This window comes from Micromonospora sp. NPDC048935 (assembly GCF_043197875.1).
Classification (GTDB): domain Bacteria; phylum Actinomycetota; class Actinomycetes; order Mycobacteriales; family Micromonosporaceae; genus Micromonospora.
Genome location: NZ_JBICTZ010000016.1, coordinates 57672 through 115342, shown reverse-complemented (window position 1 = coordinate 115342; position 57671 = coordinate 57672). Strand labels below are relative to the sequence as shown.

The 57671-nt window shown below is 72.5% G+C and carries 51 protein-coding genes (2 of these 51 cut by a window edge); 29 read left to right on the top strand and 22 right to left on the bottom strand.

Translation table 11 applies throughout. The features are described from left to right. The 4 genes from ACGFIW_RS31345 to ACGFIW_RS31330 form a co-directional block, all read right to left on the bottom strand. On the bottom strand, positions 1-1023 hold the 5' portion of the coding sequence (locus ACGFIW_RS31345; protein ID WP_393323495.1) for a M48 family metallopeptidase. 237 nt of this gene lie to the left of the window's left edge; the window shows 1023 of its 1260 coding nt (coding positions 1-1023); the start codon lies at positions 1021-1023; the stop codon falls past the left edge of the window. Further along, positions 1020-1142 (bottom strand): hypothetical protein, encoded by a 123-nt coding sequence (locus ACGFIW_RS31340; RefSeq protein WP_393323492.1) that lies wholly within the window; start codon positions 1140-1142, stop codon positions 1020-1022. Before ACGFIW_RS31340 ends, ACGFIW_RS31345 begins: the two co-directional genes overlap by 4 nt. Before the next feature lie 73 nt (positions 1143-1215). Beyond that, positions 1216-1434 (bottom strand): hypothetical protein, encoded by a 219-nt coding sequence (locus ACGFIW_RS31335; protein ID WP_393323489.1) that lies wholly within the window; start codon positions 1432-1434, stop codon positions 1216-1218. 223 nt (positions 1435-1657) lie between these two features. Beyond that, positions 1658-3112: an NYN domain-containing protein gene (locus ACGFIW_RS31330; protein WP_393323486.1), complete on the bottom strand. Its 1455-nt coding sequence runs from the start codon at positions 3110-3112 to the stop codon at positions 1658-1660. Positions 3113-3239: 127 nt separating this feature from the next. Between ACGFIW_RS31330 and ACGFIW_RS31325 the strand changes: the two genes are divergently transcribed. From ACGFIW_RS31325 to ACGFIW_RS31305, 5 genes are all read left to right on the top strand, one after another. Next, on the top strand, positions 3240-4994 hold the full coding sequence (locus tag ACGFIW_RS31325; RefSeq protein ID WP_393323483.1) for a DEDD exonuclease domain-containing protein: 1755 nt from the start codon (positions 3240-3242) through the stop codon (positions 4992-4994). A gap of 128 nt (positions 4995-5122) precedes the next feature. Next, positions 5123-6913, top strand: coding sequence for a RelA/SpoT family protein (locus ACGFIW_RS31320; RefSeq protein ID WP_393323569.1), 1791 nt, complete (start codon positions 5123-5125; stop codon positions 6911-6913). A 52-nt stretch (positions 6914-6965) separates the two neighbouring features. Next, complete coding sequence (locus ACGFIW_RS31315) at positions 6966-7508, top strand: NUDIX hydrolase (RefSeq protein WP_393323480.1); 543 nt, start codon at positions 6966-6968, stop codon at positions 7506-7508. Continuing rightward, positions 7505-8374 (top strand): NDP-sugar synthase, encoded by an 870-nt coding sequence (locus ACGFIW_RS31310; protein ID WP_393323477.1) that lies wholly within the window; start codon positions 7505-7507, stop codon positions 8372-8374. Before ACGFIW_RS31315 ends, ACGFIW_RS31310 begins: the two co-directional genes overlap by 4 nt. A gap of 139 nt (positions 8375-8513) precedes the next feature. Beyond that, the gene (locus ACGFIW_RS31305) at positions 8514-8801 is read left to right on the top strand and encodes an Lrp/AsnC family transcriptional regulator (protein WP_393323474.1); all 288 of its coding nucleotides are present in this window, start codon (positions 8514-8516) and stop codon (positions 8799-8801) included. Positions 8802-8862: 61 nt separating this feature from the next. On the opposite strand, the gene ACGFIW_RS31300 is transcribed toward ACGFIW_RS31305, so the two are convergent. The 5 genes from ACGFIW_RS31300 to ACGFIW_RS31280 all read right to left on the bottom strand — a co-directional run bounded on the left by ACGFIW_RS31300 (position 8863) and on the right by ACGFIW_RS31280 (position 14039). After that, complete coding sequence (locus ACGFIW_RS31300) at positions 8863-9552, bottom strand: DUF4142 domain-containing protein (protein WP_393323472.1); 690 nt, start codon at positions 9550-9552, stop codon at positions 8863-8865. Positions 9553-9745: 193 nt separating this feature from the next. Next, a complete protein-coding gene (locus tag ACGFIW_RS31295; protein ID WP_393323469.1) occupies positions 9746-11377 on the bottom strand; it encodes a cytochrome b N-terminal domain-containing protein in 1632 nt (543 codons plus the stop codon). Beyond that, a complete protein-coding gene (locus tag ACGFIW_RS31290; protein WP_393323466.1) occupies positions 11374-12468 on the bottom strand; it encodes a ubiquinol-cytochrome c reductase iron-sulfur subunit in 1095 nt (364 codons plus the stop codon). Before ACGFIW_RS31290 ends, ACGFIW_RS31295 begins: the two co-directional genes overlap by 4 nt. 64 nt (positions 12469-12532) lie before the next feature. Further along, positions 12533-13369, bottom strand: a complete 837-nt coding sequence (locus ACGFIW_RS31285; protein ID WP_393323463.1) for a cytochrome c — start codon at positions 13367-13369, stop codon at positions 12533-12535. A 70-nt stretch (positions 13370-13439) separates the two neighbouring features. Next, positions 13440-14039 carry a heme-copper oxidase subunit III gene (locus tag ACGFIW_RS31280; protein WP_124820713.1) on the bottom strand — a complete coding sequence of 200 codons (600 nt, stop codon included), beginning with the start codon at positions 14037-14039 and terminating at the stop codon, positions 13440-13442. A gap of 108 nt (positions 14040-14147) precedes the next feature. Between ACGFIW_RS31280 and ACGFIW_RS31275 the strand changes: the two genes are divergently transcribed. The 4 genes from ACGFIW_RS31275 (at position 14148) to ACGFIW_RS31260 (ending at position 18064) form a co-directional block, all read left to right on the top strand. Next, positions 14148-15068 carry a cytochrome c oxidase assembly protein gene (locus ACGFIW_RS31275; protein WP_393323461.1) on the top strand — a complete coding sequence of 307 codons (921 nt, stop codon included), beginning with the start codon at positions 14148-14150 and terminating at the stop codon, positions 15066-15068. A 263-nt stretch (positions 15069-15331) separates the two neighbouring features. Next, positions 15332-15727: a hypothetical protein gene (locus ACGFIW_RS31270; RefSeq protein ID WP_393323458.1), complete on the top strand. Its 396-nt coding sequence runs from the start codon at positions 15332-15334 to the stop codon at positions 15725-15727. A 91-nt stretch (positions 15728-15818) separates the two neighbouring features. Further along, positions 15819-16880 (top strand): anthranilate phosphoribosyltransferase, encoded by a 1062-nt coding sequence (gene trpD, locus ACGFIW_RS31265; RefSeq protein WP_393323455.1) that lies wholly within the window; start codon positions 15819-15821, stop codon positions 16878-16880. 977 nt (positions 16881-17857) lie between these two features. Continuing rightward, positions 17858-18064, top strand: a complete 207-nt coding sequence (locus ACGFIW_RS31260; RefSeq protein ID WP_393323453.1) for a hypothetical protein — start codon at positions 17858-17860, stop codon at positions 18062-18064. A 364-nt stretch (positions 18065-18428) separates the two neighbouring features. Here ACGFIW_RS31260 and ACGFIW_RS31255 read toward each other — a convergent pair whose 3' ends face one another. Both ACGFIW_RS31255 and coxB read right to left on the bottom strand, forming a co-directional pair. Further along, complete coding sequence (locus tag ACGFIW_RS31255; protein WP_393323450.1) at positions 18429-18854, bottom strand: cytochrome c oxidase subunit 4; 426 nt, start codon at positions 18852-18854, stop codon at positions 18429-18431. Between the two features lie 9 nt (positions 18855-18863). Further along, on the bottom strand, positions 18864-19835 hold the full coding sequence (gene coxB, locus ACGFIW_RS31250) for a cytochrome c oxidase subunit II (protein ID WP_393323448.1): 972 nt from the start codon (positions 19833-19835) through the stop codon (positions 18864-18866). Between the two features lie 170 nt (positions 19836-20005). Between coxB and ACGFIW_RS31245 the strand changes: the two genes are divergently transcribed. Both ACGFIW_RS31245 and ACGFIW_RS31240 read left to right on the top strand, forming a co-directional pair. Next, entirely contained in the window at positions 20006-21157 is a 1152-nt protein-coding gene (locus tag ACGFIW_RS31245) for a cysteine desulfurase family protein (protein WP_393323445.1), read from the top strand. Then, positions 21154-21387, top strand: a complete 234-nt coding sequence (locus ACGFIW_RS31240) for a sulfurtransferase TusA family protein (RefSeq protein ID WP_393323442.1) — start codon at positions 21154-21156, stop codon at positions 21385-21387. Before ACGFIW_RS31245 ends, ACGFIW_RS31240 begins: the two co-directional genes overlap by 4 nt. A 98-nt stretch (positions 21388-21485) precedes the next feature. On the opposite strand, the gene ACGFIW_RS31235 is transcribed toward ACGFIW_RS31240, so the two are convergent. The 3 genes from ACGFIW_RS31235 to ACGFIW_RS31225 form a co-directional block, all read right to left on the bottom strand. Further along, a complete protein-coding gene (locus ACGFIW_RS31235) occupies positions 21486-22466 on the bottom strand; it encodes a carbohydrate kinase family protein (RefSeq protein WP_393323439.1) in 981 nt (326 codons plus the stop codon). 187 nt (positions 22467-22653) lie between these two features. After that, the gene (erpA, locus tag ACGFIW_RS31230; RefSeq protein ID WP_007463211.1) at positions 22654-23022 is read right to left on the bottom strand and encodes an iron-sulfur cluster insertion protein ErpA; all 369 of its coding nucleotides are present in this window, start codon (positions 23020-23022) and stop codon (positions 22654-22656) included. A 169-nt stretch (positions 23023-23191) separates the two neighbouring features. Beyond that, positions 23192-24331 carry a glycerate kinase gene (locus ACGFIW_RS31225; protein WP_393323436.1) on the bottom strand — a complete coding sequence of 380 codons (1140 nt, stop codon included), beginning with the start codon at positions 24329-24331 and terminating at the stop codon, positions 23192-23194. A 68-nt stretch (positions 24332-24399) separates the two neighbouring features. On the opposite strand from ACGFIW_RS31225, the gene nadA reads away from it, so the two are divergent. From nadA to ACGFIW_RS31195, 6 genes are all read left to right on the top strand, one after another. Next, on the top strand, positions 24400-25599 hold the full coding sequence (gene nadA, locus ACGFIW_RS31220) for a quinolinate synthase NadA (protein ID WP_393323433.1): 1200 nt from the start codon (positions 24400-24402) through the stop codon (positions 25597-25599). 212 nt (positions 25600-25811) lie between these two features. Then, positions 25812-27167: a UDP-N-acetylglucosamine 1-carboxyvinyltransferase gene (gene murA, locus ACGFIW_RS31215; RefSeq protein ID WP_124820727.1), complete on the top strand. Its 1356-nt coding sequence runs from the start codon at positions 25812-25814 to the stop codon at positions 27165-27167. Between the two features lie 114 nt (positions 27168-27281). Next, positions 27282-27875, top strand: coding sequence for a DUF3043 domain-containing protein (locus tag ACGFIW_RS31210; protein WP_393323430.1), 594 nt, complete (start codon positions 27282-27284; stop codon positions 27873-27875). A gap of 165 nt (positions 27876-28040) precedes the next feature. After that, the gene (locus ACGFIW_RS31205; protein ID WP_393323427.1) at positions 28041-28601 is read left to right on the top strand and encodes a helix-turn-helix domain-containing protein; all 561 of its coding nucleotides are present in this window, start codon (positions 28041-28043) and stop codon (positions 28599-28601) included. A 397-nt stretch (positions 28602-28998) separates the two neighbouring features. Continuing rightward, positions 28999-33858, top strand: a complete 4860-nt coding sequence (locus ACGFIW_RS31200) for a WG repeat-containing protein (RefSeq protein WP_393323424.1) — start codon at positions 28999-29001, stop codon at positions 33856-33858. A gap of 44 nt (positions 33859-33902) precedes the next feature. Further along, on the top strand, positions 33903-34901 hold the full coding sequence (locus ACGFIW_RS31195) for an aldo/keto reductase family protein (protein WP_393323421.1): 999 nt from the start codon (positions 33903-33905) through the stop codon (positions 34899-34901). Positions 34902-34979: 78 nt separating this feature from the next. Here the strand turns inward: ACGFIW_RS31195 and ACGFIW_RS31190 are convergent, their stop codons facing one another. Together ACGFIW_RS31190 and ACGFIW_RS31185 are read right to left on the bottom strand one after the other, a co-directional pair. After that, positions 34980-35777, bottom strand: coding sequence for a site-2 protease family protein (locus ACGFIW_RS31190; RefSeq protein ID WP_393323419.1), 798 nt, complete (start codon positions 35775-35777; stop codon positions 34980-34982). Then, entirely contained in the window at positions 35777-35977 is a 201-nt protein-coding gene (locus ACGFIW_RS31185) for a hypothetical protein (RefSeq protein ID WP_196918986.1), read from the bottom strand. The genes ACGFIW_RS31190 and ACGFIW_RS31185 overlap by 1 nt, the downstream gene beginning before the upstream one ends. 291 nt (positions 35978-36268) lie before the next feature. Between ACGFIW_RS31185 and ACGFIW_RS31180 the strand changes: the two genes are divergently transcribed. The 3 genes from ACGFIW_RS31180 (at position 36269) to ACGFIW_RS31170 (ending at position 40356) form a co-directional block, all read left to right on the top strand. Then, positions 36269-38236, top strand: a complete 1968-nt coding sequence (locus tag ACGFIW_RS31180) for a bifunctional adenosylcobinamide kinase/adenosylcobinamide-phosphate guanylyltransferase (RefSeq protein WP_393323416.1) — start codon at positions 36269-36271, stop codon at positions 38234-38236. After that, positions 38226-38999: an adenosylcobinamide-GDP ribazoletransferase gene (locus ACGFIW_RS31175; RefSeq protein ID WP_393323413.1), complete on the top strand. Its 774-nt coding sequence runs from the start codon at positions 38226-38228 to the stop codon at positions 38997-38999. The genes ACGFIW_RS31180 and ACGFIW_RS31175 overlap by 11 nt, the downstream gene beginning before the upstream one ends. A 67-nt stretch (positions 39000-39066) precedes the next feature. Then, a complete protein-coding gene (locus ACGFIW_RS31170) occupies positions 39067-40356 on the top strand; it encodes a DUF2314 domain-containing protein (RefSeq protein WP_393323410.1) in 1290 nt (429 codons plus the stop codon). Positions 40357-40555: 199 nt separating this feature from the next. On the opposite strand, the gene gcvT is transcribed toward ACGFIW_RS31170, so the two are convergent. Then, complete coding sequence (gene gcvT / locus ACGFIW_RS31165) at positions 40556-41686, bottom strand: glycine cleavage system aminomethyltransferase GcvT (RefSeq protein ID WP_393323408.1); 1131 nt, start codon at positions 41684-41686, stop codon at positions 40556-40558. A 162-nt stretch (positions 41687-41848) separates the two neighbouring features. Between gcvT and ACGFIW_RS31160 the strand changes: the two genes are divergently transcribed. Further along, positions 41849-43423: a leucyl aminopeptidase gene (locus ACGFIW_RS31160; protein ID WP_393323405.1), complete on the top strand. Its 1575-nt coding sequence runs from the start codon at positions 41849-41851 to the stop codon at positions 43421-43423. A gap of 71 nt (positions 43424-43494) precedes the next feature. Here ACGFIW_RS31160 and ACGFIW_RS31155 read toward each other — a convergent pair whose 3' ends face one another. Further along, on the bottom strand, positions 43495-43824 hold the full coding sequence (locus ACGFIW_RS31155; protein WP_393323402.1) for a hypothetical protein: 330 nt from the start codon (positions 43822-43824) through the stop codon (positions 43495-43497). A 140-nt stretch (positions 43825-43964) separates the two neighbouring features. On the opposite strand from ACGFIW_RS31155, the gene lpdA reads away from it, so the two are divergent. Together lpdA and sucB are read left to right on the top strand one after the other, a co-directional pair. Beyond that, positions 43965-45395, top strand: a complete 1431-nt coding sequence (gene lpdA, locus ACGFIW_RS31150; RefSeq protein ID WP_393323400.1) for a dihydrolipoyl dehydrogenase — start codon at positions 43965-43967, stop codon at positions 45393-45395. Positions 45396-45462: 67 nt separating this feature from the next. Continuing rightward, complete coding sequence (gene sucB / locus ACGFIW_RS31145) at positions 45463-47292, top strand: 2-oxoglutarate dehydrogenase, E2 component, dihydrolipoamide succinyltransferase (protein ID WP_393323397.1); 1830 nt, start codon at positions 45463-45465, stop codon at positions 47290-47292. A gap of 62 nt (positions 47293-47354) precedes the next feature. On the opposite strand, the gene ACGFIW_RS31140 is transcribed toward sucB, so the two are convergent. Further along, positions 47355-48290 carry an SDR family NAD(P)-dependent oxidoreductase gene (locus ACGFIW_RS31140; RefSeq protein ID WP_393323394.1) on the bottom strand — a complete coding sequence of 312 codons (936 nt, stop codon included), beginning with the start codon at positions 48288-48290 and terminating at the stop codon, positions 47355-47357. Between the two features lie 211 nt (positions 48291-48501). On the opposite strand from ACGFIW_RS31140, the gene ACGFIW_RS31135 reads away from it, so the two are divergent. Both ACGFIW_RS31135 and ACGFIW_RS31130 read left to right on the top strand, forming a co-directional pair. Beyond that, positions 48502-49839, top strand: a complete 1338-nt coding sequence (locus ACGFIW_RS31135; protein ID WP_393323391.1) for a low temperature requirement protein A — start codon at positions 48502-48504, stop codon at positions 49837-49839. A 90-nt stretch (positions 49840-49929) separates the two neighbouring features. Beyond that, the gene (locus tag ACGFIW_RS31130) at positions 49930-50433 is read left to right on the top strand and encodes a hemerythrin domain-containing protein (RefSeq protein ID WP_393323388.1); all 504 of its coding nucleotides are present in this window, start codon (positions 49930-49932) and stop codon (positions 50431-50433) included. Between the two features lie 77 nt (positions 50434-50510). Here the strand turns inward: ACGFIW_RS31130 and ACGFIW_RS31125 are convergent, their stop codons facing one another. Continuing rightward, positions 50511-50897, bottom strand: a complete 387-nt coding sequence (locus tag ACGFIW_RS31125; protein WP_393323385.1) for a MerR family transcriptional regulator — start codon at positions 50895-50897, stop codon at positions 50511-50513. A 56-nt stretch (positions 50898-50953) separates the two neighbouring features. Here ACGFIW_RS31125 and ACGFIW_RS31120 point away from each other — a divergent pair, with 56 nt between their 5' ends. Further along, entirely contained in the window at positions 50954-51952 is a 999-nt protein-coding gene (locus ACGFIW_RS31120) for an aldo/keto reductase (RefSeq protein WP_393323382.1), read from the top strand. A gap of 31 nt (positions 51953-51983) precedes the next feature. On the opposite strand, the gene ACGFIW_RS31115 is transcribed toward ACGFIW_RS31120, so the two are convergent. Beyond that, entirely contained in the window at positions 51984-52835 is an 852-nt protein-coding gene (locus ACGFIW_RS31115; protein ID WP_393323380.1) for an NmrA family NAD(P)-binding protein, read from the bottom strand. Positions 52836-53147: 312 nt separating this feature from the next. On the opposite strand from ACGFIW_RS31115, the gene ACGFIW_RS31110 reads away from it, so the two are divergent. After that, positions 53148-54047: a TIGR01777 family oxidoreductase gene (locus tag ACGFIW_RS31110; RefSeq protein ID WP_393323377.1), complete on the top strand. Its 900-nt coding sequence runs from the start codon at positions 53148-53150 to the stop codon at positions 54045-54047. 87 nt (positions 54048-54134) lie between these two features. Here ACGFIW_RS31110 and ACGFIW_RS31105 read toward each other — a convergent pair whose 3' ends face one another. Further along, positions 54135-55370, bottom strand: coding sequence for a PHB depolymerase family esterase (locus ACGFIW_RS31105; protein ID WP_393323375.1), 1236 nt, complete (start codon positions 55368-55370; stop codon positions 54135-54137). A 225-nt stretch (positions 55371-55595) separates the two neighbouring features. Here ACGFIW_RS31105 and ACGFIW_RS31100 point away from each other — a divergent pair, with 225 nt between their 5' ends. Then, positions 55596-57428, top strand: a complete 1833-nt coding sequence (locus ACGFIW_RS31100; RefSeq protein WP_393323372.1) for a DUF2079 domain-containing protein — start codon at positions 55596-55598, stop codon at positions 57426-57428. Between the two features lie 206 nt (positions 57429-57634). Beyond that, on the top strand, positions 57635-57671 hold the beginning of the coding sequence (lipB, locus tag ACGFIW_RS31095) for a lipoyl(octanoyl) transferase LipB (protein ID WP_393323369.1). Its footprint extends 605 nt past the window's final position; only the first 37 of its 642 coding nucleotides appear in the window; the start codon lies at positions 57635-57637; its stop codon lies beyond the right edge, outside the window.

The following is a 57671-nucleotide window of genomic DNA, read 5'->3' as shown; positions in this document are numbered from 1 at the left end:
CAGCCCGGCGACCGTCACGAGGGCGACCAGCAACGGGAAGGCGCGTGGTTGGGCGACCGAGTCGACGCCGGCCAGTCGCAGCAGCGGCCCCCACGAGCCGAGCAGGTAGAGCGCCACCACGGCGGCAGCGGCACCCAGCGCCCCGGTCACCGTGCCCACCGCCACGTCGGAGTCCTTCGCGTGCCCCAACTCGTGCGCCACCACGGCTGTCACCTCGCCCGGGGTCGCCTCGCGCAGCAGCGTGTCGTAGACGACCACCCGCCGGGTCGGCCCGAGACCGGACACGTACGCGTTGACCGCCCTGGTGCGGCGGGAGGCGTCGGCGACGAGCACGTCGCGCACCGGCACCCCGTCGCGGGCGGCCATGCTCATCAGCTCGGTGCGCAGCGGGCCCTGCTCCATCGGGGTGAACCTGTTGAAGACCGGCTCCACCAGCACCGGCAGCACGAACGACAGCAGCACCACCAGCAGCGCCGCGCCCGCCGCCCCGAACGCCCACCACCAGCGTGGGGCGAACCGGATCACCGCGTAGAACCCGACAAGCGCCACCGCGCCGATCACCGCACTGACGGCGTACGACTTGAGCAGGTCGACCGCCCAGCCACTCCAGCCGTTGGTGCTCAGGCCGTAGCGGGTGAGCACGCTCTGGCGCCAGGCGGCGAACGGAAGCGTCACCAGGTCGGCGACCAGCACCACGGCCAGCCCGCCGAGCACCGCCTGCGCGGCCCAGTGCCCCCCGAACGGCCGGCCCACCAACTCGACCAGGCGGCTGCCCAGCGGGGTCAACCCGAGCGCCAGGGCGACCAGCAGCCCCACGGCGAGCGCGGCGTAACCGCCCGGGCGCAGCGCGGCCCGGAACTCCCGCCCCTTGGCCACCTGCGCGGCGGGCAGGTCACGCAGCGCGGCGAGCTGGTCGGCGCGGGGGGCCGGCGGTCGGTGCCACGGAATGAACAGCGCGGCGATCACGACAAGCGCGACGGCCAACCCGGCCAGCGACAGCAGCGCCCACCCACGCGGGGTCAACGGAACACCGCCGTGCGGCGCGCCTTCTCGCCGCCGCACACCGAGCCGCCACGCGTAGCGCCGGCGAGCGAGGCGCCGCCGAACACAGCTCCGTTGTCGTCCCGTCGTGTCCCGCTCATTGCGCCGCTCCTCCCGCCGTGACCGCTCATCCTATGGCCCGCGAGAAGCTCGCTTCCGGGCGCGGTGTCACGCTCAGGCGATGCGACGGACGGCCCGCTGGCGAGCCTCGCCGGGACGCTCTGGCGCGGCCAGCACCTCCACGTCGAAACCCGCCCGCGCGAACACCTCGATCGCCTGGACCTCGGCGGCGACCAGCCCGGCCGCCGGGGACGTCTCGTCGAACAGGGCGGCGAGCAGGCAGCCGGAACAGTCGTCGGCCTGCCTCGCGCACCCGTCGCAGTCGATGAGCATCGAGCCCTCCTGATCGCTCGCGACACACGGCCGGCGCGCCTTGTCGTCGCCGCCCGAGCACCGTCGGTGACATCGACGCTAACCACCGGGTACGACAGAAATGACGTCCGACCGGCCGTTTGGGGGCGAGATCGACTCCAGTTCCCTGAAATCGGGCCATCCCACGCGGCCGGACACCCCGATCTCATGAAAGCCGTGCCGATCGCGGCATCCGGGGGGTGTGTCAGGAGCGGGCGAGCCGCCGCAGCAGCGAGTCGGCGCCCAGCGGATAGGCGCCGTGTCGGCGTACCCCGTCGGCGACCTCGCGGTCCGACGAGACCACCACCACCGGCCGCCCCGACGGCTCGGCGCGGACCAGCCGGCGGATCAGCTCGTCGGCGGTCTCGCCCTTGCGGGAGAACAGCACCCGTACGCCGCGCGGCGCGGGCGGCAGCCCGTGCATCCGCTCGGCGCCGTCGAAGACCACGGTGACCTCGTCGCCGGTCTGCGCGGCGATCCCGCCCAGCCCGGTGATCAGGCGTTTGCGCTGCTGCTCCAGGGACATCTCGCCGAAGCCGCGCTTGGTGACGTTGTAGCCGTCCACCACGAGGTGCGCCCGGGGCAGGGCGAGCAGTTGGTCGAGCCGAGCCGGGTCGTCGGTGTCGCGGGCACGGGCGGCGGGGCTGGCCGGGGCGGTGCCCGGCTGCTCGGCGAACGCGTCGGCGACGAAGTCGGCGGGGAGTTTGTCGACCGGGTCGAGCGCCAACTCGCGGCGCAACCCGACGGCGGCCTGGCCGATGGTCTCCAGCAGCAGCCAGAGCCGTGCGTCGTCGACCGAGCGGGCCTCCTTGGCGGTGGCCCGGGCCACCCCGGCGGCGGCCTCCGCCTCGGCCAGCCGGGCGCGGGCGCGGCGCAGCTCGGCGTCCACGTCGGCGCTGGCACGCGCGGCCCGGCCGCGCTCGGTGGCCAGCAACTCCGTGGCCTTGCGCTCGCGGGCCTGGGTCTCCCGCAGTGCGCGGGCGACCTGCCGGGCCTCCTCCCGGAGCTGACCCAGCTCCTCGCGGACGCGGGCCAACTCGTCGCGGAGCTTGTCCGCCTCGACCCGCGCCACCGCCCGGTCGTGCTCGGCACGGGTGGCCCGCTGCTCGGCCTCGCGGACCAACTCGGCGACGACCGCGCTGTCCGCCTCGGCGCGGACGGCGGCACCGCTGGCGTCGATCAGCTCCCGCCAACCGCGCGGCCGGGCCAGGTAGGCCAGCGCGGCGACCTCGACCGGGTCGGCCGCGGCCGGGGCGGTGCCCTCGACGACGGCGGCACCGAGGTCGCCGGCGTCGGCCAGGACCCGGGCGGTGACCCGCTGTCGGAACAGTGGGTCGGCGGTGAGCTGGGCGGCGATGGCCGGCGCACCGAGGCGGGCGCGCCGGTTGGGGGCGAACTTGGCCACCCGGCGCAGGGGCACCGGCACCTCGTCGCCGGGCAGGGTGGGCAGCACCGCGGCGGTCAGCGTCACGATCCGCTGCCGGACCGGCTCGGGCAGCGTCGGCTCCGGCTCGACGGCCGGGCCGTCGACCTGCGCGGTCGGGTCGAGTGCGCCGGATGTCGCGCTGACTACGTTGTCGTCCGGGTTGCCCACGTCACCGTCGAGCGCGACCGGATCCTCCTGCGGGAGGTGGTCGTCGTGCGGCTCGGTGAGGGGCATGTGGCAAGTCTCCCACCGCGACCGGGCCCACCGCCCGGTGAGTGAGCCGATCTCTCATCCTAGCCCCATGGTGACTGGTGGGACGGCTGCGACGGGAGTGTCGGACCGTGGCGCTAGCGTGCCGACGATGGCACAGGCGGAGTACGTCCAGGAATCACTTGCCGGTTTCGACCCGGCGGTGGGCGGGGTGGACCCGGCGCTGCCGCTCTACGCGACCACCTTCGTGGTGGTCGACCTGGAGACCACCGGCGGCGCGCCGGACGGCGGCGGCATCACCGAGATCGGCGCGGTCCGGGTGCGCGGTGGCGAGCAGTTGGGCGTGCTCGCCACCCTGGTCAACCCGGGGCAGCCCATCCCGCCGTTCATCACCGTGCTGACCGGCATCACCCAGGCGATGCTGGTGCCGGCGCCGCCGATCGAGCAGGTGCTGCCGAGCTTCCTGGAGTTCATCGCCGACGCGGTGCTGGTGGCCCACAACGCCCCGTACGACGTGGGCTTCCTCAAGGCCGCCTGCGCCAAGCACGGCTACCGCTGGCCCAACCCGCGCGTGTTGGACACTGCGGCGCTGGCCCGCCGGGTGCTGACCCGCGACGAGGTGCCCAACCGCAAGCTCGGCACCCTGGCGGCCTACTTCCGCACCGCCACCCAGCCGACCCACCGCGCCCTCGACGACGCGTTGGCGACAGTCGACGTGCTGCACGGGCTGATCGGTCGGCTCGGCGGGCACCGGGTGGACACGGTCGGCGACGCCATCGAGTTCGCCCGGGCGGTCACCCCGACGCAACGGCGCAAACGGCACCTGGCCGACGGGTTGCCCAAGGTCCCCGGGGTCTACGTCTTCCGGGCCGCCGACGACCGTCCGCTCTACGTGGGCACCTCCGTCGACATCGCCACCCGGGTGCGCAGCTACTTCACCGCCGGTGAGAAGCGCGCGCGGATCTCCGAGATGCTCGCGGCGGCCGAGCGGGTCGAGGCGGTGGAGTGCGCGCACTCGTTGGAGGCGGAGGTCCGCGAGCTGCGGTTGATCGCCGCGCACGCCCCGCCGTACAACCGACGGTCGAAATATCCGGAACGGATGGTCTGGCTCAAGCTGACCGACGGTCCCTATCCTCGGCTCTCGATCGTCCGTGACCTGTCCCCCACCGACACCGCGTACCTCGGGCCGTTCACCTCCCGGCGGGCCGCGGAGCTGGCCGCCGCCGGTTTCCACGACGCCGTGCCGCTGCGCCAGTGCACGCACCGGCTCTCGCTGCGCACCGTCACGCCGGCCTGCGCGCTGGCCGAGCTGGGTCGCTGCCCGGCACCCTGCGAGCACCGGATCACCCCCGAGGAGTACGACGACAGCGCGGCCCGTCCCTTCCGCACCGCCACGACGAGTGACCCGCAGCCGGTGGTGGACGCGCTGCTCGCCCGGATCGACGTGCTCTCGGCCGACCAGCGCTACGAGGAGGCCGCCGTGGTGCGCTTCCGGCTGGCGGCGGTGCTGCGGGCCACCGTGCGGATGCAGCGGCTGGCCGCGCTCACCGGGATCGTCGAGTTGGCCGCGGCCCGCCCGGCCGCCCGGGGTGGCTGGGAGTTGGCGCTGGTGCGGCACGGCCGGCTGGCCGGCGCGGGGGTGTCCCCGCCCGGGGCGCACCCGCGGCCCACGCTGACCGCCATCCGGGCCACTGCCGAGACGGTGGCGGGCGGGCACGGCCCGGTGCCGGCGGCCACCGCCGAGGAGTCCGAGCGGATCCTGTCCTGGTTGGAACGACCGGAGACCCGACTTGTCGAGATGTCCTCCGGTTGGTCCTCGCCGGTCAGAGGCGCGGCCCGGTTTCGTGACCTGCTGGCAAAGGCCGACAACGGCGGGTCCCACCAACTCTCGACCGAACGCTCATGACCAACTGACCGATCGGACTACGTCTACTCGCTTAGGCTGTTAAGGAAGTGCAGTCCTGCCCGATTCGTGGGCCTGCTCCCTGTCGCCGGCCGCCGGCGTCGCGGAGCCGGGGTGAGGAGGTGTCCCTCGTGGACGTCGACGCCGGACACGGCGCCGCCCTGGGGGGCGCCCTGCCGACACAGCCGGGCGAGCTGCCGCTCACCCGCCGGCTGCGGTCGCTGCTCAGCTGGCCGACCACCGACTCCGACCCGGTCACCCACCTGGTGCGCACCCACCGGGGCATCCACGCGGGCACCGACCCCGCCGTGCTGCGCCGCGCGTACACGATCGCGGAAAACATGCACCGCGGGCAGTTCCGCAAGAGCGGCGAGCCGTACATCACCCACCCTCTCGCGGTGGCGCAGATCTGCGCCGAGCTGGGCATGGACACCACCACCCTGGTCGCGGCGCTGCTGCACGACACCGTGGAGGACACCCGCTACACCCTCCAGGCGCTCTCCGAGGACTTCGGCGGCGAGGTGGCCCACCTGGTCGACGGGGTGACCAAGTTCGACAAGGCGTTCTACGGCAAGGCCGCCGAGGCCGAGACGATCCGCAAGATGATCGTGGCGGCCGCCAAGGACGTCCGGGTGCTGATCATCAAACTGGCCGATCGGCTGCACAACATGCGCACCCTCGGGGTGCGCTCCGCGTCCTCGCGGGAACGCATCGCCCGCAAGACCCAGGAGGTGCTGGTCCCGCTCTGTGACCGGCTGGGCATCCAGACCCTCAAGCGAGAGCTGGACGACGTGGTGCTGCTGCACCTGGAGCCCGACGAGCACGCCCGGCTGGCCCGGCACGTGCACGACCGGCCGGGCTGGGACACGTACCTCGACGCGGTGGTCACCCGTGCCCGGGTCGCGCTCAAGCGCAGTCGGGTCGACGCCGTGGTGAGCCCCCGCCCCCGGCACCTCTACTCGATCTGGAAGGACACCATCGCCGGCGGCCACACCGCCCCGTTCGACCTGCCCCGCATCGTGGTGGTGGTCGACGGCCCGGCCACCGACTGTTACGCCGCCCTGGGCGCGGTCCACGGCACATGGCGTCCCGTGCCCGGCCGTTTCAAGGACTTCATCGCCTCACCGAAGAACAACCTCTACCGGTCGCTGCACACAAGCGTCTGCGGCCCCCAGGACCGCACCGTCGAGGTGCTGATCCGCACCGAGGAGATGCACCGCTCCGCCGAGTACGGCATCGCCGCCGACTTCCGCTTCCCCCAGTCGGGTCGGGGCAGCGCGGCGGCCCGCGCCGAGCAGTTGGACTGGCTGCGCCGCGTGCTCGACTGGGAGCCGGACGCCGCCGACCCGGCGCAGTTCTACGAGTCGCTGCGCTGCGACCTCGCCGATGGCCAGATCCAGGTCTTCGCCGACGGGCGGCAGGTCGTGCTGCCGGGCGGCGCCACCCCTGTCGACCTCGCGTACGAGCTGGGCAACGAGCGGGGCGACCACTGTCTCGCCGCGCGGATCAACGGTCGGCTCGCCCCACTGAGCTCGGAGCTGGACGAGGGCGACGTGGTGGAGATCTTCACCGAGAACGACGGCGACAACGGTCTCGAGGCCGGTGCGTCGCGGGGCCCCCGTCGGGAGTGGCTGAGCTTCGTCAAGTCGCCGCACGCGCAGATGCAGATCAACAGGTGGTTCGCCGAGCACACCGAGCCGGGCATCACGATCAGCGACAAGGTCCGCCTCGGCCGGGCCACCATCGGGCTCGCCCTGCGTCAGCACAACCGGGGCCTCGCCAGCGACCTGCCGCTGTTGCGCCTCTCCGAGGAGTTGGGCTATCCCGACCTGGAGACCCTGCTGGTCGCGGTCTTCGACCGGGTGATCGAACCGGACACCGTCGTACGCCAGCTCATCGACCTGGTCGACCATCGACAGTGACCCTGGCGGCCCAGCGCGTCCGAGGGACATTCGCGACCACTAGCCTGGGAGCATGATCCCCCGTTCCCGTGCCACCGGTCGGGCCGTCTTCTACCAGGCTTTCTACCGGCTGCCGCTGCCGGTGCGTCGGCGCCTGGTCAAGCTGGCGATGCCCAAGTACATCGTCGGTGCGGTCACCCTGGTCCGCGATTCCGAGGCGACGGGCGCGGGCCGGCTGCTGATGCTGCGCCAGCCACCCGGCAAGGGCTGGTCGCTGCCCGCCGGCCTCCTGGACCGGGGCGAACCCCCGGTGGTGGGTGCGGCCCGCGAGCTGTTCGAGGAATCCGGTGTCCGACTCCCCCCGTCCCGGTTACGCCCGGCGGTGCCGAACGCGATCGTGCATGCCAAGGGCTGGGTGGACATGGTCTTCGAGACGGAGGTGCCGGCGTCGGGCACCAAGCTGGCGGTCGACGGCGCGGAGGTCTTCGAGGCCGCCTGGCACCCCCTGGACGACCTGCCCAAGCTGACCTGGCCGACCGCCCGGCTGCTCGCCTACTACGACATCGGGCCGCTGGCCGGGCAGTTCCCGCCCCCGATCCCCGACGACCTGCCGTGACCGGCGGGGCTGCCGTGCCGGCCGAGGTGTGCGCGGTGGTGCTCGCCGCAGGCGAGGGCACCCGGTTGCGCCCGCTCACCGAGCGGGTGCCCAAGGCCCTCTGCCCGGTGGGCAACGTGCCGCTGCTGGATCGGGCGTTGGCCCGGGTGGCGGGGCTCGGCCTGGCCGGCCCCGACCGGGTCGCGGTCAATGCCTGCTACCTCGGCGACCAGGTGGTCGCGCACGTTGGCGACCGCGCCCACGTGTCCGTCGAGCCGGGCGATCCGCTGGGCACCGCGGGCGGGGTGGCCAACCTGCGGGACTGGATCGACGGGCGGCCGGTGCTGGTCGGCAACGCCGACGCGTACCTCGCCGACCCGGCCGCCGCGCCGGGCCCGGACGTGGCCGCCCTGCTCGACGGGTGGGACGGCCACACCGTACGCCTGCTCGGCCAGTCCGCCGCGGACCCGGCGGCACCGGGCACCTTCTCCGGGCACTGTTTCACCGGCTTCTCGTTGCTGCCCTGGCGGCTCGTCCGCGATCTGCCGGTCGTCCTCTCCGACCTGGTCCGCGCCCTCTGGCGCCCGGCGGAGGCGGCGGGTGCCCTGGAGGTGGTGCCCTACCGGGGCACCTTCTACGACACCGGCACCCCCGCCGACTACCTGGCGGCCAACCTGCACGCCGCCGCCGGCGGCGTCCTCGTCGACAGGTCCGCCACGGTGACCGGTCGTTGCGTGGAGTCCGTCGTCGGCGCGGGCGCGCGGGTGGACGGCGACGTGTGCCGCACCGTGGTGTGGCCGGGTGCGGTCGTGCCGGACGGCGAGCGGTTGTGCGGCGTGATCCGGACCGCGGACGGCAGCACCGTCACGGCCACCGCACACGGCTGACCGGCCACGGCCCACAGCGCCGGGCTGGCCCACAGCTCGGTCCAATGACCGGTGGGGCGGCAACGACGACGGCCAGGACGCCGGGCCACGCCGGAACATCTAGCATGGGCGACGACGCCGACGAACGGAGAAATGTCCCGTGATCACCGCAATCGTGCTGATCGACTGTGCCACCGACGCGATCCCCGAGGTGGCGGAGACCCTGGCCAGCCTCACCGGCGTCAGCGAGGTCTACTCGGTGGCCGGGCACGTCGACCTCATCGCCATCGTCCGGGTCCGCGAGTTCGACCAGATCGCCCAGGTCATCGCCGGCAGCATCTCCAAGGTGCCGGGTGTGCTCAACACCGAGTCGCACATCGCGTTCCGGGCGTACTCCCAGCACGACCTGGAGGAGGCGTTCGCCATCGGCCTCGCCAGCGCCGACTGACCGGCGCACGCACGGCGGCCGGTCCACCCCACGGGTGGACCGGCCGTCTGCTGTCGCTACGTCAGCTCATGCTGGGAGCCGGCGTCTCGGTGGTGCCGCCACCCGGAGCCGGGGACTCCGTGGTGCCACCCGGGGCCGGCGACTCGGTACCGGTGCCACCCGGAGCCGGCGACTCGGTGCCGGTGCCGCCGGGGCTGGGCGTACCGCTGGCGCTGGTCTGCGGAACCGGGATGCCCAACTTGTTGGCGAGCTGCACCAGCTCGTCGTAGTGCGCCTGAAGCGTCGGCAGGGCGTTCTGGGCCAACTGGACCACCGACTGCTCGGAGCCCTGCGAGATCTCCGTCTGGGTGGCCTGGATGGCCTGGACGTGGCCGGCCAGCTCACTCGTCACCCAGAGCCTGTCGAACTCCGCACCGCTGGCGTTGTTCAGCTTGTCGATGACCGCCTGCTGGTCGGCGCTGGGCTCGTTCGGCAACTCCACGCCGAGTTGGGACGCGGTCTGCTGCACCGTCTGGTCCAGCTGGGTGTGGTCGGTCTTCAGCATCGCGCCCAGGTCCTTGACCCCCTGGTCCTGACCCTTCTGCTGAGCCAGGTCACCGGCGGTGATCTCGAACAGGTTGACCTGGTGTACCGCCTGCAGGTACTGGGTGTCCTGCGTCGACGGCTGTGCCGCGGCCTGCGCGGCCGCAGCCGGCGCGACCCCGACCAGTACCAGCGCGGCCAACAGGCCGAGGCGTTTGATACCCAACATGCTTCCCCCCCTTGAGACGTTGGACCGCACGGATACCCGGCTCACCGGGGTTATTCCTGCGATCGCCCGTCGCGCGGGGTCGACCGGTCCCGCCGTGGCCGTCCGACTCCTGGCCGGATGGGCGGTGGGTGCGGATACGACGTGGCGCCCGCCGGAATCCGGCGGGCGCCACGTAACGCTGCGTTTGGGCTGGTCAGCGGCGACTGTCGCCGCTGGTGATCTCCTCGCGCTCGGGTCGGGGCTCGACCGGCGGGTGCCCCGGTGAGACAGGCGCCTCGACCGGCCTCTCGATCGGGTAGAAGAAGCCCCGGATGGCCGGGCCGAGTGCCCCGAGCCGGTTCATCTTCTTCGGCACGACCCAGCCGGCGTACTCCAGCTCGCCGTGGCCGTCCGCGTGCCCGTTGGACGCGCTGAGCGGCTGGTGCACCTCGACGAACCGACCGTCCGGCAGACGCCGGATGATGCCGGTCTCCACGCCGTGCGCGAGCACCTCCCGGTCGTGCTGCTGGAGACCCAGGCAGAGCCGGTACGTCACGTAGTACGCGATCGGCGGGACCACCAGCAGACCGATCCGGCCGGCCCAGGTCATCGCGTTCAAGCTGATCTGGAACTTGTCGGCGATCACGTCGTTGCCGCCGGAGAGCGTCAGCACGATGTAGAACGCGACGGCCATGGCGCCGACCGCGGTCCGCGCCGGAACGTCGCGGGGACGCTGGAGCAGGTTGTGGCTCTTGCGGTCCTTGAGGTGCCGGGCTTCCAGGAACGGGTACATCGTCGACAGGCCCACCATGATGCCGGGCAGCACGACCGTCGGCCAGAACAGCGGCGGGATGACGTATCCGTCGCCGATCGGGATGTTGATCTCCCACGCGGGCATGAGTCGGGTCGACCCGTCGAGGAACATGACGTACCAGTCGGGCTGGCTGGCGGCCGAGACCACCCACGCCTCGTACGGGCCGAACAGCCAGATCGGGTTGATCTGGAGCAGACCGCCCAGCAGCGCGATGACGCCGAAGACGACCATGAAGAAGCCGCCCTGCTTCAGCGCGTACCGCGGGAACATCCGCTCGCCGACCACGTTGTTGTTGGTCCGGCCGGGGCCGGGCCACTGGGTGTGCTTCTGCTTGAAGACCAGGCCCAGGTGGACGCTGATCAGTGCGACGAGCAGACCCGGGATGAGCAGCACGTGGGCGATGAACATCCGGCTGATGATCATCGTGCCCGGGAACTCGCCACCGAAGATCGACGAGGTGACCCAGGACCCGATCACCGGGATGGACAGCATGATCGCCGAGGCGATCCGCAGGCCGGTGCCGGACAGGCCGTCGTCCGGCAGGCCGTAACCGGTGAAGCCGGCCAGGAAGCCGACCCAGAACAGCAGCGAACCGATGATCCAGTTGGTCTCGCGCGGCTTGCGGAAGGCACCGGTGAAGAAGACCCGCAGCATGTGCACGACGATCGACGCCATGAACAGCAGCGCCGCCCAGTGGTGCATCTGCCGCATCACCAGACCACCGCGGACGTCGAACGAGAGGTCCAGGCTGGACGCGTACGCGGCGGACATCGGGGTGCCCTGCAACGGCGCGAAGCTGCCGTTGTAGACCACCTCGGTCATCGCCGGCTCGTAGAAGAAGGTGAGGAACACACCGGTCAGCAGCAGGACGATGAACGAGAACAGCGCGATCTCGCCGAGCAGGAAGGACCAGTGGTCCGGGAAGACCTTGTTCAGCAGTTTGCGCAGGGGGGTGGCCACCTGGAAGCGGTCGTCCACTCCCACCGCGGCCTTACCCGGCGTCGCCGCAAGATCGAACTTTCGACGCTTCATGGCCGCTCCCAGAAGTCAGGCCCAACGGTCTCAGTGTAGTCGGACTTCGCCACGAAGAAGCCCTCGGCATCCACCTCGATCGGCAGCTGCGGCAGCCGCCGGCTGGCGGGACCGAAGACGGGCCGGGCGTTGTCGGTGATCAGGAACTGGGACTGGTGGCACGGGCAGAGCAGCCGGTTGGTCTGCTGCTCGTACAGGCTGGCGGGGCAGCCCGCGTGCGTGCAGACCTTCGAGAACGCGGCGTAGTTGCCCCACATGTAGTCGCCGTGGCCGACGCCCGGCCGCGAGTTGGCCTCCCGCGACTTCTGGGCGTCCGAATCCCGCAGGTGGATCAGCAGCGTCGGGGAGTCGGCGTGGATGTTGCTCACACCGTGCTCGATGCCGGGGAAGACGGTCAACTGGCCACCGGCGCTGACGTCCGCCGGGCGAACCGGGCGGCCGTCCTCGCGGACCAGCCGGATCTTCTGCCCACCCTCGGCCGGGGCGAACCCGGTGGTGAACATCTGATTGTTCTTGTGCGGCTGGGAGATCAGACCGCCGACCAGCGGCGCCGCCGCGACCGCGGCGACCGGCGCGAGACCGGCCAGCAGCGAGATGCCGAGCAGCGGGCGACGCTTCACGCCCAGCTCGTCGGCCATGTAGAGCATGGTCTGACCGGTGATCGTGCGGCCTTCGGAGTCCACCTGGCCCTCGTGCCGGTCCTGGATCGAGACCTCCTTGGGCAGCAACTTCTTGCCCCAGGTCAGGATGCCGAAGCCGACGGCCAGCAGCGCGATGCCGAGGGTGGCGCCCAGCAGCGGCGTATACCACTTGTCGCCACCTCGGCCCGGCTCGTACTGCCAGGGCCACCAGATGTAGATGGCCAGGAAGGCGGTCGCGGCCAGACCGGTGATCAGGAAGAGCCCGGCGACCACGCGGGTCAGCCGGCGCTCCGCCTTGGCGCCGGGCAGCACCTGCGGCTCGTAGTGGACGATCTCGATGTCGTCCCGACGCGCGCCCTCGCGAACGATGTCGAACCGGGTCAGCTTGGGGTCGTTCACGTCGAGCGGCTCCCGACCCTGCGGGGCCTGGTGCTCGGTGTGGGTGCTCATGCCGTCACCTCGCTACGGGTGGCACCGCGCGGCGCCACAGCACTGAATCGGATGATCCGCTCGGTCACGACTTGCCCGCAATCCACAGGCTGGCGAAGACGAGCGCCACGATGCCAACCAGGAAGATCGCCAGGCCCTCGGTGGACGGGCCGTACCGCCCGAGGTTGAACCCGCCCGGGTCCTGGTCGTGCTTCAGCGTCTCCTGGATGTAGGCGATGACGTCGGCCTTCTGCTCCGGCCGAAGCTGGTTGTCGCCGAACACCGGCATGTTCTGTGGGCCGCTCAGCATGGCCGCGTAGATCTGGCGGTCGGTCGCGGGGTGCAGGCTCGGGGCGAACTTGCCCGAGGAGAGCGCGCCGCCGCCACCACCGAACGCGTGGCACTGCGAGCAGTTGATCCGGAACAGCTCACCGCCGGCCGCGACGTTGCCGTCCTCGTGGAGGTCGTCGCCCGCGGGCACGACCGGGCCGCCGCCGAGCTCCTGGATGTACTGGGCGAGCTGACGGGTCTGCTCGTCGGTGAAGACGGGGGGCTTGCGGTGGGCCTGGGCCTCCTGGCGGGCCAGCGGCATCCGCCCGGAGCTGACCTGGAACTCGACCGAGGCCGCGCCGACGCCGACCAGGCTCGGCCCGCGACCCTCGACGCCCTGGGCGTTGCGGCCGTGACAGGTCACACAACTCACGTCGAACAGCGCCTTGCCCTCGGCGGCGGCGCCGGTCAGCTGCGGGTTGTCCTGCGCCTGGGCACCGGGGGCGAAGACGGTGTAGGCGCCGCCGGCCAGCATCAGCGCGGCGATCAGCCGGACCGCGGCGCCCAGCCGGCGGCGGCCCCTGCTGCGCGCGGCGGGCCGCTCGCGCAACCGCGCGAGCAGACCGCGTCGGCGGTCGTTGTCAGAAGTCATGAGCGGTGTCCTTAACCGGTTGGACCTGTCTCAGGGGACGGAGCAGCAGCGCAGAATGTGACGCGCAAGATCACTGAAGCCAGTAGATCATGGCGTACAGCCCGATCCACACGACGTCGACGAAGTGCCAGTAGTACGACACGACGATCGCCGAGGTCGCCTGCGCCGGGGTGAACCGGCCCATGGTCGTGCGGACCATGAAGATGATGAAGGCGATCAGACCGCCAGTCACGTGCAGGCCGTGGAAGCCGGTGGTCAGGTAGAACACCGACCCGTACCCGTCTCCGTTGATCTTGATGCCGTCCTCGACCAGGTGCCGGTACTCGTTCAGCTGGCCGAGCACGAAGATCAGGCCCATCACGAAGGTGACGGTGAACCAGCGCCGCAGCGCGTGCACGTCGCCCTTCTCCGCCGCGAAGACGCCGAGCTGGCAGGTCACGGAGGACAGCACCAGGATCACCGTGAAGGTGGTCGCGTACGGGATGTTCAGCGCCTCGGTGTGCTTCTCCCACTGCTCCGGCGCAGCCGCGCGGATCGAGAAGTACATCGCGAACAGCGCCGCGAAGAACATGAGTTCGCTGGAGAGCCACACGATCGTCCCGACGCTGACCATGTTCGGTCGGGTCAGAGAGTGGATCCGGCTCTTGTCAATGGCTGGGGCCGCAGTCACGCCGTCATTATTGCCCCTGACCGGGGCCGGCGATCAGCGGGGTGGCAAACCTGCGCCTTCCGTGGCCCGACCGTCAGGGTCCGGTTCGCCTGGCCTAGCCTGAAAAGCGTGCTGCACGTCGATCCTATCCTCGCCGCCACCTCGGCCCCGCCGCCGTTCACCGTCGGCGCGGTGCTGACCGAGACCCGGCTGGACAGCTGGCTGGCCCTCGGCCTGGTGCTCGCCGCCGGCCTGTACCTCTACGGGGTGTACCGGCTGCGCCTGCGCGGCGACCGCTGGCCGGTCGCCCGCACCGTGTTCTTCCTCGGCCCCGGGCTGGGCGGCATCGCGCTGGTCACGGTCAGTGGCCTGCACGCGTACGACACCGCGCTGCTGTCCGTGCACATGATCCAGCACATGGTGCTGTCCATGGTGGCGCCGATCTTCCTGGCGCTGGGCGCGCCGATGACGCTGGCCCTGCGGACCCTGCCGGTCGGGCCACGCAAGCGCCTGCTGGCGATCGTGCACAGCCGCGCCGCCCGGGTCTACACGTTTCCGCTCGTGGCGTTCGCCATCTTCGTGGTCAACCCGTTCGTGCTGTACTTCAGCGACCTGTACCGCTTCACCCTCGAACACGCCTGGGCCCACGAGCTGGTGCACGCACACTTCATCATGACCGGCTGCGTGTTCTTCTGGCCGCTGCTCGGCCTCGACCCGCTGCCCGGCCGCTGGCCGTACCCGGCACGGGCGCTGCTGATGCTGCTCTCGGTGCCGTTCCACACCGTGCTCGGCCTCACCATCATGCAGAGCACCACGCTCTTCGGCGGCGACTGGTACCCGTCGCTCAACCTGAGCTGGGCCGACCCCAAGGCGGACCAGGTGGTCGCCGGCGGCATCCTCTGGGCCGGCGGCGAGTTCGTCAGTGTGACCATGCTCGCGGTGCTGGTGGTCCAGTGGGTCAAGCAGTCCGAACGCGAGGCCCGCCGGGTCGACCGCGAGCTGGACCGCCAGGAGGCCCGCGAACGCGCCGCCGACGCCGCGACCGCCTGAGCTGCCCGGACGGTACGCCCCGAGGGGTGGCGGCGGGCGGGATGTCGGCTACGTCACCCCGACCGGTACGATCGGCGGGCATCTTCGAGGTGGGAGCAAGCCCGGCCAATGAGTGAGCACAGCGAACCAACCGTCACGCGCAGTGCGATGGTGCCCCACGACGGCACCGCTCACCGTCCGACTCCCGGCCGAGGCCGCCTCGAGGTCATGGGATATCACGAAACGGCCGGTACCCGGACCGTTCGGCGAAGCGGAGTGCCGGCATGAGCGATCGTCTTTGCACCGTCCTGCTCTACAGCGACGACCCGCAGGTCCGTGATCGGATGCGGTTGGCCGTCGGCACCCGACCGGCGCCCGGCCTGCAGATCGAGTTCGTCGACGCGTCGACCTACTCGGAGACCATCCGGCTCGTCGACGACTACGAGATCGACCTGCTGCTGCTCGACGGCGAGGCGAGCCCGGGTGGCGGCATCGGCATCGCCCGGCAGATCAAGGACGACCGGGACGACGCTCCCCCGACCTGCCTCGTGATCGCCCGCGCCGCCGACCGATGGCTCGCCGCGTACGCCGAGGTCGATGCCACGCTGGTGCACCCGCTCGACCCGGTGACCACCGGAGGCACGGTGGCCGAGCTGCTGCGGACGCACGCACCCGCCTGACGTCCCCCCAGCAATCCGGCACCGTCACGGCGTCGGATCCGCCGACGCCCGTTCCAGCCCACCCGCACTTCGTACGCTCGGGAGGCCCGCCATGGGTGATCGGACCTGGCCGCACCTGCTCACCTCGCTGCTGCACGGCGAGGAGTTGTCCACCGCCGACACCGCCTGGGCGATGGACGAGATCATGACCGGCTCGGCGAGCCCGGTGCGGATAGCGAGCTTCGCCATCGCGCTGCGGGCCAAGGGCGAGACCCCCGCCGAGCTGGCCGGTCTCGTCGAGGCGATGCTGGGTCGCGCGGTCCCGGTGGTGCTCCCCGAGGAGACACGCCGTACCGCGCTCGACGTGGTGGGCACCGGCGGTGACCTCGCCCACACGGTCAACATCTCCACCATGACCGCGCTCGTGGTCGCGGGCACCGGCGTACGCGTGGTGAAGCACGGCAACCGGGCCGCCTCCTCCCTGTGCGGCACCGCCGACCTGCTGGAATTCCTCGGCATCCCCCTGGACCTCGGCCCCGAGCAGGTGGCCCGCTGCGTCGAGGAGGCGGGCATCGGGTTCTGCTTCGCGGCCCGGCACCACCCCGGAATGCGGCACGCCGGCCCGGTCCGCCGCGAGGTGGGAGTGCCCACCTTCTTCAACTTCCTCGGCCCGCTGGCCAACCCGGCCCGCCCCCGATCCGGCGCGGTCGGCTGCTTCGACGCCCGGATGGCCCCGGTGATGGCCAGCGTGTTCGCCGCCCGCGGCGACTCGGTGCTCGTGATGCGGGGCGAGGACGGCCTGGACGAGTTCACCACCGCCGCACCGACCCGCGTCTGGGCAGCCCAGGGCGGCACCGTACGCGAGGCCGTGCTGGACGCGGCGGACCTGGGGGTGCCCCGGTCCACCCTCAACGACCTGCGGGGCGGTGACGCCGCCTACAACGCCGACGTGGCCCATCGCCTGCTGGCCGGTGCGGCGGGTCCGGTCCGGGACGCGGTGCTGGTCAACGCCGCCGCGGCGCTGGCCACCCAGGGTCCACTCGACGGCGACCTGACCGAGGCGCTGCGCGCGGGCATGCACCGCGCGGCCGAGTCGATCGACTCCGGTGCGGCCGCCGCGACCCTGGACCGCTGGGTCAAGACCGCCGCCGCCCTCGCATCGACCCCCGTCTGACCGCCACCCGCAGGCCGGCCCGTCCGACCACAGCGCCGCCCGCCGGCCCACTGACAGCGCCGCCCGCTGGCCCACCGCAGCGCCGCCCCGCCGGCCCACCGACAGCCCGCTGCCGGGCCGCTCGCCGGCACAGCCCGCTGCCGGGCCGCTCGCCGGCACAGCCCGCCGCCGGACCGCGCGCCGACCTGGCGACGCGCCCGCGCCGCCGATCACCCGCCACCTGACGCCACGCCGGCGCGCCAACCGCCGATCACCCGCAGCCCCGCCGCCCCGCTCGATCACACCACCGCCCGACGCCGACCTGCCGACGCAGCCCGCCGACTGACGCGCCGACCGGCGACCGCCCGTCGCTCTCCGACTCACCGTCCGCCGCTCCCTAGCCCTTGATCGACTCGGGATCCTCGAATCCGTGGTGTCCCACGGCCGCCCAGCCCTTGATCAACTCGGGTTCCTTGAATCGGCGGTGTCCGGCGGCCTCGGATACCGCGACTTCAGTGATATCGAGTGGATCATGCGACTCGACCCTGCGGCTCGCCCCGGCGACTCGACCCCGCGACCCCCGACTCGACCCCGCGACTCGACCCCGCGACTCGACCCCGCGACTCGACCCCGCGACTCGCCCCCGCGACTCGCCCCCGCGACTCGCCCCCGCGACTCGACCCGGCGACTCGACCCCGCGGTCGGGTCCTGCGCCTGGGCCTTGCGCCAAGCTCCGCGACGAGAACCTGCCACGGGGGCCTTGCGACGAGATTCTGCACCCGGCCCTCGGAAGGGGTCCGGTTACGACAACCGCGCCCGGTGCTGCGGCGGCGCCGAGACGCAGGGACGGCAGTGAGCCTGCGTCGGGCCTCCCGGGCAGCGCTGGCCGGAGATTTGTCGGACCCGCGTGGAAAACTACAGGCGAGTGGTTCTCCGTTTCCGTTGTGCGCAGTTGTCGCATCCGGGGGCGGTTCACCTGGAGTAAGAAGGAGACACCCGTGTCGCACCGCGAGCTCTACTGCGACGTCTGCGAGGACGTGGCGCCGTTCGAGGCGCCACCCTGCGTCGACGGCCACGACACCGACTGTCCCGAGCTGATCTGCACCGGCTGCGGGGCTGCCGTGGTGATCGCCACGGTCGCCTTTCCGGTCACCCGGCTGGCCGAGCGCCGACGCCACCAGCCCACCCACCGCAACGCCGCCTGAGACTCACCGCTCGGCCCGACACCACCCCCGCCCGGCGCCGCACCACCATGCACCCGCACCGCACCTCCCGGCAGCCGCACCACACCACACCACCCCGCACCACGCGGCAGCCGCACCACCCCGCACCACACCGCACCGCACCACGCGGCAGCCGACAGCACCAAACCACCCCGCGCTGCCCCGCACGCGCACCGCACCAACCCGCACGGCACACCGCACCAGCCCCGCACGGCACACCGCACCAGCCCCGCACCACCCGACACGGCACACCGCACCGCCCGGGTCGGGCCACGACGAAGGCCCGCTCCCAGTGGGATGCGGGCCTTCGTGACGTACGGGTCGGCCGTGACGGCGACCGGGTGGATCAGTGCTCGGCGGTGCGCCGGGTGCCGCTGTAGTACTCGAACAGCAGCCCGCAGGCGGAGAAGACGACAGCCACCAGACCGGCGCCGATCAGCCAGTACTGCCAGAACACCATGCCGAGCGCGGCGATCGCGGCGGCCAGTGCCAGACCGAACGGCCAGTAGCTGCCCGGGCTGAAGAAGCCGACCTCACCGGCACCGTCGGCGATCTCGGCGTCGGGACGGTCCTCCGGGCGCAGGTCGATGCGGCGGGAGACGAACCAGAAGAAGCCGCCGCACATCGAGCAGAGCAGGAACGACAGCAGCAGGGCGACGGTGCCGACCCACTCGACGCCGCCCGACTCGCCGTGCGTCCACGCGCCGTAGAGGATGGTGGCACCGGCGAGGAACCCGGCAATGATCAGGAAGATACGCCACTCGGTCTTCATGCGGCTGCCTCAGCTTCCCGTACGGGCCGGAACTTTGTCCGGGTTGAAGTTGTCCTGCGTCCGCCGGGTCTCGAACGGCTGCGTGGTCTTCGCGTACGGCTCCTCGCCGATCTGGGTCAGCGCGTCCTGGGTCGACTTGCCGCTCTGCTTGGCGGCCAGGAACTGGTCGTACTTCTCCGGCGAGACCACCCGCAGCTCGAAGTTCATGAACGCGTGGTAGCTGCCGCACAGTTCGGCGCAGCGCCCGACGTAGGCACCCTCGGCGTCCAGACTGGAGACCTCGAACACGTTGCGGATCTTGCCCGGCATGACGTCCCGCTTGAACAGCAGCTCCGGCACCCAGAACGAGTGGATGACGTCGCGGCTGGTCTCCTCGAAGCGGATGGACCGGCCGGTCGGCAGCACCAGCACCGGAATGACCTCGCTGGTGCCGAGGGTCGACGCGGTGGTGCGGGCCTCGGTGCCCTGGCCGTCGCGGTAGTTGAACTGCCAGTTCCACTTGAAGGCGACGACCTCGACCGTGACGTCCGGGTTCTTCGACAACTTGTCGACGTCGGTCTGCACGATCGCCGTGTAGTAGAAGAGCACCGAGACGATCAGGATCGGCGCGATGGTGTAGAGGAACTCCATCGGCAGGTTGTAGCGGGTCTGCACCGGCAGCGCGTTGCCACGCTTGCGGTAGCGCACGACGCACCAGAAGATCAGGCCCCACACGAAGACGCCGACCGCGAGGGCGGCGATGCAGGAGGCGATCCACAGGTCGTACATCCGCTTGGACTCCGGCGAGATGCCGCCCTGCGGCCAGCCGAAGCCGTGAAAGGTCTGACCCACGTCACAGCCCGTGAGCAGGATCAGCAGCGCCACGCCACTGAGACCGAGCCCGGCCAACCGACCAGCACCACGCCCCCGGCGTCCACCGACCCCTGGCGAAGCGCTGTGCCGTACGGCCGACGGCCGTACCTCCGAACTCCTTGCGACCACCTGGTCCTGCCTCCCTAGCGCGCCGCGGTGCGTCTTTCCTCAGCACCGGCGGCAAAGGCGTCACCGACGGTCGCAGATTACTCGACCATGACGGACTCGACCGTGGTGGGGTCACTGTCCGCCCCCATTGGGGGGAACCTCGGCATACCGCCGCGATAGCGTAATGATCTGTGAGCGCATCCCCGGTCTACCTGGACGCGGCGACCGCCGCGCCGATGCATCCGGTCGCGCGGCAGGCGTTGCTGGCCGCGCTCGACGACGGCTGGGCCGACCCGGGCAAGCTCTACACCCAGGCCCGTCGGGCGCGGCAACTGCTCGACGCCGCCCGCGAGGCCACCGCGGTGACCCTCGGCGCCCGTGCCGACGAGGTGTCGTTCACCCCCAGCGGTACGACCGCAGCCCACGGGGCTGTGCTCGGGGGCCTGGCGGGGCGGCACCGGGTCGGGTCGGCGCTCGTGCACTCGGCGATCGAGCACTCGGCGGTGTTGCATGCCGCGCAGCGGCACGTTGCGAGGGGCGGGACTGCCACCGGGGTGCCGGTCGACCGGTTGGGGCGACTGGACCTGACCGCGTGGTCGGCGGCGGTCCGGGCCCCCGGGGTCGCGCTGGCCGCGCTGATCACCGCCAGTCACGAGGTGGGGACCGTGCAGCCGGTCGCCGAGGCGGCCGCCGACTGTGCCGACGTGGGGGTGCCGCTCTACGTGGACGCCGCGCAGTCGGTTGGTCGGGTGCCCCTGCCGGCCGGCTGGTCGGTGCTCACCGCGAGTGCCCACAAGTGGGGTGGTCCGCCCGGGGTGGGGGTGCTGGTGGTGCGTAAGGGCACCCGTTGGGAGTCACCCTGGCCGGCCGACGAGCGGGAGGGTGGGCGTACCCCCGGGGTGGTGAACCTGCCCGCGGTGGTGGCGGCGGCGGCGAGCCTGCGCGCGGCGGCGGCCGACGCGGCGGCCGAGGCGACCCGGCTGGCCCCGCTCGTGGATCGGATCCGGGCGCGGGTCGCGGCGGAGGTGCCCGACGTGGAGGTGGTGGGTGACCCGGTGCTCCGGCTCCCCCACCTGGTCACCTTCTCGTGCCTGTACGTCGACGGTGAGGCGCTGCTGCACGCTCTGGACCGGCGGGGCTTCGCCGTGTCGTCCGGTTCGTCCTGTACGTCGTCCACGTTGCGTCCGTCGCACGTGCTGGAGGCGATGGGGGTGCTCTCGCACGGCAACGTGCGTGTCAGCCTGCATCGGGAGACGACCGAGGCGGACGTGGAGCGGTTCCTCGGCGAGTTGCCGGGGATCGTCGCCGGGTTGCGTGCCGAGGCGGGGGTGGTGGGGCTGTGACGATGCCGGACGAGGTGATCGACTGTCGGGGGCAGCGGTGCCCGCTGCCCGTGATCGCGGCGGCCCGGCGGCTGCCGCAGGTGCCGGTGGGCACGGTGGTGCGGGTGCTGGCCGACGACCCGGCGGCGGCGGTCGACATCCCCGCCTGGTGCCGGATGCGCGGCCAGGAGTTCACGGGCGCGGTGAACGGCCCAGAAGGCCCCGCCTACGACATCCGCCGCCTGCACTAACCCACCCCACCCCGCCGATCTTGCACTTTCTGTCCCGGCAAAGGACGCAAAAGCCGCGATACGGCGACCGAAAGTGCAAGATCGGCGAGGAGAGGGGGTCAGGCCGGGAGGAGGTGGGGGCGGACTTCGTCCGCCGCCTCGTCGCCGTAGGACTCGGCCAGGCGCTTGACGAACAGGTCGGGGCGGATGTCGTACTCCTGGGTGCCGACGGTCTCCAGGACCAGCGTGGCCAGCAGCGAGCCGACCTGGGCGGCGCGCTCCAGGCCCAGGCCCCAGGAGAGCGCGGTGAAGAACCCGGCCCGGAAGCCGTCGCCCACGCCGGTCGGGTCGACCGCCCGGGTCTCCCGCGCGATCGGCACGTGGATCGGGTCGATGCCCCGCCCGGCGATCTCCACACCGTGCTTGCCCAGCGTGGTGACCCGCACCTTGACCAGGTCCAGCAGTTGAGCGTCGGTCAGTTGCGCCTTGCTCTGCAACAGCGACTTCTCGTAGTCGTTCGTCATCAGGTAGTCGGCGCCCTCGATCAGCGCCACCACGTCCTCGCCGGGCATCCGGGCGAGCTGCTGGGAGGGGTCGGCGGCGAACGCGTACCCACGGGTGCGGCACTCGGCCGAGTGCCGCAGCATCGCCTCGGGGTCGTTGGCGCTGACCAGCACCAGGTCCAGGCCGCCGATCCGGTCGGCGACCGGGGCGAGCTCGATGTTGCGGGCCTCGCTCATCGCGCCGGCGTAGAACGACGCGATCTGGCACATGTCGGTGTCGGTGGTGCAGACGAACCGAGAGGTGTGCGCCACCTCGCTGACGTGCACCGAGTCGCAGTCGACGCCGTGGCGCTCCAGCCAGGAGCGGTAGTCGGCGAAGTCCGCCCCCACCGCGCCGAGCAGCACCGGACGCAGGCCCAGTTGCCCCATGCCGAAGGCGATGTTCGCCGCCACGCCGCCGCGACGGAGCACCAGATCGTCTACCAGGAAGGAGAGGGACACCTTGTGCAGCTGGTCGGCGATGAGTTGGTCGGCGAAGCGACCGGGGAAGCTCATCAGGTGATCGGTGGCGATCGAGCCGGTCACGGCGATCTTCATATCAACCCTCGGGGTAGGGAGCAGGGCGCGGTCAGCCTACCGGCCCGGCAAGCTGCCCGTGACCTCTCGGTGCGACCTCGGTGACCGGCCCGTCACCGCCGCTTCGGGATCGCTCCCAGCCCCACCAGCGCAGACGGGGCCGTCCCGAAGGACGGCCCCGTCTGGTGCTGGATCGGTGTGATGTGACTCAGTTGAACGAGTCACCGCAGGCGCACGAGTTGCCCGCGTTGGGGTTGTCGATGGTGAAGCCCTGGGCGTCGATCCGGTCGGCGAAGTCGATCGTCGCGCCGGACAGGTACGGGGCGCTCATCCGGTCGACGACGACCTCGACACCGCCGAAGTCGGTGACGACATCACCGTCGAGCGAACGCTCGTCGAAGAAGAGCTGGTACCGCAGGCCGGAGCAGCCACCCGGCTGCACCGCGACGCGGAGCCGCAGGTCGTCGCGGCCCTCCTGCTCAATCAGGGCCTTGACCTTCTGCGCCGCGACGTCGGTGAGGACGACGGAAGTAGGGGCCTGGGCCTCGGTCGACTCGGTCTGCGCTGGCGTGGTCACGTGGAAGTCTCCCTGCGCGGTGTGGGTCCGGACGCACTGGCCAACGCCGTGCGCCGTCCAGTGATTCCCGGTTGTGGTCCTCCGCTGATGGTACGCCGCCCCGGCCGGGCTCACCCGCGTGGCGTGATCGCCGCCGCAGGTCGGCCCCGCTGACGGGCGCTCGAAAGCCTCAGCGGCTCCACTGCCGGGCCAGCCGGGCACCCAGGTCGTGCAACCCCTCCGCCGGCCGGCCCAGGGCGGCGTCGAGCCCGCCGCCCTGGTCGCCACCGAAGTGCTCGACCAGGCTGTACGCATCGGTCACCCCGGCCGAGGCGGCCTCGCGTCGGCCGATGCTCACCTGCCCGGCCACGACCACGCAGGGCACTCCCCGGTCGCGGGCGGCACCGGCCACTCCGGCGACCACCTTGCCGCGCAGCGACTGGTGGTCGAACGATCCCTCGCCGGTGATCACCAGGTCGACGCTGTCCAGGGCGGCGTCCAGGGCGGTGGCCCGGGTGACCAGGCCGATGCCCGACTCGCAGCCGCCACCCAGGGCGAGGACCGCCGCGCCGAGGCCACCCGCGGCGCCGCCGCCGGGCAGCGCACCGAGCCCGGCCGGGCAGCCGGGCAGATCCCGCTCCAGCACCGCCGCGAAGCGCTCCAGAGCGGCGTCGAGCAGCAGCACGTCCGCCCGGTCGGCGCCCTTCTGCGGACCGAACACGTTGCTCGCGCCGTGCAGCCCGAGCAGCGGGTTGTCCACGTCGGTGGCGGCGACGAGCCGGACGCCGCGCAGCCGGGGCGCGCCGTCGAGGGCCTCGACCAGGGCCAGAGCCGCCCCGCCGTACGGGAGCGCGGCACCCGTGGCGTCCAGCGGGGTCACGCCCAACGCGGCGAGCATTCCGGCTCCCGCGTCGTTGGTGCCGGAGCCGCCCAGCCCGATCACCACCGTCCGTGCGCCGCTCTCCACCGCGGCGGCCACGAGCAGGCCCAGCCCGTACGTCGTGGTGGTCTTCGGGTCGCGTTCGGCGGTGCCGAGCAGGTGCAGCCCGCAGGCCTGTGCGCTCTCCAGGTAGGCGGTCGCGCCGTCGGCGGTGAGCAGGATCTCACCTGCCGTCGGCCGGCCCAGCGGATCAACTGTCGACACCGGCACCCGCCGGCCGCCGAGGGCCTCGGCGAGCACCCGCACGAAGCCCGGCCCGCCGTCGGAGAGCGGCCGGATCAGCAGCTCGTCGCGGTCGGTGACGGTGCGCCAACCGTCGGCCACCGCGGCGGCCACCTCCGGTGCGGACAGGGTGCCGGCGAACTTGTCCGGGCAGAGCAGCACGCGCATGCGCAGCAGTGTGGCAGCACACACCGAGGGAAGCTGCGTCCCGGTCCTGCTGTGGGACCATGGGCTACGTGACTTCGACCTGGGTGGAACCCTCCAACACCGCGACGGCTCTGCTGCTGCTCGGTCGGGGCAGCGACCCCGACACCGAGCGCGGCGTCGAGTGTCCGGGCGACCTGCCGGCGCCCAGCGACCCGGATCTGGTGGCCCGCGCCACGGCCGCGAAGGCGAAGCTGGGCAGCAGGGTCTTCGTGCTGGGGCACCACTACCAGCGCGACGAGGTGATCCAGTTCGCCGACGTGACGGGCGACTCGTTCAAGCTGGCCCGGGAAGCCGCGGCCCGTCCGGACGCGGAGTACATCGTCTTCTGCGGCGTGCACTTCATGGCCGAGAGCGCCGACATCCTCACCACCGACGCCCAGCGGGTGATCCTGCCGGACCTCGCCGCCGGCTGCTCGATGGCGGACATGGCGGTCCTGGGCCAGGTCGAGGCCGCCTGGGACACACTGACCGAGCTCGGCATCGCCGCCGAGACCGTCCCGGTGACGTACATGAACTCCTCGGCCGACATCAAGGGCTTCGTCGGCCGCAACGGCGGCGTGGTCTGCACCTCGTCCAACGCCAAGCGCGCCCTGGACTGGGCGTTCGAGCAGGGTTCGAAGGTGCTCTTCCTGCCCGACCAGCACCTGGGCCGCAACACGGCGGTGTTGGAGATGGGCCTGTCGCTCGACGACTGCGTGCTCTACGACCCGCACAAGCCCGGTGGCGGGCTCACCCCGGAGCAGCTGCGGGACGCCAAGATGATCCTCTGGCGGGGGCACTGCTCGGTGCACGGCCGGTTCACCCTCGACAGCGTCAACGACGTACGGGAGCGGGTGCCCGGCGTCAACGTGCTGGTCCACCCGGAGTGCCGGCACGAGGTGGTCACCGCGGCCGACTACGTGGGCTCGACCGAATACATCATCAAGGCCGTCGAGGCGGCTCCGGCCGGTTCGGCGTGGGCGCTCGGCACCGAGCTGAACCTGGTCCGCCGCCTCGCGCTGGCGCACCCGGACAAGCAGATCATGTTCCTGGACAAGGCCGTCTGCTACTGCTCGACGATGAACCGGATCGACCTGCCCCACCTGGTCTGGGCCCTTGAGGAGCTGGTCGCGGGCCGGGTCGTCAACCAGATCACGGTGGACGCGGACACCGCTCACCACGCCCGGGTCGCGCTGGATCAGATGCTCGCCCTGCCCGGCGCGGACACCCCGCCGCCGACGGCGTCCTGATCACGTTCAGTAGTGCTCTTGGTACGCAAAAGCGCCGGATCACCGATTAATGCCACACACGCCGATGTGACCGAGTCCTTTTTCGTCACCGAGGGCTATGCTGCCGGAGCGACGACATACGCGGGCCGTTTCGACCTGGCCGCATCCGGGGTAGCGACAGCGTTCAGGCGCCCCACCCACAACACGGCAGCACCGACGCGCTGGAGGTTGCGTTGACCGACGACGTCCTGGTTGTGCACGGAGGCACTCCGCTCGAAGGGCGGATCCGCGTGCGCGGCGCGAAGAACCTGGTATCGAAGGCGATGGTCGCCGCGCTGCTCGGCGACAGCCCCAGCCGGCTGTTCGACGTGCCGAAGATCCGCGACGTCGAGGTGGTCCGGGGTCTGCTCGGCCTGCACGGCGTCAAGGTCACCGACGGCGCCGAGGACGGCGAGCTCGTCTTCGACCCGGCGAACGTGGAGAGCGCCAGCACCGACCAGATCAACGTGCACGCCGGTTCCAGCCGGATCCCGATCCTGTTCTGCGGCCCGCTGCTGCACCGGCTCGGGCACGCGTTCATCCCGGACCTGGGCGGCTGCCACATCGGCCCGCGCCCGATCGACTTCCACCTCCAGGCGCTGCGCGAGTTCGGCGCCACCGTCGAGAAGCGCCCGGAGGGTCTGCACCTGTCCGCGCCGAACGGCCTGCACGGCACCAAGTTCGCCCTGCCCTACCCGAGCGTCGGCGCCACCGAGCAGGTGCTGCTGACCGCGGTCATGGCCGAGGGCGTCACCGAGCTGCGCAACGCCGCGGTGGAGCCGGAGATCATCGACCTGATCTGCATCCTGCAGAAGATGGGCGCGATCATCAAGGTCCACACCGACCGGGTGATCGAGATCCAGGGCGTGCCGAAGCTGCACGGCTACACGCACCGGCCGATCCCGGACCGGATCGAGGCCGCGAGCTGGGCGGCTGCCGCCCTGGCCACCCGCGGTCACGTCGAGGTGCTCGGCGCTCAGCAGGCCGACATGATGACCTTCCTGAACATCTTCCGCTCGGTCGGTGGCGAGTACGAGGTCACCGACGCGCGTGCGCCGAAGCTGGGCGACCCGGGGCAGGAGGGCGGCATCCGCTTCTGGCACCCGGGCGGCGAGCTGAACGCGGTGGCGCTGGAGACCGACGTGCACCCCGGGTTCATGACCGACTGGCAGCAGCCGCTGGTCGTGGCGCTCACCCAGGCCCGCGGCCTGTCGATCGTCCACGAGACGGTCTACGAGCAGCGGCTGGGCTACACCGAGGCACTGAACTCGATGGGCGCCAACATCCAGGTCTACCGGGACTGCCTCGGCGGCACCCCGTGCCGCTTCGGCCGGCGCAACTTCAAGCACTCCGCGGTGATCGCCGGGCCGAGCAAGCTGCACGCCGCCGACCTGGTCATCCCGGACCTGCGGGCCGGGTTCAGCCACCTGATCGCGGCGCTCGCGGCCGAGGGCACCTCCCGGGTGTACGGCGTCGACCTGATCAACCGCGGCTACGAGGACTTCGAGGCGAAGCTCGCCGACCTGGGCGCGCACGCCGAGCGCCCGTAATCTCGGTCACCTCTCGTTCGGGCTACGACGGCTCCGGGTCGCGCTGCGACCCGGAGCCGTCGGTCGCTGTACCGCGATGTGCACCGGGCGCGGATCGTTGGCTACCCTTGCCGCGTGCCGTCGCTCTTTCGCCGCAAGTCCACTGACCTCGTCGACGAGGCCGTCTCATCGGTGACCACCGAGGAGACCGCCGAGCGTTCCCGGGGTTACACCCCGGCCAAGGGTCGGGAGACGCCGAAGCGGCCGACCGTCGGCCGCCGCCCGGCCGGCCCCACTCGCCCCCTCACCAAGGAGGAGGAGCGGGAGCGTCGCCGCCAACTGCGCGCCGAGGCCGCGTCGGATTTCCGCCGTGAGGGCGGCCCCCGCGACCGCGGCCCGGAGCGGCTACTGGCCCGCAACGTGGTCGACTCCCGGCGTACCGTCGGCACCTGGTTCTTCGGCGGCGCGCTGATAGTGCTGATCGGGTCGAACGCGGCGATGCCCGACCCGGTCCGGTTGATCTCCAACGTGCTCTGGGGCGCGCTGGCCCTGGGCGTGGTCATCGACTCGGTGCTGATCTGCCGCAAGATCAGCAGGTTGGTTCGGGAGCGCTTCCCGAAGACCGACCAGCGGATGGGCTCGCTCTTCCTCTACGCGGTCATGCGGTCGATCACCTTCCGGCGGATGCGCGCCCCGGCCCCGCAGGTCAACCTCGGCGACAAGGTCTGACCCCAACTCCCCGACCACCGCCACCACATCGGCGAAACTGCTGTCTCCGACATCTCGGAGGCAGCAGTTTCCCGTTAGTCGCGCGGATCTTGCTCGACCGGGGGCACGCTGGCAGGCACCTGCTGCTGTTCGTCGCAACGAACGCTGATCCAATGGAGCGAACGCATGCCTCCGGAACCCCCCGCCCCGCTGGCCACCATCGCCGCCGCCCTGCGTCGGGAGCGGGAACGGGTGGGCATCTCGCTGACCGAGCTTGCCCGCCGGGCTGGGGTGGCCAAGTCCACCCTCTCCCAACTGGAGTCCGGCACCGGCAACCCGAGCGTGGAGACGCTCTGGGCGTTGGGCGTGGCACTCGGCGTGCCATTCAGCCGGCTGGTGGAACCCCTCGACGACGCCGTACGGGTGATCCGGGCCGGGGACGGGCCGCGGGTCCGCTCCGAGCAGGCCGACTTCACCGGGACACTGCTCAGCGCCGGGGCGGCACACCTGCGCCGGGACGTCTACCTGATCGAGCTGGAACCGGGTGCGGCCCGCGCCACGGACGGGCACACCCCGCGCAGTGTCGAACACGTGGTGGTCGCCGCCGGCCGGCTGCGGGTCGGCCCGGAGACGGCGCTGGTCGAACTCGACCCCGGCGACTACGCGGCGTTCCCCGGCGATGCCCCGCACCGCTACGAGGCGCTGGCACCCGGCACGTTCGCCGTCCTCATCCTGGAGCATCCCTGACCGGGCGACGACGATCCGCCCACGCCAGGTGGCAGTCGGATGCGGTAGGGTCGAAGACCAGATTGGGTTATAGGACCAAATGTCCGAAACCATTGGGATAACGTTTGCGCCCGTGGGCGGTGCCACAGTGGCGGTGAGCGAGCCCACGCCGTTACCCTCCAACCGCAGCCACGGCCCGTCGGCGCGGGCGACCTGACCGGCACGCGAGGCCCCAGCACGACAATTTGCAACGAGGTGACAACGCCGTGAGCGAGCGGACGCGAGCCGGCCACCGGGGCGTGGCAGGCGGCGACCGGACGCCCGGCGATCACCCGGCTGCGGCTGCGGCTGCCGCTGCGACAAGCTCGCCTTCGGCGGGAGCCGGCCGAGCGGCCGGGCACGGCGACGGGCTCGGCCGATGAGCGGCCGCTACCCCGACCGGTGGTCAGACCCGAACGAGCCGTCCTGGGTGGTCGAGCCGACCAGCGAGTGGCATCCGCAGTTTCCCGGCCAGCGCTATCCCGGCGACATCGGCGCGGTGCACCAGCCGCCACCGCGCGGTCGGGCGACGGTGAGCGGTCGAGCCGAGGTGCCGTCGCTCGCGCCCACCCGCCCGGACGGCACCTACCTCGGCCGGTCCTGGGCCGACGAGCCACCGGAGGGGCCGGGGGTCCACGGCCGATCCTGGGTGGACGACGAGCCGGGCGAGACACCGGCCTACGGCCGGCCCCGCAGCGACGCCCGTCCGGCCGACGCGTCCGCCTACGGCCGGAACGACGGCGGCGCCCCCCGCACCTACGACCACGAGCCGTACCGCCGGCCACTCCCCGAACCGCCCCGGCGTGACGATCGTCGCAACCCCGAGTCGGACCGGCGTACCGCCTGGTCCGACCGACGCCCCACGGACGAGCGAGGTCCGGCGCGGGAGGCCGCCTGGCACCGGGACCAGCCCTCCTCGGATCGGTACGACAGCCGCCGCCAGCGGTCCGAGCCCACCGAGCGGGACCGGGGTCACCAGGGCACCCCACCGGTCTCCCCCGCGCCCCGGTCCGACCCTGGTTGGGTGCCGGAGCCGGACGATTCGCCGCGTCGGCGCGGCACGCACGAGCGACCGGCCGCCGGTTACGAACGCCACCCCGGTGACGGCTACGCCGGACGACCCACCCGGGACCACGACGGCCGGGCGACCGAGGACCGGATCGCCGACGGAGCCGACACGTGGGCAGCCGTGGACGGCCGCCCGCGATACCGCCCCGACGGGCACCCGGACCGCACCGCCGACGACACCCGTCGCCCGGATCGGCGCTACCACGCCGACGAGGCAGCCGGCGCACAACCGCCACCCAACGGCGGTCGACGGCACCGTCCCGAGCCGGAGCTGCCCGATCATCCCCGCCGCGACGACGATCGGCGTCGGGCCGACAGCGACCCACACCGGCAGCAGCCCCGCGAGACCGCGGCCCGCGCCGAGGCGTACCCGGACCGGCGCCCCCGCGAGGAAGCCCGCCCGGACGCCTACCGCGAGGACAGGCGTCGCGAGGACGGACGTCGCGAGGACGGACGTCGCGAGCACGCGTACCGCGAGGAACCGCTGCGTGACAACGCGTACCGCGACGAACGGCCGCACGACAACGCCCGCCGCGAGCCTCGGCCGCAGACCGGCCAACGCCCGGACGGCAGCCTGCCCTGGCCGCCGCCGGGTCCGTTGCGCCCGGACCGCACCCGGGAGTCGGGCCACCGCAGCGACCCACACCGCACCGCCGACCCACACCGCAGCGCCGAGTCGGGTATCCCGGCGCGACCGGTCGCCCGGCCCGAGCGGCCGGCGGTCACCCCGCCGCGCTACGACGAGCGACCGGTACGCCCAGCGGCGCCGGCTCCGTCGGCGTCCAGCCGGGTCGTGCCGGTTCCGCCGGAGCGAACGATGCCGCCATCGCCCGTCTCCCCCGCCGCACCCGACCGGGACCGACCGGTGTCGGCCGCCCCGGTCTCCCCGGCCTCCGAGGTGCCCGTCTCGGGTCCACCCGCCGCACGCCTTCGGCTGGAGTACCTGCCCGCGCCGGTGGACCCGCCCACCTCCGACGAGCGCTCGGATGTCCCACTGCCGCCTGCGCGCCGGACACCGGCCGAACCGGCACCGGCTGCCGAGGTGCGCCCCACCCCGCCGCCGCGCTACCCCGGCCCGAACACCGTGGACCGCCCCGTCGACAAGCGACGCGACGGCGAGCCGACCGCAGACCGCCGCCAGTTCGGTGACGTGCCGGGCAGCGCCACTCCCACCGACCACCGCATGCCGCCGCACTCCCCCGACCGGTCGCACCCCACGGACCGCCCGCACCCCACCGACCGGCCACACCCCACGGACCGGCCGCACCCCACGGACCGGCCACACCCGACCGACCGCCCGCACACCACCGACCGGCCACACACCACGGATCGGACGTCTCCGCCGTCGGTCGCACGACCGGCGGTCGCGCCACCGCCCACCTGGCAGGTCCCGGCCCCGGCGACGACACCGCCTGCCCCGACACCGGCGGCCCCGACACCGCCTGCTCCGACACCGGCGGCCCCGGCACCCCCGGCCCCGGCCGCCGAGGCGGCGCTCCCGCTCGCCCCTGGCACACCGCGCCGCTACGTACCGCCGCCGCCCTCGCAAGAGCCGGCCGCCCCCGTTTCGAACCCGGACGAGGTCGTGGGTACTCGCGGGCCGGACGCGTGGTTCAGCCCCGCTCAGCCCGCCGACCCCGATCCGAGCGAGCCCGCGCCGAACCGGCAACGGTCCGGGTCAGGCGACAATGACCCGCGCCCGTCCGAGTCGACCGACGATGCTCCGCACCGGTCCGAGTCGACTGGGAACGACCCACGGCCGTTCGAGTCGACCGGGAACGAGTCGACGGTCGGCGACCCCGAGTTGTCCACCGCGCCGGCACCCGATCGATCCACCACACCCGGCACGGTGGACCGGGACCTGTCGACGTCCACCACCGACGTCCGTCGCGATCTGGCCGACGAGCGGGCAGGCAGGTCGACGGCGGCTGACTCTCCTGAGTCGGTGTCCGCGCCGCCCACTCGCCCGACCGCCGGCACCTGGGCCGCCGACCCGTTCGACGACGCACCGGCACCTGTCGGGCCCGAATCGGAGCAGGACGACGACCGGCCCGTCTCCGGCGCCCCCGACACCGCGACGCCGGACCAGCAGCCCGAAGTCGTAGCCGCGGTCGACGACCAGCGGGCCGCCGCTCGCCCGGTCGGGGACACCGCTCCCGTGGTGCCCGACCGGATGGACGACGCCTCGTACGCCCGTCCGTTTGAGGTCGAGGGCGCCCCGGGCACCACCCGGTTGACGGACGGTTCGCGACCCGACGACTGGTCGGACGACATCGCACTGCCGGCCCCGTCCGCAATGTCTGATGACAACGATGCACCGGTCTCGGGAGTGCCCGACCGGGCCGATCCCACAGCGCCGGCCCTGACGCCGCACGTCGTACCCATCTCCGCACCGCCAGCGTCGCCGGTCGCCACGGGGCCTGTCTCCGCGCCACCCGCCACCGCACCTTTCGCTACCGAAGAGCAGACCGTCGGGGCACCCGTCTCCGCGCCACCGGTGTCCGCGCCGCCCGCGTACGCGCCGCCGTCTTCGGTGCCACCGCCCGTCTCCGCGCCGCCGATCGCCCCCACGCCCGTGTCCGCACCACCGGCGTCCACCGAGCCGGCGTCCCCGCCACCCGATTCCACCCCACCCGTGTCGACACAGGCGGCCTCCGCACCGCCGGTCTCCGCACCACCGGTCTCCGCACCACCGGTCTCCGCACCACCGGTCTCCGCACCGCCGGTCTCCGCACCGCCGGCTGCCCCCGCAGCGCCCGCCTCCGCGCCGCCCGCCTCAACGGTTCCGGGTCCGAGGACCGGCTCGCGCGGGGAGAACGCGCCCGTCTCCGCACCACCCGGCGACGCTCCGCCGGTGGCGATCCGCCCGTCGCTGGCCGATCCAGGCGACCCGGAGCAGGTCCTCGCGGCGTACCGCTGGCGGTTGGACCCGGTCACGCTGCGTGAGGAGCTGACGGAGCCGGAGGACCTGCGGGCCATCCGGCGGCGGCTGACCGAGAAGTTGGGCTCGGCGGTCGACAACCGCGCCCGGGCCCGGCTGCTCAGCCTGCGGGCGGTGACCTCGCGGATCCTCGGCGACCTGGACGACGCGCTGGCCGATGGTCGGCTCGCCCTCACCTACGCCGAGGCCACCGGCGAGCTGCGCCGGACCGCGTTGGCCCAGGCCCGGCTGGCCCACGTCCTGCGCTGGCGCGGCAACTTCGCCGAGGCCGACCAGCTCTTCGCCCAGGCCAACTCGGTCGAGCTTCCCGACCGGTTGCGGGCCGCACTCCACGAGCACGCCGGCCGGTCGTGTTACGACCAGGGACGGCTCATGGAAGCCTGCCAGCACTTCGAGCAGGCACTCGACCTGCGCGGCGCCGGCGACGCCGAACTGCTGGACCGGATCCGGGTGGCCCTCGACGCGGTCGCCGTCCGCGCCACGGCGGACGGCTTCGGGCCGTACCGCCGGGGTCGGGACGAGGTGCTCGACCGTGACCGGCCCCCGGTGCCGGACCGGGACGGCCCGCTGTGGGGTTACGCGGGCCCGGACGGCGACGTGGTCATTCCCGCCCGGTACGCCGAGGCGCAACCGTTCCACGACGGGCTGGCCTGGGTGCGTCGGCCGGACACCGACCGGTGGTCGCTGATCAACCTGCTCGGTACGACGGTGATCCCGCCCTCCTACCGGGCCGCGCACCCGTTCAGCGACGGCCTGGCCTGGGTGGTCGGCGAGGGTGGTTGGACGGCCATCGACGCGACCGGCGCGGTGCAGGTCGCGCCCAACTTCGCCGAGGTACGACCGTTCCGTCGCGGGCTGGCCGCGGTGCGGCGCGAGGGTTGGGGGGCGGTCGACCGAACCGGCAGGATCGTCGTGCCCACGCGTTACCACGGGTTCGTCACCGAGTTGGCCGACGGCCAGCAGGTCGACGGTTTCACCGACGAGGGGCTCGCCGTGGTCGACGTGGCCGGCCGGCGCGGTGTGGTGGACCGCACCGGCGCGGTGCTGGTCGCGCCGGCGCACCCGACGCTCGTCATCCACCCGGTGGCGTTCCTGGTCGAGAGCGGCAACGGGCGGTGGGGTGCGCTGGACCGGCGCGGCGTGCCGCTCATCGATCCGGTACACCGGGATCGCGCCGACGTGCTGCAGGAGATCGATCGGCTACTCACCGACGCCAACCCGGTGCTCTGAGTCTCCACTCGCCGCTGGTGATCCACTAGGGCTAGGGTCGGTACATGGAATTCCGACACCTGGGCCGTTCCGGCCTGATGGTCAGCGAGATCTCGTACGGCAACTGGATCACCCACGGTTCGCAGGTCGAGGAGGACGCGGCGTTCGCCTGCGTCCGGGCCGCGCTCGACGCGGGGATCACGACCTTCGACACCGCCGACGCGTACGCCGGCACGCAGGCCGAGGACGTGCTCGGCCGGGCGTTGCAGAACGAGCGTCGCGAGGGCGTGGAGATTTTCACCAAGGTCTACTGGCCGACCGGACCCAGCCGCAACAACCGCGGCCTGTCCCGCAAGCACATCATGGAGTCGATCAACGGCTCGCTGCGCCGGCTGCGCACCGACTACGTGGACCTCTACCAGGCCCACCGCTACGACAACAGCACCCCGCTGGAAGAGACGATGGAGGCGTTCGCCGACGTCGTGCACGCCGGCAAGGCGCACTACATCGGTGTCTCCGAGTGGACCGCCGCCCAGTTGCGCGCCGCCCACCCGCTCGCCCGGGAGCTGCACATCCCGTTGGTCTCCAACCAACCCCAGTATTCGATGCTCTGGCGGGTCATCGAGACCGAGGTCGTGCCGGCCAGCGAGGAATTGGGCATCGGGCAGATCGTCTGGTCGCCGATGGCGCAGGGCGTGCTCTCCGGCAAGTACCTGCCGGGCCAGCCGCCGCCGGCCGGTTCCCGTGCCACCGACGAGAAGTCGGGCAAGGGCTACATCTCCCGGTTCATGAACGACGACGTGCTGACCCGGGTCCAGCAGCTCAAGCCCCTCGCCGAGCAGGCCGGTCTCAGCATGGCCCAGCTCGCCGTGGCGTGGGTCCTACAGAACCCGAACGTCTCGTCGGCGATCATCGGCGCGTCCCGCCCCGAGCAGGTGCACGACAACGTCAAGGCGGCCGGGGTGAAGCTCGACGCCGACCTGCTCAAGGCCATCGACGACATCGTCGAGCCGATCGTCGAGCGGGACCCGGCGAAGACCGAGTCGCCCGCCCGGCGTCCCTGACACCGTTCCGGCCCGGCGGCGCGAGGGTTTCGCACCGACCGGGCCGGGGCCGGTCCACTCCGCCCTCGCCGGGGCGTGTCAGCCCTGCCAGAAGCGGATAAGCTCCAGGCCGGTGGCGTATAGCCACGAGGGCAGACCGAGCAGGTCGCCGATCGCGAAGACCGCGTCGAAGAACCAGCCGCCGATGCGCGGGTTCCACAACAGCGCGAAGAGCAGCAGGAAACCGTACGGGGCGAACAGGTCGTACATCTTGCGCCACTGCGGGTTGAGCCACGGCTGGATCATGTTGCCGCCGTCCAGGCCGGGCACCGGTAGCAGGTTCAGCACGCTCGCGGTGAGCTGCAGGAACGCGAGCAGCGCCACCCCCGCCCAGAACTCCACCGGCCCGCCCGACTGGGTGCCCAGCCGCACCGCCAGCACGAGCACCAGCGTGAACAGCACGTTCGTCGCCGGCCCGGCGAGGCTGACAAGTGTGTGCCGCAGTCGGCCCGGGATGGCGTGCCGGTCCACCCAGACCGCCCCGCCGGGCAGGCCGATGCCACCGAGCAGCACCACCGCCACCGGCAGCACGATCGACAGCAGCGGGTGGGTGTACTTCAACGGGTTGAGCGTCAGGTAGCCGCGGTGGGCGATGTCCCGGTCGCCGGCCCGGTAGGCCACCACCGCGTGGGCGTACTCGTGCAGGCACAGCGAGACCAGCCAGCCGGACACCACGAACAGGAACACGTCGAACCGGACGTTGCCGTAACCGTTCCACGCCAGCACCCCGCTGACCGCGAAGAGGGCGACCAGGCCGAGGAAGACCGGGCTGGGCCGAAACGCCGCCCTGGGTACGCCGAGGACCAGCCCGTCGGCTCCCGGCCGGTCGTAGGCCATCACTCGGCCGTGGGCAGCAGGCTCATCCGGTACTCCACCCGGTCGTCCTCGACGAGTGCGACCGAGGTGACGCCGGACGCCGCGAGCTCCCGCCAGGTCTGACCGATCCAGGATTCGGCGTCGGCCTGGCTGCTGAACGACTCCGCCGGTCCTTCGACCGTCTGGCCGTCCGTGCCCTCGTACCGCCAGCTCCACGCCATGCCGCGTCTCCCCTCGCCGCTGAAGTCCCCGTGGGACGAACCCTCGCCAGCGTAGTCGGCCCGAAGGACAACGGCCGCTCGCTCACCCCGCAGAACCCCAGCAAGATCAACCCTCGAACCACCCACCCCTTCCGCGATCTTGCACTTTCTGCCCGGATATAGAAGGCATTCCACGCATCTCGGCGACCGAAAGCGCAAGATCGGCGCGGCTGGAGGCGGGGCGGGCCTTCTCTCTTCGGGAGGGCCGGGGCGACGTGCCCGGACTCGGGCGAGGCGAACTAAGGTACGGGCATGTCCGTAGACGGGTGGAACACGGTCCTGGTGCTCGGCGGGATCCGGTCCGGCAAGTCCGAGTTCGCCGAGTCCCTGGTCACCGACGCGCCGGTGGTCCGCTACCTCGCCACCGCGCCCGAGGGCGACCCGGAGGACACCGAGTGGGCGACCCGACTGGCGGCGCACCGCGCCCGGCGACCGGGCAGCTGGACCACCGAGGAGACCACCGAGGACCCGCGTCGGCTGGCCGACGTGCTCGCCTCCGCCGAGCCCAACGAGACGCTGCTCGTCGACGACCTCGGCGGCTGGGTGACGGTGCTGCTCGACCCGGCTCACCAGCCGGCCGACGACGTGGCGACGATCGACGAGCTGGCCGACGCGATCCGCACCTGCTCGGCCCGGGTGGTGCTGGTGAGCCCCGAGGTGGGGCTGTCACTGGTCCCGACCACCCCGCTGGGTCGGGCGTTCACCGACGCGCTGGGCGCGGCCAACCGCGCGGTCGCCGACGCCTGCGACGCGGTGGCCCTGGTGGTCGCCGGCCAGCCGGTGTGGCTCAAGCCGGCCCCCAGCACGACCGCCCCGGCGGCACCCGCCAACGCGACGGGGCTGGCCTCCCCCGGCAGCGCCACCCCGGCCGTCCCCGGCAGCGCCACCACCACGGCCGCCGCCGGCAGCGCCACCCCGGCCGCCGGCAGCGCGAGCGAGCCGTCCGCCGGCAGCCTGGCCGACGCCGAGCCCACCCCCGAGGTGCAGCTACCCGACGTGCTGACCCACACGCCGCCGGTCGTTCCGGCCCAGGAGCCCGGCAACCCCTGGGCCGCCCCGACCATGGCGCTGCCGATGGTGGCCACCGGGCTGGTCATCCAGCCGGGCATGGAACTACCGATGCCCGACGAGTTCGCGGGCCCGCAGGCGGTGGACCGACTGGCCACGCTGGACGTGCCGGGCGCCGGGCTGGGCGTCCTGGACCGGGTGGTCGGCTTCGCCGCCACCACCCAGGGCACCCCCACCCCCCGGGCCTGGAGCTCGGTGCGGGTGTTGCTGCTGCACGGCGACCACGCCGGCGGGGCGTCGGCCGGCACCGTCGCCGGTGAGTCGGCGCGCCGGGCCGCGCAGGCCCGCGCCGGCCGGGGCGCGTTGGCGCGACTCGCCGCCGAGAGTGGTGCCAGCCTGCAGGTGGTGGACACTCCCACCGCCGCGCCGATGGAGGACCAACCGGCGCTCTCGCCCGATCAGGTGGAGTCGGCGCTGCGCTACGGCTGGCGGCTCGCCGAGCAGGCCGCCGACGCCGGCGTACAACTGCTGGCGCTGGGGGCGTGCGGCGCCGGCACCGAGGCGGCGGCCGCGGCGGTGCTCGCCGCGACCGCGGGCGCGGAGCCGCCCGCCGTGCTGGGCCGGGTGATCACCGACGCCGGCGAGATCGACGACGCGGCGTGGATGATCCGCTGCGCGGCGGTCCGCGACGCGCTGCACCGCACCCACCGCTCGCCGCGCGGCGCCAAGGACATCCTGGCCGAGCTGGGCGGCGGCGACGTGGCGGTGGCCACCGGCGTGCTGCTCGGCGCCACCGCCCGTCGGGTGCCGGTGCTGCTCGACGGGCCGGTGGGGGTGGCCGCCGGCATGATCAGCCGCGACCTGGCCGGGCAGGCCCGGCACTGGTGCCTACTCGCCGACCACGGCGGTCACCCGTCGGTGCGGCTCGCGGCCGACGTGCTCGGCCTCACCCCGCTGCTCGACCTGCGGATGGATCTCGGCGAGGGCGCGAACGCGCTTGTCGCGCTCCCGCTGCTGCGCTCGGTGCTCGCGCTGGCCGCCGCGCTGCCGGTCCACCCGTCGCTCGGGGGCGACGAGGAGCCCGGCCCGGCCCCCGACGACCCGGAGTCGGCCTACGCCGAGCCCGACTTCGCCGAGCCGGAGCCGGCCGGTCCGGGTCCGGCCAGCACCGGGGCGGACGAGCAACCGGCGTCGGGCTGGCGTGCCGGCTGAGTCGCGGTTCCTCGCGGGAACCCGGCTGGCGGTCACCACGTTCACCACGCTGCCGGTGCGGGCCGGGCGGATCGACCGCCCGGTCGCCGGCACCGCGATGGCACTCGCCCCGGCGCTCGGCGCGCTGCTCGGCGTCCCGCTGGCCGGTGTGCTGCTGCTGGCCGGCGCGTTCGCTCCCCCGCTGGTGGCGGCGGGTGTGACGGTCGGCGCGGCCGCGCTGCTCACCCGCGGGCTGCACCTGGACGGGCTGGCCGACACCGTGGACGCGCTCGGCTCGTACCGGCGGGGGGCCGCCGCCCTGGAGATCATGAAGAAGCCGGACGTCGGTCCCTTCGGGGTCGTCGCCCTGGTGGTCGTACTCCTGGTGCAGGCGGCGGCGCTCGCCGACCTGGCGGGGCGGTCCGGGCTGGCCTGTCTCGCGGCGGTGGTCGCGGCGACCGCCGCCGGGCGGTTCGGCGTCACGCTGGCCTGCCGGCGGGGAGTGCCGGCGGCCCGACCGGACGGGCTCGGCGCGCTGGTGGCCGGCACGGTCGGCCCGGTGGCGGTGGCCGTCGGCGCGGTCGCCGTCGCGCTGCTGGCGGTGCCCGCGGTGCCGGGCCGCCCGTGGCAGGGGCCGCTGGCCGTCGCCACCGCGCTCGCCGTCGCACTCGCGCTGCTGACCCACGTGGTACGCCGGCTCGGCGGGATCACCGGCGACGTGCTCGGCGCGACCGTCGAGGTGGTCACCACGCTGGTCTACCTGGGTGTGGTGCTGTCCGCCTGAACCGGGCGCGGCGGGCCGGGTAGCGTTCGGCTCGACAGCACCGGCACGGCCACCGGGGGAAACAAGCATGCTCATCACGGACGACTTCCTGCCCGTACCGGTGCCGGAGTCGCTCAGCGCGACCTACCTGGTGCCGATGGCGGGGCTGCCGAAGGTCAGCGCGAAGACCGCGGTGGCGGCCCTGACCGGCCGGCTGGCCGAGCCGGTGCACGGGCTGGCCCGCCAGATGTTGGACAGCCCGCTGATGAGCGTCGACACCCGGCCGATCGCCGACTTCCCCGAGCTGCCGCCGGACCTGCTCACCGCGTTCGGCGCCACCGAGGAGCAGTTGGCCCGGCTGGCCGCGGCGAGCCACCTGGTGGTCGTGCAGGCCGAATACCGGCCCGGTTGGCCTCCCGCGCACGAGTGGGCGGCCCGCGCGGTCGCGGCCGCCGTGGCGGAGTCCGTCGACAGCGACGTGGTGGACGTCTTCGGCCTCCAGTTCCTCGACCCGGCGACCGCGCTGCGTTCGCTCCCCGACGAGCAGGGCCGCGTCCGACTTGTCGACTGGGTGCTGGTGCCGTATTCGTCGGACACGGAGGGGCTGTGGTTCACCACCAAGGGGCTGCGCCGCTTCGGGCTGCTCGAGTTGCAGACCCAGGGGGTGCCCGACCACCTCACCCGTGCCTGGGGCGCGGTGATGACCGGGGCGGCCCGTCGACTGCTGCGGGACTGGACCGACGGGCTCACCGGTGAGGAAGTGCCGGCGTTCGTGCAGTTGCCGGTGCTGGCCACGGTCACCGGGCACGACATCGCGGTGGCGTACGGCAATCCGGAGCAGCACGGCGCGACGGCCCCGGTGCTGCTGCGCCTGGAGCTGGACCCGGCGACCGACCCGGAGGCCGACTCGTTCCTGAGCCTGCGCCCACCGGCCGGCCACCCGGGCCCGGACGGGCGCTACTACGCCGCCGCCTGCGCGACCCTGTTCTCCGGGATCCAGCCGGACGTGCGCTACGCCCGCTCCGGTGACGCGATGAGCCGGGCGGTCGCCACCGCGCGGGCGGCGCTGGGTGACGCGCGGGCCCGCTTCGTCGCCGGCCAGCTACCCGCCGAGTCGCAGCTCGTGGTCAAGTACGGCCTGCCCGGCGACGACGGCCCGGAGTACGTCTGGGCGGGCGTCACCTCGTGGGAGGCCGCGGAGCGGATCGTCGGCGTGAGCGCCAGCGACGCCAACACCGACCCGAGTGTGCGCATCGGCGCCCCGGTGGTGGTGGAGGCGACCGACGTGGTCGACTGGGCGGTCCTGGACGCGACAGGCGTCATCGAAGGCGGCTGGACCCAAGCAGTCCTAGATTCCGGCGAACCCCCCACCCCCTAACCCCACCCACCCCACCCCCACCCCCACCCCACCCCCACCCCACCCCACCCCACCCCACCCCGGTTGATCATGAGGTTGACGGGACTATTGATCTCCATTTGGCCCGTCAACCTCATGATCAACGCGGGGAGCGGGCGGGGTGGGGCGGGGAGCGGGCGGGGGCGGGCGGGAGCGGGCGGGAGCGGGGGTGGGGGTGGGGTTACTTGACTGAGGGGGTTACGAAGGGGGGTTTTGCCAGCTTTAGGGGGGCTCGGCGGCCTCGGATGTCGATCTCCACCTGGTCGCCGTCCGCGAGGTTGGCGTTGGTGTCCAGCAGGGCCAGGGCGATGCCCTGCTTGCGGGACGGCGAGAAGGTGCCGCTTGTCACCTCGCCGACCTGCTCGTCGCCGACGTGCAGGGTCATGCCGGGGCGGGGGATGGCCCGGTCGACGGCCACCAGGCCGCGCAGCGTACGCCGGGGGCCGGCGGCCTTCTCGGCGAGCAGCGCGTCGCGGCCCCAGAAGGCCGGCTTGTCCCAACCGACGGCCCAGCCCGAGCGGGCCTGGACCGGGGTGATGTCCACCGAGAGGTCCTGCCCGTGCAGTGGGTAGCCCATCTCGGTGCGCAGGGTGTCCCGGGCGGCCAGGCCGCAGGCGCGCAGCTCGAACGCCTCCCCGGCGGCGAACAACGCGTCCCAGACGGTCACCGCGTGCTCCGCCGGCACCACCAGCTCGTATCCCAGCTCGCCCGTGTACCCGGTACGGCAGACGGTCAGCTCCACCCCGGCCAGGTTCGCCGCGGAGAAGCTCATGTAGCCGTGTTCGGTGGGCAGGCCGAGGGTGGTCAGCAACTCGGCCGAGCGGGGGCCCTGCACGGCCAGCACGGCGTACCCGTCGTGCTCGTCGGTGACGGTGACCTGCGCGGGCGCGGCGGCGCGCAACCGGCGCACCACCTCGGCGGTGTTCGCGGCGTTCGGGATGAGGAACACGTGGTCGTCGGCGTACAGGTAGGCGATGATGTCGTCCACCACGCCACCGGTGGCGTCGTCGCAGCAGAGCGTGTACTGCGCCCGGCCCGGCCCGATCCGGCCGAGGTCGTTGCTGAGGCAGGAGTTGACGAACTCGGCCGCGCCGGGGCCGCTGACCCGGGCCTTGCCGAGGTGCGACACGTCGAAGACCCCGACCGCGGTCCGTACCGCGGTGTGCTCCTTGAGCACCCCGCCGCCGGCGTACTCCAGCGGCATCTCCCAGCCCCCGAAGGGGGCGAACTTGGCGCCGGCGGCGGTGTGCCGCTCGTGCAGCGGGGAACGACGCAGCCGGGTCGCGGCGGCGTCGGAGGTCACGTCGGTCATGGGTGGCAACTTACCGGGGGCCAGGTCGCTGGTTAGCATCGGCGGGAGCCCGCTGGCGCTGTCGGCGGGACAACCATGACGTTCGGCGGGTACGTTCCGCCGAAGACCTTCACCGCTGGTACGCGACGCCGCGACCGGCCCGGCCCGCCCGGAGTAGCTTCAGTGACATCGCCCCGCACCACCAACCTGAGCCTGGTCGACACCGATCCGGCCGAGCTCGCCGTCGACGCGATCGTGATCGGCGTGCACAGCCAGACCGGAGAGCAGGGCGCCACCAGCGGCCTCGCCGGCACCCTGCTGCTCGCCAGCGGCGCGGAGAGCATCGCCGCAGCGTTCGACGGAAAGCTGACCGAGACGCTGGCGCTGCTCGGCGCGACCGGCGGGCCGGGTGAGGTCGTCAAGCTGGCCACGCTGGGCACCGTGACCGCCCCGCTGGTCGCCGCGGTCGGGCTCGGCCCGGAGCCGTCGGGTGCCGCCCCGGCCCCGGAGACGCTGCGCCGGGCCGCCGGTTCGGCGATCCGGGCCCTGGCGGGCGCGCCCAGGGTCGCACTGGCGATGCCGCTGCCGGACGACGCGGACGCGTCGGCCGAGCTGCGCGCGGTCGCGGAGGGTGCGCTGCTCGGCGGGTACCGGTTCGCCGGCTACAAGACGCGCCCGCAGCCGACCCGGCGGGAGCCGGTGACCGAGGTGCTCATCGCGGTGCCGGACGCCGGTGACGCGGGCGCCCAGGCGGAGATCACCCGGGCGCAGGTGGTGGCGAACGCGGTCCGGCTCACCCGGGACTGGGTGAACACCGCTCCGAACGAGCTGCGTCCGCCGTCGTTCGCCGACGCGGTCGCCGGTGCCGCCCGGGAGGCGGGCCTCGGCGTCGAGGTGCTGGACGAGGCGGCGCTGGCCGCCGGCGGTTACGGCGGCATCGTCGCGGTCGGTCAGGGCTCGGAGGCCCCGCCCCGGCTGGTGAAGCTCACCTACACGCCGCAGGACGGCGGCAACGGCAAGCGGGTCGCGCTGGTCGGCAAGGGGATCACCTTCGACACCGGCGGCATCTCGATCAAGCCGGCGCAGGGCATGTGGGAGATGAAGTCCGACATGGGCGGCGCGGCCGCGGTGGGTGCGGCCATGCTGGCGATCGCCGCGTTGAAGCCGGCGGTGGCGGTCAGCGCCTACCTGCCGATGGCGGAGAACATGCCGTCGGGCACCAGCTACCGGCCGGGTGACGTGATCACCATGTACAACGGCAAGCGGGTCGAGGTGCTCAACACCGACGCCGAGGGCCGGATGGTCCTGGGCGACGCCATGGCCCGTGCCTGCGCGGACGGCACCGACTACCTGTTCGAGACCTCCACCCTGACCGGTGGCCAGGTGGTCGCGCTGGGCAAGCGGGTGGCCGGCGTGATGGGCACCCCGGAGCTGTGCGAGCGGGTCCAGGTGGCCGGCGACGCGGTCGGCGAGCCCGCCTGGCCGATGCCGCTGCCCGACGACGTGCGCAAGGGCATGGAGTCCGACGTGGCGGACATCTCGCAGGTCAACGCCGGGATGGACCGGGCGGGCCACATGCTGCAGGGCGGCGTGTTCCTGCGGGAGTTCGTGACCGACGACGTGGCCTGGGCGCACATCGACATCGCCGGCCCGAGTTACCACTCGGGCGAGCCGACCGGCTACTGGACCAAGGGCGGCACCGGCGTCCCGGTCCGCATGCTGGTGCAGCTCGTCGAGGACATCGCCGCCAACGGCTGACGGAGTTCCGGGAAGGGCCGCCTGCCGACGCGGGCGGCCCTTCCACACGTCTCAGTCCCGCCCGGGCGGCGTTAGTCCCGCTCGGGGCGGCGTTTGCGCCGTTCGTTGAAGTCGCGCATCCGCTGCGGGTAGCCCATCAGCCGGACGTCGTACACCGGGATGCCCATCCGGTACGCGAAGCGCCGCGCGCCGTCCGGGCCGTCGATGCGCCGCCGGGTCCACTCCCCGTCGTCGGCGATCAGGATGACAGTGGTCTCGGTCACCGTCGTGCGCGGCTCGATGAACGCCTCGACGCCACGCCGGCTCCGGACGAAGTTCTCCAGATGGTCCAGGTCGCCGCGATCGGCGGCACGATCGCGGCTCGCCACAGCCGCCTGTTTGCGGCGTCGGAACAACCCCACCGGACGTCTCCCCCACCGTGCGTCATCGACAACGGTGCCAAGGGTACGTGTCGATGACGTGTCGTTGGGCACCTCGGTACGCACCCTGTGCCCGGTGGTGACAAGATGACCGAGGTGGGGTGTGTCTGTGTTACACCCCCGTGACCCCCCATTGCAGCGACGCGACCTGGGAGTTGGACGTGAGCGAGCCGAACGAAGCGACCTTCGACATCGTCATCCTCGGAGGTGGCAGCGGCGGTTACGCGGCGGCGCTGCGCGCCGCCCAGCTGGACCTGAAGGTCGCGCTGATCGAGAAGGGCAAGCTCGGCGGGACCTGCCTGCACAACGGCTGCATCCCGACGAAGGCGCTGCTGCACGCCGCCGAGATCGCCGACCAGGCCCGCGAGTCGGAGCAGTTCGGTGTGAAGGCCGAGCTGATCGGCATCGACATGGCCGGGGTCAACTCGTACAAGGACGGTGTGATCTCCCGTCTGTACAAGGGCCTGCAGGGTCTGGTGGGCAGCTCGAAGAACATCACCTTCGTGGCGGGCGCGGGCAAGCTGGTCGGCAAGAACGTCGTCGAGGTCGACGGCAAGCGCTACACCGGCCGCAACATCGTCCTGGCCTCCGGCTCGTACGCCAAGAGCCTCCCCGGCCTGGAGGTCGACGGCGAGCGGATCATCACCAGTGACCACGCGCTCATCATGGACCGGGTGCCGTCGTCGGTGATCGTGCTCGGTGGCGGCGTGATCGGCGTCGAGTTCGCCAGCGTGTGGAAGTCCTTCGGCGTGGACGTGACGATCGTCGAGGCGCTGCCCCGGCTGGTCGCCGCCGAGGACGAGGAGTCGTCGAAGGCGCTGGAGCGGGCGTTCCGCAAGCGGAAGATCAACTTCAAGGTCGGCAAGCCGTTCGAGAAGGTCGAGAAGACCGAGAACGGCGTCAAGCTGACCATCTCCGGCGGCGAGACCGTCGAGGCGGAGCTGCTGCTGGTCGCCGTGGGTCGCGGCCCGAACACCGCCAACCTCGGGTACGAGGAGCAGGGCGTCAAGATGGACCGCGGCTACGTGCTGACCGACGAGCGGCTGCGCACCAGCGTGCCGAACGTCTACGCCGTCGGCGACATCGTGCCCGGCCTCCAGCTCGCCCACCGGGGCTTCCAGCAGGGCATCTTCGTCGCCGAGGAGATCGCCGGGCAGACCCCGGCCGTCATCGACGAGGTCGGCATCCCGCGGGTCACCTACTGCGACCCGGAGCTGGCGTCGGTCGGCCTGACCGAGGCGAAGGCCAAGGAGCAGTACGGCGCCGACAAGGTCAAGACGTACAACTACAACCTGGGTGGCAACGGCAAGAGCCAGATCCTCAAGACCACCGGCTTCGTGAAGCTGGTCCGGGTCGAGGACGGCCCCGTCGTCGGCGTCCACATGGTCGGCGCCCGGGTGGGTGAGCTGATCGGTGAGGCGCAGCTCATCTACAACTGGGAGGCGTACCCGGCCGAGGTCGCCCAGCTCGTGCACGCCCACCCGACCCAAAACGAGGCCCTGGGCGAGGCGCACCTGGCCCTCGCCGGCAAGCCGCTGCACGCGCACGCCTGATCATCCACAACCGCGGCGTCCGGCGACGGGCGAAGATCCCACCAGGGGAATGAAGGAGTCTCAGAAAATGCCGGTATCGGTCACCATGCCCCGGCTCGGCGAGAGCGTCACCGAGGGCACCGTCACGCGCTGGCTCAAGCAGGAGGGCGACACGGTCGAGGTCGACGAGCCCCTGCTCGAGGTCTCCACCGACAAGGTCGACACCGAGATCCCGTCGCCCGCGGCGGGCGTGCTGAGCCGGATCGTGGTCGGCGAGGACGAGACCGCCGAGGTCGGCAGCGAGCTGGCGGTCATCGCCGGTGAGGGCGAGTCGACCGGCGGTGGCGAGGCCGCCCCGCAGGAGCAGGCCCCGGCCGAGTCGGTCGAGCCGGTCACCGAGCCGACGGCCGCCGCCGAGGGCACCGCCGACGAGGTGGCCCAGGACGAGGCCCCGGCCGAGGCTCCGGCTCCGGCCGCCGCCTCCTCGGGCTCGGGCGAGGGCACCGCGGTGAAGATGCCGGCCCTGGGTGAGAGCGTCACCGAGGGTACGGTGACGCGCTGGCTCAAGCAGGTCGGCGAGACCATCGAGGTCGACGAGCCGCTGCTGGAGGTCTCCACCGACAAGGTGGACACCGAGATCCCCTCGCCGGTCGCCGGCACCGTCCTGGAGATCAAGGTCGCCGAGGACGAGACCGCGGCGGTCGGCGCCGACCTGGCCATCATCGGCGTTGCCGGTGCGGCCCCCACCCAGGCGAAGCCCGAGCCGAAGCCGGAGGCGTCGACTCCGAAGGCCGCGCCGAAGCAGGAGCAGAAGGTCGACGAGCCCACGCCGGGCACGTCGTACAACGAGCCGGCCGCGGAGACCGAGAGCTCGGCGCAGCCGGCGAAGACCGAGCAGGCCGCGCAGCCGGCAGCGGCGACCTCGGCACCGTCGCGTCCGTCCGCCCCGGCGCCGGGTGCCGGCGCGGAGGCCGCCGGGTACGTGACCCCGCTGGTCCGCAAGCTGGCCAGTGAGCACAGCGTCGACCTGTCCACGCTCAACGGCACCGGCGTGGGTGGCCGGATCCGCAAGCAGGACGTCCTGGACGCGGCCGAGAAGGCGAAGGCCGCCAAGGCCGCCCCCGCCGCCGCACCGGCCGCCGCGCCGTCGGCGGCCCCGGCCACGCCGGCCGCCAAGCCGCAGCCGAGCGGTAAGCGGGGCACCACCGAGAAGTTGACCCGGACCCGCAAGGCGATCGCCAAGCGGATGCACGAGTCGCTGCACGAGATGGCGCAGCTCACCACGGTCATCGAGGTGGACGTCACGCGGGTCGCCAAGCTGCGGGCGCAGGCGAAGGACTCGTTCCAGCAGCGGCACGGTGTGAAGCTGTCCTTCCTGCCGTTCTTCGCTCTGGCCGCCGTCGAGGCGCTGCAGACGTACCCGATCGTCAACGCCCGGATGGACCTGGCCGAGGGCACGATCAGCTACCCGAACGCGGAGCACCTCGGCATCGCCGTGGACACCGAGCGGGGCCTCGTCGTGCCGGTCATCCACAACGCCGGTGACCTCAACCTGGGCGGCATCGCCAAGCGGGTGGCCGACCTGGCCGAGCGGACCCGGATCAACAAGATCAGCCCGGACGAGATCGCCGGGGCGACCTTCACGCTGACCAACACCGGCAGCCGGGGCGCGCTCTTCGACACGCCGATCGTGCCGACGCCGCAGTCGGCGATGCTCGGCACGGGTGCCGTGGTCAAGCGGCCGGTCGTGGTCAACGACCCGGATCTGGGCGAGGTCGTCGCGGTCCGGTCGATGGTCTACCTGGCCATGTCCTACGACCACCGGCTGATCGACGGCGCCGACGCGGTCCGTTTCCTGGTCGCGATCAAGGAGCGGCTGGAGGCCGGCAACTTCGAGGCGGAGCTGGGCCTGTCCTGATCCCGCCCCACGCGCGAAGGGCGCCCCGGTCGTCGACCGGGGCGCCCTTTCGTCTGCGTCGCTCAGCTCTTCAGCAGGTCCGTCGAGACCTTCCAGAGCCGCTCGGCGGCCTCCGGGTCCAGCGCGTACGCCGCGACGCCCGTGCGCCCGCCGGGCTGGGCGGGGGCGGCTTCCTGACAGTCCTCGAAGTAGCGCCCACCCACACCGTCGAGCAGTGGTGACGCGGCGACCAGCACCGACGTGGCGGCGCCCTGTTCGACTGTCTTCCACGCCGCCGCGTTGCCCGCCCGGATCCGGTCGAGTTCCTCCTCGCTGACGTAGCGTTGGAGGTTGGTCTGGATCGCGCCGGGCATCAGCGAGTTGGCCAGGACGCCGTCGTCGGCCCAGCGGCGGCTCGCCTCCACGGCGAAGAGCACGTTTGCCGTCTTCGACTGCCCGTACGCCTGCCACGGCTCGTACTCCCGGCGCTCGTACTGGATGTCCTCGAAGACCACCGGCGAGCGCAGGTGGGCGGCGGAGCTGACCGAGACGATCCGGGCCCCGTCGCCGGCGGCGAGTGCCGGTCGCAGCCCGGTGGCGAGCGCGAAGTGCCCCAGGTGGTTGGTGGCGAACTGCATCTCCCAGCCCTGCGCGGTGCGCATCTCCGGGGAGGCCATGATGCCTGCGTTGTTGACCAGGATGTGCAGGGGGCCGTCCCAGTTCGCCACGAAGTCGGCGATCGAGCCCTGGTCGGCGAGGTCGAGCGGCGCGACCATGACCCGGTCGTTGCCGGTGGTGGCGGTGATGTCGTCGGCGGCACGCTGCCCGGCGTCGGTGTTGCGGACGGCCAGGGTGACCTCGGCGCCGGCGCTGGCCAGGGCCCGGGCGGTCTCCACGCCGATGCCGGACGACCCGCCGGTGACGATCGCCCGCCGCCGGACGAGGTCCACGCCCCGGATCACGTCCATGGCCGTGGAGTGATGGGTGAACGAGGTGGTGATCGGGTTGTTCGTCGTCATGATCCATCCTTGTCCAGGGTGGGTCGGACCGACCGGCCCGCTGCCGGAGGCCGTTGGCGGCCGGACTCGGCCTCCGCGCCGACCGGCCGCGCTCCGGACCGAACGAGGACCGGTCCCGGCGGTTTCCCGCCCCGGGCCGGAGGTAACGCTCGACCGCACCGCCATCGCCGTTCGAGCCTTCGAGCAGGCCAGACGCTGCCAGAGTGGGACCGTGGGCAGCTACCGGCGGGGTGGGCAACTGGGCCCTGCCGTCCCGATCGCCCCCGGTGCCCGGGTGGACAAGTTCGAGGTCTTCTTCGACCTGGTCTTCGTCTTCTCGTTCTTCATCATCACCCGGGCGACCGCCGCGAACATCTCCGGGCGACAGTTGCTGCACGCCAGTCTGGTGCTCGCCGTGCTCTGGTGGATCTGGGTGGTGCACAGCCTGGTCGCCACCCGGGTCCGGCTCGGCGAGGGCTACGTGCCGGTGCTCATGGTGATCGCCATGGTGGCCCTGTTCGCGTTCGCGCTGGCGCTGCCGCAGGCGTTCAGCGACCCGAAGGGCGGCGCCGGAGGCCCGATGCTGGTGGCCGTCAGCTACGTCGTGGTCCGGGCCGTGCACATGTACCTGTATCAGCACGTGGTGCGGGACAGCCCGCAGGAGCGGCGGCAACTGCGGCGGTTCGCCCCGGAGCTGGCGGTGAGCATCGTGCTGCTGCTGGCCGCCGCGCTGATCCCGCCGCAGATCACCGACCCGGACCGGGCGGCCATCGTCCGCGACGGGCTGTGGATCGCGGTGGTGGTGGTGCAGTACGCCACCGGCTTCATCGTCGGCACCTGGGGTTGGGGGGTGACAAGCGCCGAACACTGGACCGAGCGCTACGACCTCATCCTGATCATCGCGCTGGGCGAGTCGATCATCTCCACGGGTGTGGGCGGCAACCTGCTCGGCAAGCCGGTCACCTGGCCGGCGGTGGTGGCCGCCGCGCTCGGCATCGTGGTCACGGCCGCCCTCTGGTGGGCGCACTTCGACTTCGTCGGGCCGGCCGCCCGGATCGCCCTGCACTCGTCCGAGGGCAGCCCGCGGGTGGCGATGGCCCGCGACGCGTACGCGTACCTCTACCTGCCGATGATCGCGGGGGTGATCCTCTTCTCGATCGGCAACGAGCGGATCCTGCACGAGATCACCGACCCGGCCGGCGGGATCGCCGAGCGGGTCAAGGGCCCGGCCGTGCCGATGCTGTTCGGCGGGTTGATCTGCTACTTCGCCGTCAACCTGCTGTTTCAGCTCCGGACGCTGCACACCCTCACCTGGACCCGCGTCGGCGTCATCGTGGTGCTGACGGCCGCCCTGCCGGTCGGCCAACACCTGCCGGCACTGGGCACGCTCACCCTCGCGACAGTGATCTGCGTGGGGCTGGTGGCCGTGGAGGTGCTGGTGATGTCGGACTCCCGGCACGCGCTCCGGGCCGCCGTCTTCCAGGAGCGCACCAGCCACGAGGCCCACGAGGCGGCCTGGCGCGCCCGCTGGCACGACGTCCGCGAGACCGACGAGCCGACCACCCCGTGACCGCAGGTGTAGAGTCCGGCGCAGCGTCGCGGTGCACCCGGCTCGAAGGCCGCCGTGGGCATGGAGGCGCGGGGACAGCATGGGACGAACGTGCACCCGAGCAACTCACCGGCCGGCCGACTTGCCGCCGTCGGCAATCAGATGATCGAGATCCACCTCTGGCTCAGCGCGGAACTGGCCCGGCTCCGGGCCGGCCTCGACACCCCGGGCGACGCGCGGGCGTCGCGGGACCTGCGGGCGCACTGCCTGACCTTCTGCGCCGCACTCGGCCGACACCACACGGGTGAGGACACGGGTGCGTTCCGGCTGCTCGCCGACCAGGTCCCCGAGCTGCGTCCGGTCATCGCGAACCTGATCACCGACCACGAGGTGGTGGCCGGGATCCTGGAACGGGTCGAGGCGCTGCTCGCCGGCGACCCGGGAATGCCGCTCGCCCAGGTGCGCGCCGAGCTGGACGGGCTGGCCGCACTGCTGGAGTCGCACTTCCGCTACGAGGAGAAACGGCTGGTCAGCGCGCTGAACGCGCTCACCGGCCGACCTGGGACGACCGAGGAACTCCTCGGCCTGGCCGCATCGCCGACGGACGGCGGCTGACGGTCGGGCCGCTGCTTTCCCGGGGAGCCGCCTCCAGGCTCACTTCGCGAGCTTGAACGTCTGGAGCACCGGGTCCGTCACGACGAGCCATTCCGTTGGTCGGGCCCGGACTGCCGCTCGTAGAAGCGGATCTTCTCCCGCAGGTGGTCGTACTGGCGCTGGAGCAGGCGCATCTGCTCCTCCACCCGCACCGCGTGGTGGCGCAGCAGGTCGCGCCGCTCGTCAGCGGTGTGCTCGCCCTCCCGGGCCAGCTGCGCGTAGCGGCGCATCTGCGCGATCGGCATCCCGGTGTCGCGCAGGCAGCGGAACAGCACCAGCCAGCCGAGGTCGTCGTCGGTGAAGACCCGCTGCCCACCCGCCGTCCGCTCCACGTCGGCGAGCAGCCCGATCTTCTCGTAGTACCGCAGGGTGTCCAGGCTGAAGCCACTGCGGCGGGCGGCCTCCGCGGGGGCGTAACCGTTCATGCTCCGCGATGGTAGTGCTTGACCTGGAGTGCGCTCCAGGGTGGAGGCTGGTGACCATGACGACGACACGGACGCTGGGACGCAGCGGCATCACGGTGAGCGCCATCGGAATGGGGTGCTGGGCGATCGGCGGGCCGCTCTGGGGCGACGACGCGCAACCGTTCGGCTGGGGCGAGGTGGACGACGACGAGTCGATCCGCACCATCCACCGGGCGCTCGATCTCGGGGTGACCCTGTTCGACACGGCCAGCAACTACGGTGCCGGGCACAGCGAGCGGATCCTCGGTCGGGCCCTGGCCGGCCGACGGGACAGCGCGGTGATCGCCACCAAGTTCGGCAACGTCAGCGAGGAGGCGACCCGGCGGGCGCTCGGCACCGACGCCAGCCCCGCCTTCGCGGTCCGCAGCCTGGAAGACTCACTGCGCCGGCTCGGCACCGACCACGTCGACCTGTACCAACTGCACATCGCCGAGCTGCCGGTGCCCGCCGCGCTCGACCTGGTCGACACCCTGGAGGGCCTCGTCGACCAGGGCAAGATCCGGGCGTACGGCTGGAGCACCGACAACCCCGCCTCGGCGGAGGCGTTCGCGGCGGCCGGCCGGCACTGCGCCGCGATCCAGCACGACGAGTCGGTGCTGCGCGACAACGCGGCGGTGCTGGCGGTCTGTGACACCCACGACCTGGCCAGCCTCAACCGTGGGCCGTTGGCGATGGGGCTGCTCACCGGCTCGACCCGGGCGGTCGGGGCGGACGATGTGCGCGGGCGCGCCCCGGAGTGGTTGGAGTGGTTCACCGACGGCCGGCCGACGCCGCGCTGGGCGGACCGGGTCGAGCAGGTCCGCGCGGCGCTCACGGCGGACGGGCGCACCCTCGCGCAGGGCGCGCTCGGCTGGCTGCTGGCACGCAGCCCCCGTACCGTCCCGATCCCCGGGCTGCGCACGGTGGCGCAGGCCGAGGAGAACCTGGCCACCCTGGCGCTCGGCCCGCTGAGCGCCGAGGCGTACGCCGAGGTGGAGCGACTGCTCGCCGACCTGCGCCCGACGCACGCGGCCTGACCGCCGCGGCGGCCCGTCGCCCCGGGCACCGTCACCGGAAGTCGTCCGCGTGCTCCGCGGCCCACTGCCGGAACGTGCGCCCGGGGCGTCCGGTCACCCGCTCGACGTCCGGGGCGACCCAGCCGCTGCCGTCGGGATAGCGCCCCATCTCCAGGAACCACTCGATCACCTCGGTCGGGTAGTGGTCCTTCCAGTGCTCGCGTGCCTGCTCCGGGCTCAGCTCGTCGAAGCGCACCGGGCGGCCGATCGCCTCGCCGATCATCCGGACGGCGTCGCGGCGGCGGACCGGCTCCGGCCCGGTGGGCTGGTAGACGCGGCCGGCGTGGCCGTCCTCGGTCAGCGCGGCCACGATGACCGCGGCGATGTCCGCCTCGTGGACCAGTGCGCTGTTCCAGTCCCCGAACGGCGCCCGCACCACCCCCTCGGTGCGGATGCCGGCCGCCCACTCGCGGGTGTTCGCCATGAACTCGCCGGGGAAGACGTGCGTCCACTCCAGGCCCGAGGTCTCGACGGCCCGGTGCAGGGGTCGGTGGGGTGCCTCGATCGGGTCGTCGTCGGCCCGGCTCGGATCGTTGTGGCCCAGATGGGTGACCCGGCGGACGCCGGCCCGCCGGGCCAGTTCCAGGATCTCCGCGCCGGTGGTCAGCGGCCCGTACCCGTCCATCGCGACCAGGTGCATGCGCGTCACGCCGCGCAGCGCCGCGACCAGAGTGTGGGGCCTGGCGAAGTCCCCTGCCACCACCTCCACCCCGGCGGGCAGCGCGGTGGCCGCCGGCGAGGCGGGATCGCGGGTCAGTGCGCGTACGTCGTGGCCGGCGGCCACCAGTTGCCGGACCACGTTGCCTCCGACCGTCCCGGTCGCTCCGGTCACCAGAATCGGCATGGTTCCTCCTCAGGGTCGCCCGGCGGCAGGCGCGGCGAGCCAACCCCGCCATTCCGGGGTGCGCTCTCGGATTGGCTCATGGTCGGTCAGAGCGGTGCCGGAAGCAATCGCGAACAGCGCATTCACGTTTGCGCTGACCTGCGGAAACACGCTGACCGCGAAGGTGCGCGGCACGCCTTTTTCGGCGGCTGGAACGCCTCTTGACCTGCGCTTTCCACGCGGGTCGTCGTGCCGGCGCAGGTTTTTTGCCGGAACACCCCCGGTCGCCGGCCCCACGCATCCGGCAGTGGCGTTCTGGACGAAGATGGGGGTATGCGCATCCTCCTGGCCGGCGCGTCCGGCTTCCTCGGCACTCGGCTGGCCGAACGGCTCACGGCGGACGGGCACCAGATCACCAGGCTGGTCCGTCGGTCGCCGCGCGACTCGCGGGAGCGGCGGTGGGACCCCGCCGCCGGGCAGCTCGACCCGGCCGTGGTCGCCGAGGCGGACGCGGTGGTCAACCTGGCCGGCGCGGGCGTCGGCGACAAGCGCTGGGACGACGACTACCGGCGGCTGATCCGCACCAGCCGGGTGGACAGCACCACCACGCTCGCGACCACCATCGCCGGGCTCCCGGCCGCGGACCGGCCCCGGGTGCTGCTCAACTCCTCGGCCGTGGGTTGGTACGGCAACACCGGCGACCGGGCCGTGGAGGAGGACGCGCCGGCCGGCGAGGGCTTCCTGGCCGACGTCTGCCGGGTGTGGGAGGCCGCGACCCGACCGGCCGAGGACGCCGGGGTACGGGTGGTGCGGTTGCGCACCGGCCTGCCGCTGCACCGGGACGGCGGGCTGCTCAAGCCGCAGTTACTGCCGTTCAGGCTGGGCATCGCCGGGCGGTTGGGCAGCGGCCGGCAGTGGCTGCCGTGGATCTCGATGGCCGACTGGCTGGACGCGACCCGTTTCCTGCTGGACCACGACGAGATCGCCGGCCCGGTGAACGTGGTGGGCCCGAATCCGGTGACGAACGCCGAGTTCACCCGCGAGCTGGCCCGGCAGTTGCACCGTCCGGCGGTCATCCCGATCCCCGCACTGGCGCTCAAGGTGGCCCTGGGCGGCTTCGCCCACGAGGCCCTGACCAGCACGAGGGTCCTCCCCGGAGTCCTGGCCCAGGCCGCCTACCCGTACCAGCACCCCACCCTCCCGACAGCCCTCCATTCCGCCCTAACCCCCTGACACGACCTTGTTGATCACGAGGTTCGCGTCATCCTGGGGCCGGAATCTGACGCGCACCTCTTGATCAACAGGCAAGGGTGGGGGCGGTCAGCAGCCGATCACCCAGTAGGCGGGGGCGGTTTGCTTGAGGGTGCTGGTGTAGAAGGTGTTGTAGAGGCCCATGCGCTGGTTGGAGCCGTTGGCGTAGGCGTAGCCGCCGGACTGGTAGGCCCGGCCCGCCGCCACGTGCGCGTAGTTGCTGGCCGTCACGCAGGTGGGGGGCGCGGTCAGGGTGGGGGTCGGAGCGGCCGTCTGGCCAGGGGTCGGGGTCGGGGTGGCCGTCGGGGTCGGGGTTGGGGTGGTGCCGCCGCCGTTCAGGCCGAAGAAGAGCGCGTCGCGGTAGGTCGAACAGATGGTGTCGAGGAAGTACGCCCCGGCGGTGCCGCACTGGTCGGCCCCGGAACCCGGGTCGACCGGAGTGCCGTGGCCCATGCCGGAGACCCGGTAGAGGCGCACCTCGTCGTTGCCGTACACCTCCAGGCTGGTGTTGGCGGGCAGGGACGAGGTGCTGGTCGGGGTCTGCGAGATGCCGCGCACGTTTGTCCACTGGTCGCGGGACTCGGTGCCGTTGAGCGGGGCGACCGTCGGGTCCGAGGTGCCGTGCCAGATGGCCACGCGGGGCCGCGGGCCGGCATAGCCGGAGTACGCGCCCCGGACCAGGTCGCCCCAGGCGGCCGGGGTCCGGTCCGAGCCCGGGTTCATGCAGCTGAAGGCGTTGACCATGCTGGTGGCGCAGCGGTACGGGATGCCCGCGATGATCGATCCGGCGGCGAAGACGTCCGGGTAGGCGGCGAGCATGACCGCGCTCATCGCCCCACCCGCGGACAGACCGCTGACGAAGACGCGGGAGCCGTCCACCCCGAAGTTCGCCTTGGCGTGGTCGACCATCTGCTTGATGGACAGCGCCTCGCCCTGGCCCCGGGCGGTGTCGCCGGCCTCGAAGAAGTTGAAGCAGGAGTTGGCGTTGTTGCCGGAGGGCTGTTGGGCGACGAGCAGGGAGAACTTCCACTGGTCGGCGTACTTCTGCCAACCGGAACCGGCGAGGTATCCGGAGGCGGTCTGCGTGCAGCCGTGCAACAGCACCACGGCCGGGGAGTTGGCCGGCAGGTTGTCCGGCCGGTAGGCGTACATGGCGAGGTTGCCCGGGTTGGAGCCGAACCCGGTGACCTGGGTGAGGGTGGCGGCCTGGGCGGGTGCGGCGATGGCGACCGCGCCGGCTGCGGCGAGGACGAGCCCGACGCCCGCGCCGATCAGCCGGGTGAGGAGGGACGAGGAGCGGCGCACGGCGGCCTCCTGAGGGGGCGAACTGTGAACTGGGTCACGGTCGAATTGCCGTGACGTTACGACGATGTGTCGCCGCCCTGACATGGGGCGCACTCACACATTCACGGTCGCCGAGGTGTACGCCGAACCGTCGACACGAGTCCTCCCCAGCCTCACGCGACAACAACGGTCCCCTCCTCGCAGGTCTGACCGGCCGGTCCAGGTCCGGTTGGTAACGTCCGCTGCGTGCCGTCCTCCCCGTCGCTGGCCACCGGGCCCGCACCCGCGTCACCGCCGCGCGTCGTCCGGGACCGCCGGGCCGACCTGATCGTCGTGCTGGTGGCGCTCGCGCTCGCCGTCTGGGTGACAAGTGGGCTGTGGCGGGACCCGAACGTCCGCACCATCACCGTCAACTCCAGCGACCAGGCGCTCTTCGAGTGGCTGTTGGCCTTCGGCGGCCACGCGGTCACCCATGGGGACAACCCGCTCTTCACGTACCTGATCAACGTGCCGGACGGCGTGAACCTCGCGGTCAACACCTCGATCACGGTGTACGCGGTGGTCTTCGCCCCGCTCACGTACCTGATCGGGCCGCCGGCCACGTTCCTGGTGATCCTCACCCTGAACCTGTTCGCCACGGCACTGGCCTGGTACTGGCTGCTCTCCCGGCACCTGGTCCGCGGTCGGCTGGCCGCCGGGGTGGGTGGCCTGTTCATCGCCTACTCCCCCGGCATGGTCTCGCATGCCAACGCCCACCTGAACTGGACCGCCGGCTGGCTGGTGCCGCTGCTGATCTGGCGTCTGTTCGCGCTGCGCCGCCCCGGGCACTGGCTGCGCGACGGGGTGATCCTCGGCGTGCTGGTCGCGGTGGCCTTCTCGATCGCCGCCGAAGGGCTCTTCTTCGCCGCCCTGGCACTCGGGGTGTTCGTCGCCGTCTGGGCACTGCACCCGGTCAACCGGGCCGAGGCCCGTGCCGTGCTGCCCACCTTCCTGCGCGGGCTCGGGGCGACCGCGGTGGTGGCCGGCGCGCTGCTGTCGTACCCGCTGTGGCTGCACTTCGCCGGGCCGCAACGGTTCCACGGCACCGGCTTCGACCCGGTGATCCACTCCGAGGACATCGCCGCGTTCGCCGCGTTCCCGCGGCGTTCGCTGGCCGGCGAGGCAGGGCTGGGCACCTCGCTGGCACCGAACCCGACCGAGGAGAACTCGTTCTTCGGCGTTCCGCTGCTGGTGCTCACCGTGGTCTGCTTCGTCGCGCTCTGGCGGTGGGCCGACGCGGGCCGCCGGGCCACCCTCTGGGCGCTGGGCGTCCTCGCGCTGATCTTCGCGGTGCTCTCCTTCGGGCCGGTCGCCAAGGTCGACGGGCGACGCACCGACCTGCCCATGCCGTTCGACCTGCTCGGACAACTGCCGGTGGTGAACGCCGCGCTGCCGGCCCGGCTGGCGCTGGTGGTGGCGCCGGTGATCGGGCTGCTGCTGGCGTACGCGGTCGACCACCTGCGCGCCGCACCACCCCGGCACCGCTCCACGGAGTTGGCCTGGCTGATCGGGTTCGCGGTGGCCCTGGTGCCGCTGCTGCCCACCCCGCTGCTGACCGACGAGCGGGAGCCCATTCCGCGGTTCATCATCTCGGGCACCTGGCGGGACTACGTCTCACCGGACGGGGTGCTCACGCCGGTGCCGTTGACGGTGGACATCTACCCGGACGGTCAACGCTGGCAGGCGTACGCGCTGTCGCACCGGCAGGGCGAGTTCGAGATCCCCGGCGGCTTCTTCCTCGGCCCCGGCGGGCCGGACGGGCGCGGCCGGATCGGCCCGGTGCCCCGCACCCTGAGCGCGTTGATGGACCAGGCCGGCCGGACCGGGCTGGTGCCCATCGTCACCGACGGAACGATCCGGGAGGTCCAGTCGGACCTGCGGCACTGGCGGATCGAGACGGTGGTGCTCGCCGACCAGGTGCACGGCGCGAAGTTCGAGGTCGACGAGGAGGCGCTGCTTCGTACCGGCACCGCCCTGTTCGGCGAGCCGCAGCGGGTCGACGACGTCTGGCTCTGGCGCATCCCGGCGGCGGACCGGTAGCCGCGCCGGGAACGCGGGACCGGCTCGCGCCCGAGCGTCCCGCTGCCGGCCCGCGATGCCGCGCCCACCAACCGGGGCCGTCGTCCGCCGCCCGCGCCGTCGCCGCCCGACCGACCCGGCGTCGGGGGCGCGCGTCGGTGCGGCGGAGCCACCGGTGAGGCGGCTCACCAGGGACGATTGCCGACATCAGGACTAGGCTGGACGCCGTGACGACGACGACTCCCGGTCTGACGGCCGTCCGCG

Coding starts and splice junctions, on each gene's coding strand:
- ACGFIW_RS31295 (WP_393323469.1), bottom strand. CDS start 11,377: ATGAAGCGTCGAAAGTTCGATCTTGCGGCGACGCCGGGTAAGGCCGCG.
- trpD (WP_393323455.1), top strand. CDS start 15,819: ATGGGTGATCGGACCTGGCCGCACCTGCTCACCTCGCTGCTGCACGGC.
- ACGFIW_RS31205 (WP_393323427.1), top strand. CDS start 28,041: ATGCCTCCGGAACCCCCCGCCCCGCTGGCCACCATCGCCGCCGCCCTG.
- ACGFIW_RS31315 (WP_393323480.1), top strand. CDS start 6,966: ATGATCCCCCGTTCCCGTGCCACCGGTCGGGCCGTCTTCTACCAGGCT.
- ACGFIW_RS31120 (WP_393323382.1), top strand. CDS start 50,954: ATGACGACGACACGGACGCTGGGACGCAGCGGCATCACGGTGAGCGCC.
- ACGFIW_RS31180 (WP_393323416.1), top strand. CDS start 36,269: ATGTCCGTAGACGGGTGGAACACGGTCCTGGTGCTCGGCGGGATCCGG.
- sucB (WP_393323397.1), top strand. CDS start 45,463: ATGCCGGTATCGGTCACCATGCCCCGGCTCGGCGAGAGCGTCACCGAG.
- ACGFIW_RS31140 (WP_393323394.1), bottom strand. CDS start 48,290: ATGACGACGAACAACCCGATCACCACCTCGTTCACCCATCACTCCACG.
- ACGFIW_RS31235 (WP_393323439.1), bottom strand. CDS start 22,466: ATGAAGATCGCCGTGACCGGCTCGATCGCCACCGATCACCTGATGAGC.
- ACGFIW_RS31115 (WP_393323380.1), bottom strand. CDS start 52,835: ATGCCGATTCTGGTGACCGGAGCGACCGGGACGGTCGGAGGCAACGTG.
- ACGFIW_RS31340 (WP_393323492.1), bottom strand. CDS start 1,142: ATGAGCGGGACACGACGGGACGACAACGGAGCTGTGTTCGGCGGCGCC.
- gcvT (WP_393323408.1), bottom strand. CDS start 41,686: ATGACCGACGTGACCTCCGACGCCGCCGCGACCCGGCTGCGTCGTTCC.
- ACGFIW_RS31185 (WP_196918986.1), bottom strand. CDS start 35,977: ATGGCGTGGAGCTGGCGGTACGAGGGCACGGACGGCCAGACGGTCGAA.
- ACGFIW_RS31170 (WP_393323410.1), top strand. CDS start 39,067: ATGCTCATCACGGACGACTTCCTGCCCGTACCGGTGCCGGAGTCGCTC.
- ACGFIW_RS31125 (WP_393323385.1), bottom strand. CDS start 50,897: ATGAACGGTTACGCCCCCGCGGAGGCCGCCCGCCGCAGTGGCTTCAGC.
- ACGFIW_RS31325 (WP_393323483.1), top strand. CDS start 3,240: ATGGCACAGGCGGAGTACGTCCAGGAATCACTTGCCGGTTTCGACCCG.
- ACGFIW_RS31290 (WP_393323466.1), bottom strand. CDS start 12,468: ATGAGCACCCACACCGAGCACCAGGCCCCGCAGGGTCGGGAGCCGCTC.
- ACGFIW_RS31110 (WP_393323377.1), top strand. CDS start 53,148: ATGCGCATCCTCCTGGCCGGCGCGTCCGGCTTCCTCGGCACTCGGCTG.
- ACGFIW_RS31270 (WP_393323458.1), top strand. CDS start 15,332: ATGAGCGATCGTCTTTGCACCGTCCTGCTCTACAGCGACGACCCGCAG.
- ACGFIW_RS31190 (WP_393323419.1), bottom strand. CDS start 35,777: ATGGCCTACGACCGGCCGGGAGCCGACGGGCTGGTCCTCGGCGTACCC.
- ACGFIW_RS31285 (WP_393323463.1), bottom strand. CDS start 13,369: ATGACTTCTGACAACGACCGCCGACGCGGTCTGCTCGCGCGGTTGCGC.
- ACGFIW_RS31200 (WP_393323424.1), top strand. CDS start 28,999: ATGAGCGGCCGCTACCCCGACCGGTGGTCAGACCCGAACGAGCCGTCC.
- ACGFIW_RS31330 (WP_393323486.1), bottom strand. CDS start 3,112: ATGCCCCTCACCGAGCCGCACGACGACCACCTCCCGCAGGAGGATCCG.
- ACGFIW_RS31300 (WP_393323472.1), bottom strand. CDS start 9,552: ATGTTGGGTATCAAACGCCTCGGCCTGTTGGCCGCGCTGGTACTGGTC.
- ACGFIW_RS31255 (WP_393323450.1), bottom strand. CDS start 18,854: ATGAAGACCGAGTGGCGTATCTTCCTGATCATTGCCGGGTTCCTCGCC.
- ACGFIW_RS31335 (WP_393323489.1), bottom strand. CDS start 1,434: ATGCTCATCGACTGCGACGGGTGCGCGAGGCAGGCCGACGACTGTTCC.
- ACGFIW_RS31195 (WP_393323421.1), top strand. CDS start 33,903: ATGGAATTCCGACACCTGGGCCGTTCCGGCCTGATGGTCAGCGAGATC.
- ACGFIW_RS31225 (WP_393323436.1), bottom strand. CDS start 24,331: ATGCGCGTGCTGCTCTGCCCGGACAAGTTCGCCGGCACCCTGTCCGCA.